This window comes from Paludisphaera sp. (assembly GCF_037189885.1).
GTDB lineage: Bacteria > Planctomycetota > Planctomycetia > Isosphaerales > Isosphaeraceae > Paludisphaera.
In genome coordinates, this window is record NZ_JBBCIR010000027.1 from 1 (window position 1) to 57,086 (window position 57,086).

52 protein-coding genes (1 of these 52 running past the window's edge) are annotated in these 57,086 nt (G+C 70.1%); 28 read left to right on the plus strand and 24 right to left on the minus strand.

What is annotated here, in order from left to right; all coding sequences use genetic code 11:
* Positions 1–842 precede the first annotated feature (842 nt).
* The 6 genes from WG209_RS10180 (at position 843) to tsaD (ending at position 6,793) form a co-directional block, all read left to right on the plus strand.
* Positions 843–1,838 (plus strand): alpha/beta hydrolase-fold protein, encoded by a 996-nt coding sequence (locus WG209_RS10180; RefSeq protein ID WP_337174925.1) that lies wholly within the window; start codon positions 843–845, stop codon positions 1,836–1,838.
* Between the two features lie 178 nt (positions 1,839–2,016).
* Positions 2,017–3,117 carry an acyltransferase gene (locus WG209_RS10185; protein ID WP_337174926.1) on the plus strand — a complete coding sequence of 367 codons (1,101 nt, stop codon included), beginning with the start codon at positions 2,017–2,019 and terminating at the stop codon, positions 3,115–3,117.
* 49 nt (positions 3,118–3,166) lie between these two features.
* Positions 3,167–3,472 (plus strand): hypothetical protein, encoded by a 306-nt coding sequence (locus WG209_RS10190; protein WP_337174927.1) that lies wholly within the window; start codon positions 3,167–3,169, stop codon positions 3,470–3,472.
* Positions 3,469–3,882, plus strand: a complete 414-nt coding sequence (locus WG209_RS10195; protein ID WP_337174928.1) for an HNH endonuclease — start codon at positions 3,469–3,471, stop codon at positions 3,880–3,882. The genes WG209_RS10190 and WG209_RS10195 overlap by 4 nt, the downstream gene beginning before the upstream one ends.
* A gap of 148 nt (positions 3,883–4,030) precedes the next feature.
* Positions 4,031–5,524: a S41 family peptidase gene (locus WG209_RS10200; RefSeq protein ID WP_337174929.1), complete on the plus strand. Its 1,494-nt coding sequence runs from the start codon at positions 4,031–4,033 to the stop codon at positions 5,522–5,524.
* Positions 5,525–5,740: 216 nt separating this feature from the next.
* Positions 5,741–6,793 carry a tRNA (adenosine(37)-N6)-threonylcarbamoyltransferase complex transferase subunit TsaD gene (gene tsaD, locus WG209_RS10205; RefSeq protein ID WP_337174930.1) on the plus strand — a complete coding sequence of 351 codons (1,053 nt, stop codon included), beginning with the start codon at positions 5,741–5,743 and terminating at the stop codon, positions 6,791–6,793.
* Between the two features lie 15 nt (positions 6,794–6,808).
* On the opposite strand, the gene WG209_RS10210 is transcribed toward tsaD, so the two are convergent.
* Positions 6,809–6,994, minus strand: a complete 186-nt coding sequence (locus WG209_RS10210) for a hypothetical protein (protein WP_337174931.1) — start codon at positions 6,992–6,994, stop codon at positions 6,809–6,811.
* A gap of 189 nt (positions 6,995–7,183) precedes the next feature.
* On the opposite strand from WG209_RS10210, the gene WG209_RS10215 reads away from it, so the two are divergent.
* The 7 genes from WG209_RS10215 (at position 7,184) to WG209_RS10245 (ending at position 16,084) form a co-directional block, all read left to right on the plus strand.
* Complete coding sequence (locus tag WG209_RS10215; protein WP_337174932.1) at positions 7,184–7,900, plus strand: HAD-IA family hydrolase; 717 nt, start codon at positions 7,184–7,186, stop codon at positions 7,898–7,900.
* 256 nt (positions 7,901–8,156) lie between these two features.
* Positions 8,157–9,275, plus strand: a complete 1,119-nt coding sequence (gene lpxD / locus WG209_RS10220; RefSeq protein WP_337174933.1) for a UDP-3-O-(3-hydroxymyristoyl)glucosamine N-acyltransferase — start codon at positions 8,157–8,159, stop codon at positions 9,273–9,275.
* A 32-nt stretch (positions 9,276–9,307) separates the two neighbouring features.
* A complete protein-coding gene (lpxI, locus tag WG209_RS10225; RefSeq protein WP_337174934.1) occupies positions 9,308–10,231 on the plus strand; it encodes a UDP-2,3-diacylglucosamine diphosphatase LpxI in 924 nt (307 codons plus the stop codon).
* A 57-nt stretch (positions 10,232–10,288) separates the two neighbouring features.
* On the plus strand, positions 10,289–10,558 hold the full coding sequence (locus WG209_RS10230) for a hypothetical protein (RefSeq protein ID WP_337174935.1): 270 nt from the start codon (positions 10,289–10,291) through the stop codon (positions 10,556–10,558).
* A 569-nt stretch (positions 10,559–11,127) separates the two neighbouring features.
* Positions 11,128–11,526: a BlaI/MecI/CopY family transcriptional regulator gene (locus tag WG209_RS10235; RefSeq protein ID WP_337174936.1), complete on the plus strand. Its 399-nt coding sequence runs from the start codon at positions 11,128–11,130 to the stop codon at positions 11,524–11,526.
* 1 nt (position 11,527) lies between these two features.
* On the plus strand, positions 11,528–14,179 hold the full coding sequence (locus WG209_RS10240; protein WP_337174937.1) for a M56 family metallopeptidase: 2,652 nt from the start codon (positions 11,528–11,530) through the stop codon (positions 14,177–14,179).
* Positions 14,180–14,347: 168 nt separating this feature from the next.
* The gene (locus WG209_RS10245) at positions 14,348–16,084 is read left to right on the plus strand and encodes a M20/M25/M40 family metallo-hydrolase (RefSeq protein ID WP_337174938.1); all 1,737 of its coding nucleotides are present in this window, start codon (positions 14,348–14,350) and stop codon (positions 16,082–16,084) included.
* Positions 16,085–16,307: 223 nt separating this feature from the next.
* On the opposite strand, the gene WG209_RS10250 is transcribed toward WG209_RS10245, so the two are convergent.
* Positions 16,308–17,906, minus strand: coding sequence for a 2-isopropylmalate synthase (locus WG209_RS10250; RefSeq protein ID WP_337174939.1), 1,599 nt, complete (start codon positions 17,904–17,906; stop codon positions 16,308–16,310).
* Between the two features lie 809 nt (positions 17,907–18,715).
* Positions 18,716–19,663, minus strand: coding sequence for a hypothetical protein (locus WG209_RS10255; RefSeq protein WP_337174940.1), 948 nt, complete (start codon positions 19,661–19,663; stop codon positions 18,716–18,718).
* 364 nt (positions 19,664–20,027) lie between these two features.
* Here WG209_RS10255 and rpsR point away from each other — a divergent pair, with 364 nt between their 5' ends.
* On the plus strand, positions 20,028–20,270 hold the full coding sequence (rpsR, locus tag WG209_RS10260; protein WP_337174941.1) for a 30S ribosomal protein S18: 243 nt from the start codon (positions 20,028–20,030) through the stop codon (positions 20,268–20,270).
* 52 nt (positions 20,271–20,322) lie between these two features.
* On the opposite strand, the gene WG209_RS10265 is transcribed toward rpsR, so the two are convergent.
* On the minus strand, positions 20,323–21,846 hold the full coding sequence (locus WG209_RS10265) for a DUF1570 domain-containing protein (RefSeq protein WP_337174942.1): 1,524 nt from the start codon (positions 21,844–21,846) through the stop codon (positions 20,323–20,325).
* Between the two features lie 181 nt (positions 21,847–22,027).
* Here WG209_RS10265 and WG209_RS10270 point away from each other — a divergent pair, with 181 nt between their 5' ends.
* Positions 22,028–22,603 (plus strand): hypothetical protein, encoded by a 576-nt coding sequence (locus tag WG209_RS10270; RefSeq protein WP_337174943.1) that lies wholly within the window; start codon positions 22,028–22,030, stop codon positions 22,601–22,603.
* 11 nt (positions 22,604–22,614) lie between these two features.
* Here WG209_RS10270 and WG209_RS10275 read toward each other — a convergent pair whose 3' ends face one another.
* The 4 genes from WG209_RS10275 to hisF all read right to left on the minus strand — a co-directional run bounded on the left by WG209_RS10275 (position 22,615) and on the right by hisF (position 27,433).
* On the minus strand, positions 22,615–23,370 hold the full coding sequence (locus WG209_RS10275; RefSeq protein ID WP_337174944.1) for a hypothetical protein: 756 nt from the start codon (positions 23,368–23,370) through the stop codon (positions 22,615–22,617).
* Positions 23,371–23,434: 64 nt separating this feature from the next.
* Positions 23,435–25,222, minus strand: a complete 1,788-nt coding sequence (locus WG209_RS10280; RefSeq protein ID WP_337174945.1) for a GspE/PulE family protein — start codon at positions 25,220–25,222, stop codon at positions 23,435–23,437.
* Between the two features lie 193 nt (positions 25,223–25,415).
* Positions 25,416–26,567, minus strand: coding sequence for a PilT/PilU family type 4a pilus ATPase (locus WG209_RS10285; RefSeq protein ID WP_337174946.1), 1,152 nt, complete (start codon positions 26,565–26,567; stop codon positions 25,416–25,418).
* A gap of 77 nt (positions 26,568–26,644) precedes the next feature.
* The gene (gene hisF / locus WG209_RS10290) at positions 26,645–27,433 is read right to left on the minus strand and encodes an imidazole glycerol phosphate synthase subunit HisF (protein WP_337174947.1); all 789 of its coding nucleotides are present in this window, start codon (positions 27,431–27,433) and stop codon (positions 26,645–26,647) included.
* A gap of 820 nt (positions 27,434–28,253) precedes the next feature.
* Between hisF and WG209_RS10295 the strand changes: the two genes are divergently transcribed.
* On the plus strand, positions 28,254–28,859 hold the full coding sequence (locus tag WG209_RS10295; protein ID WP_337174948.1) for a CAP domain-containing protein: 606 nt from the start codon (positions 28,254–28,256) through the stop codon (positions 28,857–28,859).
* A 124-nt stretch (positions 28,860–28,983) separates the two neighbouring features.
* On the opposite strand, the gene WG209_RS10300 is transcribed toward WG209_RS10295, so the two are convergent.
* On the minus strand, positions 28,984–29,598 hold the full coding sequence (locus tag WG209_RS10300; protein WP_337174949.1) for a hypothetical protein: 615 nt from the start codon (positions 29,596–29,598) through the stop codon (positions 28,984–28,986).
* Between the two features lie 338 nt (positions 29,599–29,936).
* On the opposite strand from WG209_RS10300, the gene WG209_RS10305 reads away from it, so the two are divergent.
* Entirely contained in the window at positions 29,937–30,806 is an 870-nt protein-coding gene (locus WG209_RS10305) for a GGDEF domain-containing protein (RefSeq protein WP_337174950.1), read from the plus strand.
* A 156-nt stretch (positions 30,807–30,962) separates the two neighbouring features.
* Entirely contained in the window at positions 30,963–31,718 is a 756-nt protein-coding gene (locus WG209_RS10310) for a TerC family protein (RefSeq protein ID WP_337174951.1), read from the plus strand.
* Between the two features lie 98 nt (positions 31,719–31,816).
* Here WG209_RS10310 and WG209_RS10315 read toward each other — a convergent pair whose 3' ends face one another.
* The gene (locus tag WG209_RS10315; protein ID WP_337174952.1) at positions 31,817–33,250 is read right to left on the minus strand and encodes a hypothetical protein; all 1,434 of its coding nucleotides are present in this window, start codon (positions 33,248–33,250) and stop codon (positions 31,817–31,819) included.
* A gap of 390 nt (positions 33,251–33,640) precedes the next feature.
* Between WG209_RS10315 and thpR the strand changes: the two genes are divergently transcribed.
* A complete protein-coding gene (gene thpR / locus WG209_RS10320) occupies positions 33,641–34,258 on the plus strand; it encodes an RNA 2',3'-cyclic phosphodiesterase (RefSeq protein WP_337174953.1) in 618 nt (205 codons plus the stop codon).
* A 72-nt stretch (positions 34,259–34,330) separates the two neighbouring features.
* A complete protein-coding gene (recA, locus tag WG209_RS10325) occupies positions 34,331–35,419 on the plus strand; it encodes a recombinase RecA (RefSeq protein ID WP_337174954.1) in 1,089 nt (362 codons plus the stop codon).
* Positions 35,420–35,467: 48 nt separating this feature from the next.
* Here the strand turns inward: recA and WG209_RS10330 are convergent, their stop codons facing one another.
* From WG209_RS10330 to WG209_RS10360, 7 genes are all read right to left on the minus strand, one after another.
* A complete protein-coding gene (locus WG209_RS10330) occupies positions 35,468–36,793 on the minus strand; it encodes a hypothetical protein (RefSeq protein ID WP_337174955.1) in 1,326 nt (441 codons plus the stop codon).
* 160 nt (positions 36,794–36,953) lie between these two features.
* Positions 36,954–38,114, minus strand: a complete 1,161-nt coding sequence (gene aroC, locus WG209_RS10335) for a chorismate synthase (protein ID WP_337174956.1) — start codon at positions 38,112–38,114, stop codon at positions 36,954–36,956.
* 35 nt (positions 38,115–38,149) lie between these two features.
* Positions 38,150–39,040, minus strand: a complete 891-nt coding sequence (locus WG209_RS10340; protein ID WP_337174957.1) for a phosphoribosylaminoimidazolesuccinocarboxamide synthase — start codon at positions 39,038–39,040, stop codon at positions 38,150–38,152.
* A 95-nt stretch (positions 39,041–39,135) separates the two neighbouring features.
* Positions 39,136–39,891, minus strand: a complete 756-nt coding sequence (locus tag WG209_RS10345) for a hypothetical protein (RefSeq protein WP_337174958.1) — start codon at positions 39,889–39,891, stop codon at positions 39,136–39,138.
* 2 nt (positions 39,892–39,893) lie between these two features.
* Positions 39,894–41,078: an AAA family ATPase gene (locus WG209_RS10350; RefSeq protein ID WP_337174959.1), complete on the minus strand. Its 1,185-nt coding sequence runs from the start codon at positions 41,076–41,078 to the stop codon at positions 39,894–39,896.
* A gap of 184 nt (positions 41,079–41,262) precedes the next feature.
* On the minus strand, positions 41,263–41,496 hold the full coding sequence (locus tag WG209_RS10355) for a hypothetical protein (RefSeq protein ID WP_337174960.1): 234 nt from the start codon (positions 41,494–41,496) through the stop codon (positions 41,263–41,265).
* Between the two features lie 59 nt (positions 41,497–41,555).
* On the minus strand, positions 41,556–42,644 hold the full coding sequence (locus WG209_RS10360) for a DUF1559 domain-containing protein (protein WP_337174961.1): 1,089 nt from the start codon (positions 42,642–42,644) through the stop codon (positions 41,556–41,558).
* Positions 42,645–43,177: 533 nt separating this feature from the next.
* Here WG209_RS10360 and WG209_RS10365 point away from each other — a divergent pair.
* A complete protein-coding gene (locus WG209_RS10365) occupies positions 43,178–44,473 on the plus strand; it encodes a Gfo/Idh/MocA family oxidoreductase (protein ID WP_337174962.1) in 1,296 nt (431 codons plus the stop codon).
* A 73-nt stretch (positions 44,474–44,546) separates the two neighbouring features.
* Here WG209_RS10365 and WG209_RS10370 read toward each other — a convergent pair whose 3' ends face one another.
* From WG209_RS10370 to WG209_RS10390, 5 genes are all read right to left on the minus strand, one after another.
* A complete protein-coding gene (locus WG209_RS10370) occupies positions 44,547–45,104 on the minus strand; it encodes a hypothetical protein (RefSeq protein ID WP_337174963.1) in 558 nt (185 codons plus the stop codon).
* Positions 45,101–45,628, minus strand: a complete 528-nt coding sequence (locus WG209_RS10375) for a hypothetical protein (RefSeq protein WP_337174964.1) — start codon at positions 45,626–45,628, stop codon at positions 45,101–45,103. Before WG209_RS10375 ends, WG209_RS10370 begins: the two co-directional genes overlap by 4 nt.
* Positions 45,629–45,710: 82 nt before the next feature.
* Positions 45,711–46,766, minus strand: a complete 1,056-nt coding sequence (locus WG209_RS10380; protein WP_337174965.1) for a DUF1559 domain-containing protein — start codon at positions 46,764–46,766, stop codon at positions 45,711–45,713.
* Positions 46,767–47,281: 515 nt separating this feature from the next.
* Positions 47,282–47,818: a carboxypeptidase-like regulatory domain-containing protein gene (locus tag WG209_RS10385; protein ID WP_337174966.1), complete on the minus strand. Its 537-nt coding sequence runs from the start codon at positions 47,816–47,818 to the stop codon at positions 47,282–47,284.
* A 68-nt stretch (positions 47,819–47,886) separates the two neighbouring features.
* The gene (locus WG209_RS10390) at positions 47,887–48,945 is read right to left on the minus strand and encodes a DUF1559 domain-containing protein (protein WP_337174967.1); all 1,059 of its coding nucleotides are present in this window, start codon (positions 48,943–48,945) and stop codon (positions 47,887–47,889) included.
* A 273-nt stretch (positions 48,946–49,218) separates the two neighbouring features.
* On the opposite strand from WG209_RS10390, the gene WG209_RS10395 reads away from it, so the two are divergent.
* From WG209_RS10395 to WG209_RS10420, 6 genes are all read left to right on the plus strand, one after another.
* The gene (locus tag WG209_RS10395; RefSeq protein ID WP_337174968.1) at positions 49,219–50,418 is read left to right on the plus strand and encodes a DNA-binding transcriptional regulator; all 1,200 of its coding nucleotides are present in this window, start codon (positions 49,219–49,221) and stop codon (positions 50,416–50,418) included.
* Positions 50,419–50,436: 18 nt separating this feature from the next.
* A complete protein-coding gene (locus WG209_RS10400) occupies positions 50,437–51,720 on the plus strand; it encodes a metallophosphoesterase (RefSeq protein WP_337174969.1) in 1,284 nt (427 codons plus the stop codon).
* Positions 51,721–51,760: 40 nt separating this feature from the next.
* Positions 51,761–52,234: a putative molybdenum carrier protein gene (locus WG209_RS10405; protein WP_337174970.1), complete on the plus strand. Its 474-nt coding sequence runs from the start codon at positions 51,761–51,763 to the stop codon at positions 52,232–52,234.
* A gap of 75 nt (positions 52,235–52,309) precedes the next feature.
* Positions 52,310–52,918 carry a sulfotransferase domain-containing protein gene (locus WG209_RS10410; protein ID WP_337174971.1) on the plus strand — a complete coding sequence of 203 codons (609 nt, stop codon included), beginning with the start codon at positions 52,310–52,312 and terminating at the stop codon, positions 52,916–52,918.
* Between the two features lie 139 nt (positions 52,919–53,057).
* Positions 53,058–53,717, plus strand: a complete 660-nt coding sequence (locus WG209_RS10415) for a hypothetical protein (RefSeq protein WP_337174972.1) — start codon at positions 53,058–53,060, stop codon at positions 53,715–53,717.
* Positions 53,714–54,121 (plus strand): hypothetical protein, encoded by a 408-nt coding sequence (locus WG209_RS10420; RefSeq protein WP_337174973.1) that lies wholly within the window; start codon positions 53,714–53,716, stop codon positions 54,119–54,121. The genes WG209_RS10415 and WG209_RS10420 overlap by 4 nt, the downstream gene beginning before the upstream one ends.
* A gap of 206 nt (positions 54,122–54,327) precedes the next feature.
* Here WG209_RS10420 and WG209_RS10425 read toward each other — a convergent pair whose 3' ends face one another.
* Both WG209_RS10425 and WG209_RS10430 read right to left on the minus strand, forming a co-directional pair.
* The gene (locus WG209_RS10425) at positions 54,328–55,179 is read right to left on the minus strand and encodes a hypothetical protein (RefSeq protein WP_337174974.1); all 852 of its coding nucleotides are present in this window, start codon (positions 55,177–55,179) and stop codon (positions 54,328–54,330) included.
* Positions 55,180–55,379: 200 nt separating this feature from the next.
* A complete protein-coding gene (locus WG209_RS10430) occupies positions 55,380–56,624 on the minus strand; it encodes a DUF5009 domain-containing protein (protein ID WP_337174975.1) in 1,245 nt (414 codons plus the stop codon).
* Between the two features lie 145 nt (positions 56,625–56,769).
* On the opposite strand from WG209_RS10430, the gene WG209_RS10435 reads away from it, so the two are divergent.
* Positions 56,770–57,086 carry the start of a sigma-70 family RNA polymerase sigma factor gene (locus tag WG209_RS10435; protein WP_337174976.1) on the plus strand. It continues 1,855 nt past the right edge of the window, so only the first 317 of its 2,172 coding nucleotides appear in the window; the start codon lies at positions 56,770–56,772; the stop codon falls past the right edge of the window.

Here is a 57,086-nt window from a genome sequence, read left to right on the forward strand (position 1 = left end):
CTCCCCTCGTGGGAGAAGGTGGCCGAAGGCCGGATGAGGGGGCGACCGGCGTGGCCATCCCCCGGCCCGCGAGGGATTACGAGCCGACGGCATTGGGTGGCGCGCCCCCTCATCCGCCCCTCCGGGGCACCTTATACCACGAGGGGGGTAGGGATGAGAGTCGGTGGCCGGGCCGTCACGTTTTCGACGGAGCACCACGAGGGGAGAAGGGGGAGATTCGCAGCCGGCGGCGTTCCCGAGGGAGGATCGGCCCCGACGTGCCGCCGCCGGATCAGTGTCGGGTCGTCAGCCCGGCGGGAGGGGGGACGAAATCGGGCCGCTGGCCCTCTGGATTGTCGGCCATGACGGGTCGGTGGGTTAGGGGACTATCTCCCGGCGCGCCAATCCGCATTTTCTTTCGAAAGCATGAAATCCCCGCCCCACCGCCGCGGATCATGCGGGAGTTCGATGATCGCGCTCCTTGAAAATTCGGAATCGGTTCAGGAAGCGAGGAGGGACCATGACGCCCTCGGTCGCAAGCCCGGGCGAGTGTCCTGAAGGCGCCAGTTCGAATCCAAGCCGCGCCGCCTTGCCATGATGGCTCGCGAGTCCGTGGGCTCGACAGTCGACCACGGAGCGCGGCGAAAAACGCAAGCGACTTCGACGAACGAAGCCAACTCGGTTTGAGTGCAATGCTGGTTCCGTAAATAAGTTGCGTCAATTGTGCCGTCGACGCGCGATGACGAACGAAGCCAACTTCGCGAGGCCGCCGGAGTCTCGCAACCGGGCAAGCGTCGCCCTATGCTGGAGGCCGCGCGTCGGCCGTTTCGTCGGCGCGGGCATCCTCCCTCCGGAGTGGCGAGATGAAGCGCGCGATCCTCGGGCTCGGCCTGGGCCTGTCCCTGCTGGCGACTTCCTTCGGCGAGGAACCCAGGAAGGAGGACAGGCCGAACCCGGACGCCCATTACAGCCTGGGGCCGGACTCGCTGCCGCGCGAGGGGGTGCCGAAGGGGGAGATTCGCGGGCCCTTCACCCTCCCGAGCGAAGCCTACCCCGGCACCCAGCACACCTACTGGGTCTACGTCCCCGCGCAGTATGACCCGTCGGTCCCGGCGGCGCTCATGGTCTTCCAGGACGGCCACGCCTTCATGGCCGACAACGGCGACGTGCGCGCCCACAACGTGATGGACAACCTGATCTACCGCCGCGAGATCCCGGTGATGATCGGCGTGTTCATCAACCCCGGACGCCGCCCCGACCAGCCCGAGCCCTCCGCCCGCGAGTGGGGCGACCGGACCACCAACCGCCCCACCGAGTACAACTCGCTCGACGATCGCTACGCCCGCGTGATCACCGAGGAACTCCTCCCGGCGCTCGAGAAGGATTACAACATCTCGAAGGATCCCGAGGCGCGCGGGATCGGCGGCTCCAGCTCGGGGGCGATCGCCGCGTTCACCGTCGCCTGGGAGCGGCCCGACCACTTCCGCAAGGTCCTCAGCAACATCGGCAGTTTCACCAACATCCGGGGCGGCCACGCCTACCCGGACATCATCCGCGCGGCCGACAGGAAGCCGATCCGCGTCTTCCTCTGCGACGGCCGCAACGACAATCGGGGCGTCCGCGACGGCAAGTACGACCCCGAATGGGACTGGTTCCTCCAGAACGTCAGGATGAAGGACGCCCTGACCGAGAAGGGCTATGACGTCAACTATTCCTGGGGCATGAACAACCACAACCAGAAGTTCGGCGGCGCCATCCTCCCGGAGATGATGCGCTGGCTCTGGCGCGACGGCCCCGTCTCCACCGACCCCGACGACGCCATCGAGCGCGACTTCCGTCGACCCAGTTCGGGCCGATAACCCGCAGCGCCCCGTCGCTCCATCTTCCAACTTCTATCAACTCCGGAGGCGAGAAAGGCCGATTCCCGTCACGTTCTCGCGCGGCGAAATCGGGGCGAATCTCCGCGCCGATTCCGCCCCGGCCAGGCGAGGGGCCACGGACTGGCCCCCCCGAGCGACGACAACGGAAGGGAATCCGATGTATTTCCGATCGCTGCAGGTCTTTCGGGGGCTGGCGGCCGTCGCCGTGGTCCTGTTCCACGTCAACTGCTATCTGGAATCGCTCTACAAGGCCCCCGACACCGTCTTCCGCGTCTTCACCGTCCACTTCGGGCTGGGGGCCTGGTTCTTCTTCTCGCTCAGCGGCTTCCTGATGGCCTACATGATCGACACCTCGCGCGACCAGTTCCTGCGCCGGCGTCTGATCCGCGTCTACCCGACGTTCTGGCTGGCCGTCGGGATGACCTTGCTGGCGAAGGTCGCCCTGTTCGGCGGGGTCACGAGCCGGCGGCTGTTCCACGCGTCGTCGCTGCTCCCGGTCGGGGGCAGGGCCGCCTACCCGCTGAGCGTCGAGTGGACGCTCATCTATGAGGTGTTCTTCTACTTCGTGTGCGCCGCGTTCGCCCTCGGGGCGCTCCATCGGCTGTTCCCGGCCTTCCTCGCCTGCTGGGGCGCGGCGATCGCGGTCGCGAACATCCGGTACGGCCACCCGAACGTCATCCTCCCCACAGCCGGCCAGATCCCGTTCTCGCTGTTCAACCTCCTGTTCATCATGGGGGGCCTGGGGTATTACGCCTTCAAGCGCCTCGATTCGACGGCCCGAGTCCGTCGCCTGCTCCTCGGCGTCGCGGGCGCCGGACTGGTGATCAACTACTGCCGGGGCGCCAGCGAGATCGTCGGCTATTCCGGGCTCGGCCTGAGCTTCACCGCCGCCATCCTTTGGGGGGCGCTTGGGGACCGTCGCGACAGGCCCGCCCCCGCCGGCACGTTCCTCGAAACCCTCGGCGACGCGTCTTACGGGCTCTACCTGGTCCACGTGCCGATCGTCACCATCTTCTTCGTCCTCGCGACCCAGAAGACGGGCCTGGCGTATCCGACGGCCGCCGGGGTGATCGCGACGATCCTCGCGCTCGTCGGCGGCTGGTGGTTCGGCAAGGTCGACGTCTCCTTGCAGAAGCACCTGAAGCGTCGCCTCGTCCGCCCTCGCGCGGCCGCCGCGGGCGAGACCCCCACCCCCCACGTCCGCCTCTGGCGGCGTCCGGTCGCGGCCCAGACGCCCGCGGAACCCCTGGCGAACTGACCGGCGGCCCGACTAGACTGTCCTTGGAGCAATCGCGGGGAGGGTCGTCATGTCCGTCGCATATCCGGACGCTTCCGAGGTCTCCATCCTGAATCGCATCCTGCGGCCGGACGCGCCGACGTTCTCCCCCGAGGCCGCGCGGGACATCCTGGCCCTGGACTTCGACGCGGCGGACAAGGATCGCATGCGCGAGTTGTCGGCCAAGGCCCGCGCTGGCTCCCTCACCCCCGAGGAAGACGCCGAGGCGGGCAAGTACGAGCTGGTCGGCCACCTGCTCAACGTGATGCAATCGAAGGCCCGCCGCTCCCTCAAGGCGCATGGCGACTCGGACGCCGAAGGGTCGGGGGGGCGTTGAGCCGCGTTGGCCGCGACCTTGAGAGCCTGGTGCGGCGTCGGGCCGGCGAGAGTTGCGAATATTGCCGGGTACCGCACTCGCGCGACCGGCTGCCCTTCGAGATCGACCACATCGTCGCCGAGGCCCATGGCGGCCCGACGAGGGCCGGCAACCTCTGCCTGTGTTGCTTCGCGTGCAATCGCCACAAGGGGCCGAACATCGCCGGGGTCGACCCCGACTCCGGGAAGATAGTCCCGTTGTACAATCCGCGTCGGCATAAGTGGTCGAGGCACTTCCGCTGGGACGGCCCCGTGATGGTGGGCCTGACGCCGACCGGTCGGGCCACCGTTCGCGTCCTCAAGATTAATCTCGACCATCGCGTCGGATTCCGGCGGGAGTTGATCGAGGAGGGCGTCTTCCCACCCGAATGAGGTCCCAGCCCCCCGGGCTCGTCCCGCGGGATGGTCCCCCACGGAACTTGCCGGTCGCGCCGGGCGTCGACTAGACTTGAGGTGGGCTCGGCGGCCGTCCCCGGAGCGGGGCGGCGCCGAGCGATCGACCACCTGGGGAGGCTCGCCGATGTCGAGACGGAGACGGATCTTTCTGGCCCTGGCCGCCGCGGCGGCCGTCTTCCCCCTCGGGTGGGCCGCGGGCTCGCTCCGGGCCGACAAGCCCAGGGACGAGATGATGGAGCTGTACGGCCTCTTCGTCGACGCGGTCGAGAAGGTCGAGGCGAACTACGTCCGCCCCGTGAACCGCAAGGAGCTGCTGGAGAGCGCCCTGGAGGGGATGCTTCAGAACCTGGACCAGCATTCGTCGTACATCAACATGGGCGAATGGCAGCAGTTCCGCAAGCAGATCGAGGGGAAGTTCGGCGGGATCGGCATCCAGGTCGGGATCGACTCCGACACCGGCCGTCTGCGGGTCATCGCCCCGATGGTCGGCACCCCGGCGTATCGGGGCGGCATCCTCGCCGGCGACCTGATCCTGGAGATCGACGGCCACTCCACCGAGGGGATGTCGTCGGACAAGGCCGTCGAGGCGCTGACCGGCCGGCCGGGCACGGACGTCGAGCTGAACGTCCTGCACGAGGGGGCCGACCAGCCCATCACGGTCAAGCTGACCCGGGCGATCATCGACGTCCCCAGCGTCATGGGCGAGGACCGGCGGAAGGACGGGAGCTGGGACTTCATGCTCGATAAGGAGCGGAAGATCGGCTACATCCGCGTCTCCAACTTCGTGCAGTCGTCCGGCGAGGACGTCCGCAAGGCGCTCGACGAGCTGAACGAGCAGGGCGCCAAGGGGCTGATCCTCGACCTCCGCGACGACCCGGGCGGGCTCCTCTCCGCCGCGGTGGAGGTAGCCGACCTGTTCCTCGCCGAGGGGGACATCGTCAGCACCAAGGGGAGGAACACGATCCCCAAGTCGTACGTCGCCCAGAAGGGCAGCCCTTATGAAGACCTGCCGATGGTGGTGCTGATCAACCAGAACTCGGCGTCGGCGTCCGAGATCGTCTCGGCCGCGCTCCAGGACCACGAGCGGGCCGCGATCGTGGGCCACCGCAGCTACGGCAAGGGCTCCGTCCAGAACATCATGGAGCTGCAGGACGGCAACAGCGTGCTGAAGCTGACCGTCGCCAGCTACCATCGCCCGTCCGGCGAGAACATCCACCGCTTCCGCGACGCCAAGGTGACCGACAAGTGGGGCGTCTCGCCCGACGAGGGGATGGAGGTCAAGCTGACCCCGACGGAGTACCGCGACTGGTTCCTCGCCCGTCGCGCCCGCGACCTCCCCGCCCTGACCAAGCTCGGCGCCCCCAAGGAGCCGGCCGAGGCCCCGCAATCGGACGCGGAGAAGGCCCAGGAGAACAAGGAGAAGTCCGAGACCAAGGACGTCCCCAAGGACGAGAAGCCCCCGACCGACCCGACCAAGCCCGAGCCCCCCAAGCTCGTCCCCCCGCCCGAGGACGCCCCGCCGTTCGTCGACAAGGTGCTCGACAAGGGCCTCGAGGTCCTCAAGTCCAAGATGGATGCCGCCGACGCCCCGCCTGCCGAGGAGAAGAAGGCGGCGTGACCTCGTGGCTCGCCGCCGAACCGCGCCCCCTCTCCCGCCGGGTGAGGGTGGCCCGGAGGGCCGGGTGAGGGTCGTCGGACGGTAGAGATAGCGGCGGTCGTATGACGTCCGGCACCGAGGCTAGATCCGCGCGGCGACGACCCTCGCCCGCCGCCGGCGCGGCCGCCCTCTCCCGGGGGGAGAGGGGCGAACTCCGCTCATACGAAAGCGAACGCCGTGATCCTGCTGGCCATCGAATCGACGTGCGACGAGACGGGCGCGGCCGTGCTGGAGGGGGAGCCCGCCCCGGGGGCGGGGGTGCCTCGGGTGCTGTCGAGCGTGGTCTCCTCGCAGGTCGGGCTGCATCGTCGGTTCGGCGGGGTCGTGCCGGAGATCGCCTCCCGGGCGCACGTCCGCCAGGTCGTGCCGATGATCGACGAGGCCCTGAAGCGGGCCGGCCTGACGCTGGCGGACGTCGGCGCGGTCGCCGTGGCGACGCGGCCGGGGCTGGTCGGGGCGCTGGTGGTCGGCCTGACGGCCGCCAAGTCGCTCGCGCTGGCACTGAACGTCCCCCTGGTGACGGTCGACCACCTTGAGGGGCACCTCTACGCCTGCCAGCTCGCCCACCCCGACCGCGAGGTCTATCCGTGCGTCGGCCTGGTCGTCTCCGGCGGCCATTCGAGCCTGTACGCGTGCCGGGGCCCGCTCGACTGCGAGCCGCTCGGCGGCACGATCGACGACGCGGCCGGCGAGGCGTTCGACAAGGTCGCCAGCCTGCTGAACCTGGGCTACCCCGGCGGCCCCGAGATCGAGAAGGCGGCGAGGGCCGGCAACCCGAAGGCTTACGCCTTCCCCCGGACGTTCCTCCGGGACCCCCGGCTGGCGTTCAGCTTCTCCGGGCTCAAGACGGCCGTCCTCTACGCCCTGCGCGGCCCGAACGAGGAGCGCGGGGCCGTCCAGCCGACCCCGGAGCAGACGGCGGATCTCGCCGCGAGCTTCCAGGAGGCGGTGGTCGACGTTCTGGTCGCGAAGGCCCGCCAGGCGCTGGAGCGGACCGGCATGAGGCGGCTGGGGGTCGGCGGCGGGGTGGCCGCCAACGCGCGGTTCCGCGGGAAGCTGACGGCGGCGATGGACGAGATGGGGGTGGAGACGTTCATCCCCCCCCTGTCCCTCTGCACCGACAACGCCGCCATGGCCGGCGTCGCCCTGCTCAAGCTGGGGGCGGGCGACGTGGCCGACCTCGACGTGGACGTGACCGCCGGCCTGGTCCGCCCGAAGCGGACCGGCTGACGCCCGCGTCGGGGATCACGAAGGCGGCCTCCGGTTCGGCCCGGCGCCCCGGGCGGGGGCGTGCATGCCGCGATAGGCGTTCTGCTGCTGGTCGAGCGACCGGCGGCGGTCGAGCGCCTGCGCCTGGCCGGCGGGGATCGCCGAGGCGGGGAGGTGCGGGCCCTGGCGGTCGGGGCTCGGGGCGTGGGGGTGCGAACGCATGGGGGCGGCCTCCCGGTGGGTCGACGGGGCGGCTTGCGGGTCCGATCCGGGGAGCGGGCTTTCCTCGGGGCCGTCGAGGGCCGACAATATCGGCGAGGATTGCCCAGTTTGGCATCCCGGCCGGGGCGACGACGGGCGAGACCTGGCGACCTCCGCGACGCGAACCACGATGCAAGCCGATGGACGTCGATGAACACGCGACCGAAGTGGGAACGTATCCAGGGTATCGTCCTCGACGCCGTCGGGACTTTAATCGAGCCGACCCCTCCCGTGGCGGTCGCCTACGCGCGGGCCGCCGAGCGCCAGGGCGTGACGCTGGATCCCGGCGTGGTCCGGGGGCGGTTCCGCGAGGCGTTCCGGGCCGACCTGGTCCAGGGCTCCGACGGCCCGCTCTCGACCGACGAGGGGGTGGAAGGCCGCCGCTGGCGCGAGATCGTCGCGCGGGCCCTGCCGGAGGTCCCCGACCCGTCGCGGGCGTTCGACGAGCTGTGGGATCACTTCGCCCGGCCCGAGAACTGGCGGGCCTTCCCCGACGTCCCCCCCGCCCTGGCGGCGATCCACGAGGCCGGGCTGCGGGTCTGCATCGGGTCGAACTTCGACTCCCGGCTGCACGGGGTCGTCGCCGGGCTCCCCGAGCTGGCCAGCCTGGTCGACGCGATCGTGGTCTCGTCGGAGGTCGGGTACCGCAAGCCGCACGAGTCGTTCTTCCGCGCGGTGTGCGAGCGCCTGGGGCTCCCCCCCGACCGCGTGGTCTCGGTGGGGGACGATTTCGAGAACGACGTCGCCGGGGCGCGGCGGGCGGGGCTTTACGCGGTGGCCCTCAGCCGGCCCGGCGAGGCGCCCGTGGACGGCCCGAGCGTCCCCGACCTCGCGGCGTTGGCGGGCCTTCGCCGGGCGGAACCCTGAAGTTCGACGGGTCGTCTGGACGATGGACGAGGTAGGCCGTCCGTAGGGGGCGGCCCGAGGCCCCCCACGGGGCCCGACTCGGCTTGTCGGCCGGGGCGAGTTGGATTAGATTCCCGCACGGCCGGGATGGCCGACGACGAATCGGGACGGTTCGCGGGTCCCCGAGGAAACGGATTTCCAGAGGCCGGACGGAAGCTCCCCCCGATTCGTCACCATGGTCCTGGTCTGCTCCTTTCAGGGAAGAAAGGAATCGCCAGTGGTCGCAACGGTCGAACAGCTCGCGGCCTTGGTCAGCGGACGCCTCGTCGGCGACGGCAACGTCGCCATCCGCTCGGCGCGTCCGGTCGACGAGGCGGGCCCCGGCGACATCACGTTCATCGAGAACGAGCGCTACGCCAAGCTCCTGCGCACATCCCCCGCCTCGGCCGCGATCGTCGGGCCGCACTTCCGATCGAGGCGAACGCCGATGAAGGACGACCTTGCCGTGATCGAGGTCGACGACCCCATCGCCGCCTTCATCGCCGTGCGGAACCACCTGTCCGGCGGGAGCAAGGCGCGATGGACCGGGGTCCATCCGCAGGCGTGGGTCGCGCCCACGGCCAAGCTCGGCAAGGACGTCGCCGTCTACCCGTTCGCCTACGTCGGCGACGAGGCGGAGGTCGGCGACGGCTGCACCATCCACCCCGGCGCGGTGATCGGCGACCGGGCCAGGCTCGGGCGCGAGTGCGTCATCCATCCCAACGTCGTCCTCTACCCGGACGTCGCGCTGGAGGACCGCGTCGAGGTCCACTCCGGGACGGTGCTCGGGGCCGACGGCTTCGGCTATCGCCAGGTGGACGGCCGGCACGTCAAGGTCCCCCACACCGGCAAGCTGGAGGTCGGATCCGACGTGGAGATCGGCGCCAACTGCACGATCGACCGCGCCACCTTCGAGGCGACCCGGATCGGCGAGGGGACCAAGATCGACAACCTCGTGATGATCGGCCACAACAACCAGATCGGCCGCCACAACCTCCTGTGCGCCCAGGTCGGGATCGCCGGGAGCTGCAAGACGGGCGACTACGTCGTCATGGCCGGGCAGGCGGGGATCAAGGACAAGACGACCATCGGCGACGGCGTGGTGGTCGGCGCCCAGGCGGGCGTCCACCGCAACATCCCCAGCGGCCAGCAGGTGCTCGGCTCGCCGGCGATCCCCGTCCGCGAGCAGCGCCGGCTGTTCCAGATGATCGCCCGGCTCCCCGACATGCACAACAAGCTCCGCGAGCTGACCGCCCAGATCGAGGCCCTCTCGGCGCTCCTGCCGATGACCCCCAGCCACGACGGGACCGTCGGCTTCGGCGACGCGGCGGACGACGCCGACCCCGCCGGATTCTGACAGGAAGCCCCGATCGAACCATGGAGGCCGACGTGCCGCTCCTGGAAACGTCCCGACGCCTGGGCCGCCTCCGCCAGCCGGCCCCGCCATCGCCGTCGTCGTCCGCCCCCGCCCGCCCGGTGATCGGGCTCCTGGCCGGCAACGGCCGGTTCCCGATCCACTTCGCCGAGGCCGCGCGGCGGCAGGGGTACGACGTCGCCTGCGTGGGGATCCGGTATGAGGCCGAGGAGCGGCTCCGCGACCTCTGCGCCCAGTTCGAGGTCGTCCCCGTCGCCAGGATGGGCCGGATGATCCGGACCTTCCGCCGCATGGGCGTCACCGAGATCGTCATGGCGGGCAAGGTCACCAAGAACGTGATCTACACCCCCATGCGCTGGCTGAGCCTCTGCCCCGACCTGCGGACGATCCAGTGGTGGTATCGCCGCGACCGCGCCGACAATCGCGACGACTCGCTCCTGCTCTCCGTGATCGCCGAATTCGAGAGGGACGGCATGACCTTCACCTCCGCGCTGGACTACGCCCCGGAACTGCTCGTCAAGGAAGGGCTGCTCACCCGCCGCCCGCCGACCCCCGCCGAGAAGGAAGACATCGCCTTCGGCTGGACGATGGCCAAGGAGATGGGCCGGCTGGACGTCGGCCAGTCGGTCGCCGTGAAGGAGAAGGCCACGCTGGCCATCGAGGCGATCGAGGGGACCGACCTCTGCATCGAGCGCGCCGGCGTCCTCTGCCGCGCCGGCGGCTGGACGCTGGTGAAGGTCGCCAAGCCGCAGCAGGACATGCGGTTCGACGTCCCCACCGTCGGCGTCACCACCATCGAGAACCTGCGCAAGGCCAAGGCCCGCGTCCTGGCGATCGAGGCCGGCAAGACCATCGTCGTCGACCAACCCGAGGTCGTCGCCCTGGCCGACCGCTACGGCATCACGATCATCGCCGTCCACGACGGCGCCGCGGCCTGAGCCGGCCGGTCGACCTCATTGCCCTGCGGTCGTTATAATGACGCGGGGAGGCGAGACATGGCGACCGCGACGACCACGACGGCCCTGAATCGGATGCTCGAACCGCTGAGCCGCTCCCTGAGCGTCGAGGCGGCCCGCGCGATCGTCGCGCTGGAGTTCGACGAGACGCTCCAGGCGCGCATCGAGGAACTGGCCGACCTCTGCAACGAGGGCCGGCTGACCCCCGAGGAACGGGCCGAGTATGACGGCTACGTCGAGGGTGCCGAGATCGTCGCGCTCCTGAAGCTCAAGGCCCGCCGCCTCCTCGCCGACCGCGTCGGCGCGTGATCGATTCCACGACGCGTGCACTCGTCCGTGGCCGAGCCGGCGAGCGGTACGAGTACTGCCTCATCCGTCAGGAATTCGCGGAGACCCGTCATCACGTCGAGCATATCCGAGCCCGCCAGCACGGCGGCGATGACGACCCGTCCAACCTGGCCCTCGCCTGCATCCACTGCAACAGCCACAAGGGGCCCAATCTCGCGAGGATCGACCCCGTCGACGGTATCCTTACCCCCTGTTCAATCCCAGGCGAGACGACTGGGCCCGCCATTTCGAAGCACGCGGGGCGTTGATAGTCGGCCTCACGCCCACCGGACGCGCCACCGTCCACGTTCTGGCGATGAACGCGCGTCATCGACTTGAGGTCCGCGAGGAACTGGTCGCGATCGGCCAGTTCCCTTGACGGCCGACATCGCCCCTCCCCCTGGCGGGCGCGGAACTCGAACGGAGCCGCACGCTCGTCCGCGCTATTGAACCGCCACCTGGTTTTTTAGGTGAACCCCCTTGATCCCCCGCGGTGCGCGACTTATCGTTCACCTAACTTAATAAGTCAGGTGACGGGCGGAAGGGGGTGAATGGTGTCGGAAGCGGAGCCCAGCCCGAGGGAGCTGGACGTGTTGAAGGCGCTCTGGGAGTTGGGTTCCGGGAGCGTGCGCGAGGTGCATCGGACGATGTGCCCCGGGGGGGAGCTGGCCTTCAACACGGTTCAGACGGTCCTGCGGATCATGGAGACGAAGGGGCTGGTGCGGCACCGCGCCGAGGGCCGGACCTTCGTGTACGAGCCCACCCACGGGCGCGATTGGGTGGCTTCGCGGCTGCTGGAACGGGTCTTCGACGGGGCGCTCGACCAGGCGGTCCTCAGCCTCTTGAAGGCGAAGGACGCCAGCGAACGAGAGCTGCGCGAGCTGGAGGAGATCATCGCCGCGGCCCGGAAGCGCAAGGCGTCCGGGGACGGCGCTCGGGAGGGCTCGTGATATGGGATGGAGCGCCTTCACCTGGGACCGGCCGGCGGACGTCGCCGTCGGGGGCCTGATCGTCCTAACGCTGGGGGCCGTCGCGGTGCGGCTCAGCCGGCAGCCCGTCCGTCGGATTCGGCTCGTCCTCTGGAGCCTCGTCGGGGCCGCGGCGCTGCCGATCCTCGCCGCGTCGCCGATCACGCCGCGATGGTCGATCCCCGTCCTGCCTGGGGAAGCCGAGCCTCGCCCGATCGCCGTCGAGCCCCCCCGCCCCGCGACGCCATTACATCCCCCGGCGATCGCGACGGCTGATGGGCCGACCGCTCCCCCGTCCGTCGAATCGCGGAAGGTCGACCCGCCCCCCGCCCCCTCGCCGATCGTCCCCGCCGCGCGGCGGGAGCCGTGGACGCCGGCCGCGCTCCTGGCCGGGGCCTACGCGGCGGGCGCGGCGGGGATGGTCGCGTGGTGGCTGCTGGGGCAAGCGGCGTTCGCGCGGCTGGTCCGCTCGTCGCGGCCGGCGTCGGGCGCGGCGCGGGAGGCGTTGCGCGAGATCGCGGGGCCCGGGGCGGATCGCGTCCGGCTGCTGGAGGGCGAGCGGGTCGCCTCGCCCTGCACGAACACCTGGATCCGCCCGGTGATCCTGCTTCCGTCGAGCCTCGCCGCCGGCGACGACACCGAGGCGCTCCGCTACGCGCTGGCGCACGAATGGTCGCACGTCGAGCGCCGCGACGCCTGGGCCTGGAACCTCGCCGCCCTGCTGGGCCTGGCCTTGTTCCATCAGCCCCTGTTCTGGTGGCTGCGGCGACGGCTGCGGCTCGCCCAGGACGAACTCGCCGACGCCCGCGCCGCCGCGGCGGGCTCGGCCGAGGGCTACGCCGCGTTCCTCGTCCGGATCGCCCGCTCCCGCGACGCCGGGCCGCCGTGGCCCGCGCTCGGGATCGGGGAGCGTCGCTCGGAGTTGTATCGGAGGGTCCTCATGGTCGTGCAACCTCGCGAACCGCTGGAAGCCCGATGCCGGCCCGCCTGGAGCCTGGCCGTCGCCGCGATCGCCGCCGTCATCGCCCTGGCCGCCTCGGGCGTCCATCTCGACGCCATGGCGCAAGAGTCCGAGAACCCGCCCGACGTCGCCAGTAAGGCCGAGGGGGAGGCGCTCCACCACAACGGCGTCGTGAAGGACAAGGACACCGGCGCGCCGATCGCCGGGGCCGAGGTCACGGTGCGGCGATCCCTCCTGACCGCCCGCGGCAACCGCGTGGTCGAGGAGACGCATCACAAGACCGCCGCCGACGGGACCTACGAGTTCACCATCCCCCCCGATCAGGCGTCCGAGCGTTATATGTACATCGAGCTGGACGTGGCGCATCCCGATTACGCCCCGCGCTCCGGCTTCGGCTACTCGCTGTCGATGATCCGGAAGAACATCGGGCTGGGCGAGCGGCCGTTCTTCGAATCGGTCGAGTTGCGGCCGGCGCGACCGATCACCGGGAAGGTCGAGACGCCCGAGGGCGAGCCGGCGGCCGGCGTGGACCTCCTGGCCTATTCCACGACGGACAAGGCCTTCGAGTACGGCTCGTTCGCCCGCGCCACGACCGACGCCGACGGCTCCTTCCGCATCCCGATCACCACCCCGGGCAAGGGCGTCCTGTGGATCCTGCCGAAGGACTTCGCCCCCGAATCGCGCGAGCTGCTCGACGGCCGTCGCGGGGACCTGGGGACGTTCCGCCTCAAGCCGGGCGTCCGGCTCACGGGGACGGCGCTCGACATCGACGGCAAGCCGGTTGCGGGGATGCTGGTCCAGGCCCGTCGCGAGGATGCGCCGGTCGCCGGCCTGCCGGTCTCCGACGCGGTCGAGCGGACGACCGAGACCGACGCCCAGGGGCGCTTCGCGTTCGACCCCCTACCAGCGGGCGCGTATCACGTCGCCCCGACCGACTTCGACTCCCGCGCCAAACGGTCCGAGGGCTGGGAGCCGCGAGAGGTCCCGGGGGTCTTCCTGCCCATCAAGGTGACGATCGCCGACGGCCAACCCCCCGCGCCGCTGGAGATGCGCGAATCGCCCCACGTCGTCCTTGAGGGGGGCTGGGTCGATAGCCAGGGCCGGCCTAGCCGGGGATGGGCCTGCATCGTCTCGGGGACATACGTCGGCGAACAGAGCTGGTTCGACGAGGCCCGCCCCGGCGACGACGGCCGGTTCTCCCTCAAGGTCCCGCGCGGGCTCGTCGGGACGACCGTCCAGATCATGACGAACGAGCACGCCTCGGCCCGATACCGCGTCGGCAAGGACGCCCCGCTGACCGAGGGGCGGAGCGTCGTGCTGGGGACGCTCGACCATGACGTGAAGGACCTTGAGATCGTCCGCTACGTCGCCCCGTTGATCCTGATCGACGCCCGAACGAAGGACGGGGAACAGATCGAGGGCTTCAAGGCCGAGGCGGAATACACCGGCGACCATCCCGACGGCGAGAAGAGGGTCGATCTCTCCGGCGGGCGTCGCGAGACCGAGGCGATCCAGGACGAGCAGAACGACGGCCGCTATCGCACCTCGCAACTCCTGCCCGACCGCGAGGTCAAGGTGTCGGTCTCGGCCAAAGGCTTCAAGCCGGCCGAACGCACGATGAAGCTCGCCGAGGGCACGACCGAGGAGGCGACGTTCGTCCTGGAGCCCAGGTGACGACGCCTTGATCCGGGCCGGTCCTCCCCGCGCGGGCGAGGGCCGGCCCGCGGTCGTCGGGGGTGTCGTTCCGGGCGTCGCGGACGGCTATGATGGTCGAGCATCGCGCGCCGACGTGACCTCTCCCTGGGGCGCGCCTGGTCAAGATCGACCCCCCGGAGGACGCCCATGCTTCGCATCCGCGAAATGGCCGCGACGCTCGCCGTCGCCGGCCTGTTCGGCCTCGTCTCCTTCTCGCAAACCTGGGCGCAGGCCCCGGCCCCCACACCGACGCCCCCCGCCGCCGAGGCCGAGACGAAGGCCGAGCCGGAGAAGAAGCCCGACCCGATCGCGCTCATCAAGGAGGAGGGCGAGGAGCGGTCGCGGGTGATGGAGACGCTGGAGACGCTCACCGACGTCATCGGCCCGCGCCTCAGCGGGTCGCCGGCGCTGAAGCGGGCCAACGAGTGGACCCGCGACCGGATGGCCGAGTGGGGCATGGAGAACGCCCGCCTGGAAGCCTGGGGGCCGTTCGGCCGGGGATGGACGCTCAAGCGGTTCTCGGCGCAGGTGGTCGAGCCCCAGTGCATCCCGCTGATCGCCCTCCCCAAGGCTTGGTCCCCCGCGCTCGACGGCACCCTGACGGCCGACGTCGTCCACTTCGACGCGAAGTCCGAGGCCGATTTCGAGAAGTACAAGGGGAAGCTCAAGGGCGCGATCGTCCTGATCGGTCCCCCGATCGAGGTCCCCGCCCGCTTCGAGCCGCTGGCCCGACGCAAGACCGACAAGCAACTGCTCGACCTGGCCGACGCCCCCGATCCCAACGTCCCCCGCGCCGATCGGCCGCGCCAGGCGCCGGCCCGCCCCGCCCGGCCGCGAGTGGATCTGCCCGGCATGCGGCAGAAGTTCCTCGCCGACGAGGGCGCTGCGCTCCTGATCGAGCCCAGCCGCAACGGCGACGGCGGAACGCTGTTCGTCCAGTCGGCGAGCGTCGTCCCGTCGGCCGACGAGGGCGAAGGCGAGGGCCAACCGCCGAAGCGACTCCGGGCCTGGGACAAGGAGGCCCGCGTGATCCCGCAACTGGTGATGGCCAAGGAGCACTACAACCGCCTCGTCCGCATGCTCGCCGCCGGCGAGAAGCCGAGGATGGCCGTCGACCTGGCCGTCGAGTTCCAGGATGAGGATATGAACTGCTACAACACCGTCGCCGAGATCCCGGGGACCGACCTCAAGGACGAGGTCGTCATGCTCGGCGGCCACCTCGACTCCTGGCACGGCGGCACCGGCGCGACCGACAACGCCGCCGGCTGCGCCGCGGCGATGGAGGCCGCTCGGATCATCAAGGCGCTGGACCTCAAGCCCCGCCGCACGATCCGCGTCGCCCTTTGGACCGGCGAGGAACAGGGGATCTTCGGGTCCAAGGCCTACGTCGACGAGCACTTCCGCAAGCGCTCCGCGGGCTTCGGCGAGCCCCCTTCCGAGGCCGACGACGCGGAGGCGACGAAGCCGGAATACGACAAGCTCTCAGGCTACTTCAACCTCGACAACGGAACGGGTCGGATCCGCGGCGTCTACCTCCAGGGGAACGAGGCCGTCCGGCCGATCTTCCGCGAGTGGCTCCGGCCGTTCCGCGACATGGGCGCGCAGACCCTCTCGATGGCCAACACCGGCGGCACCGACCATCTCCCGTTCGACGCCGTCGGCCTCCCCGGGTTCCAGTTCATCCAGGACGAGATCGAGTACGGCACCCGGACGCACCACTCCAACATGGACGTCTACGACCGCGCCCAGGCCGACGACCTGAGGCAGGCCAGCATCATCATGGCCGCGTTCGTCTACAACACCGCCATGATGGACGAGAAGCTCCCCCGCAAGCCCGCCCCGGTCCGGCCCGAGGGGCGGCCTTCGGAGGCCGCCGGAAATTGACGACAGCGCCCAACCCCTTCCCCCCTGGTGGGGGAAGGTGGCCCGGAGGGCCGGATGAGGGGGGGACGAGCGAGGTAGCCTCTGGAATTCGCGGCCGGCTTCCCGGGCGCCAGCCTGGGCCTTGCTACGAGTTCCGCAACCCAGCGGGCGGGCTCCCCCTCATCTGACTCCTACGGAGTCTGTCTTCCCCCTCCAGGGGGGAAGACCGTCATCCTCGTCGGTCTCACACCCCGGCGCCCGGCCGGCCGATGACCTCGCGGTTCTGGCCGCGGGCCTGGCGGGCGGTGATGGCGTTGACGGCGTTGAGGTACGCCAGGGCCGACGCCTCGATGATGTCGGTGGAGGCGGCGCGGCCGCGGAAGCTGGCGTCGGCGCTCTCCACGGCCAGCTCCAGCGTCACCTCGCCCTGGGCGTCCTTCCCCTGAGTCACGCTCCTCACGACGAACTCGTGCAGGTCGGCGTGGACGCCGGTGACGCGCTCGACCGCCTTGAAGATGGCGTCGACCGGGCCGTCGCCGATCGCCGCGTCGCGCACGATCTCGCCGTCCGGGCGCTGGATGGCGACGGTGGCCGTCGGGAGCAGGTCGGTGCCGGCCGTGGTGTGCAGGCTGATCAGCTTCCACGAGGCCGGGACGTCGCCCAGCTGCCGGTCGATCAGCACGGCCAGGTCGTCGTCGTAGACTTCCTTCTTCTTGTCGGCCAGCGCCTTGAAGTCGTTGAAGACGGCCTCGACCTGCTCGTCGGTCAGGGTGTAGCCCATCTCGGCCACCCGGTCGCGGAGGGCGTGGCGGCCGGAGTGCTTGCCCAGCACCAGGTCGGTCTGCGGGACGCCGACGTCCTCCGGACGCATGATCTCGTAAGTCGATCGGTTCTTGAGCATGCCGTCCTGGTGGATGCCCGACTCGTGGGCGAAGGCGTTGCGGCCGACGATCGCCTTGTTCCGCTGCACGGCCAGCCCGGTGATGGTGGTGAGCATCCGGCTCACGGGGTACAGCCGCTCGGTCTTCACGGCGGTGTCGACGCCGAACTCGCCGCGGTGGGTCTTGATCGCCATGACGATCTCCTCCAGCGCCGCGTTGCCGGCCCGCTCGCCGATGCCGTTGATGGTGCATTCCACCTGCCGGGCGCCGGCCCGCACGCCGGCCAGGCTGTTCGCCACGGCCAGCCCCAGGTCGTCGTGGCAGTGCGTGCTGATGACGGCCTGGCCGATGTTCGGCACATTCGCCGCCAGGTCGGCGATCATCGCGCCGTACTGGTGGGGCAGCAGGTAGCCGACGGTGTCCGGGATGTTCACCGTGGTCGCGCCCGCCTCGATGACGGCCTGGATCACCTCGCGCAGGAACTCGGGCTCGGTGCGGCCGGCGTCCTCCGGGCTGAACTCGACGTCCGGGCAGGCGGCGACCGCCCGCCTCACCCCGGCGACGGCCCGCTCGACCACCTGCTCGCGGCTCATCCGCAGCTTGTGCTCGCGATGGATCGGCGAGGTCGCCAGGAAGACGTGGATCCGCGGCCTCTGGGCGAAGCGGACGGCCTCCCACGCGCGGTCGATGTCGCGGTCGTTGCAGCGGGCCAGGCCGCAGACCGTGGAGCCGGCGACCTCCGCGGCGATGGCCCGGACCGACTCGAAGTCGCCGACCGAGGCGATCGGGAACCCGGCCTCGATCACGTCGACCCCGAGCCCGGCGAGCGCCCGCGCCAGCTCCAGCTTCTCCGCCAGGTTCATGCTCGCGCCCGGCGACTGCTCGCCGTCGCGGAGGGTGGTGTCGAAGATCCGCACGCGGTCGCGATCTTGGGCCGGGCTCGACATCGGATCGGCGCTCATGGTCGGCTCGTTCCTCGGGTTCGGGGGCGGCGGGGATCCGCCGCGATGGCTTCCTTCAAGTTTACGACGCCCGGGGGCTCGCCCGCAAAGGCGGACGGCGGGGCCGAGGGGCCGGGCGGCGGGTTCGGGGGGGCGTAGACCAAAAAAAGAACCCCGAAGTCCACCGTCTGGGTGGTCCTCGGGGTTCCGTTGTTCGCTTCCCGGTCGAAGCTGGCCGGCCCTAGGACGATCCACCCTGACGGCCCGTAAGGCCCAGGAGGAGGAGGTCGAGGCTGGCGAGCGACGGGGACATTCGAGCGGCTCCGGTTCGGGGGCGGCCGGACATGGCGGCCCAGGCGCATCCTAGGCGACGATGGCCATCGCGGTCAAGGGGGACGCCGGCGGGCTTCGCCTTTCCCCCGGGAAAAATTTTCGGAAACCTGAAATCCCTGTTCTCTCGCCGTGGACTGTATTGAGAGATCGTGGATCCCGCTCCTTGACATCCCGGTATCGGTACGACGAGCGAGACAAGCCCGCCGCGCGGCATGCGCCGCCATCGCGGAGGCTTGGCCTTCGCGAAGCCATGCGGACGGCGGACATCTGGTCACGCGCGGCCGTGACTCCCCCGACAGCTCCCATGCCGGCGACCGGCAACGGCGACGAATCGCGCATTCGAAAATGACGAACGAAGCCAACTCGTTTCGCGTGCAAGTCGCCATCTATTCAGGAGTTGCGGTTAATGTCAGGGGGTCGCGCGATGACGAACGAACCCAACGGCGGGCGGCTCGTCGCGTGACGGCCGGCGGCCGGTTAAGTGACTTGGCGATGCGTCAGGCGGCGCGGCGGCGACGGCTGGCTGCGCGGCATGCGCCAAGGCCCGAGAGTCCGACCGCCAGGGCGATGATCGAGGCGGGGTCCGGGACCGCCGAACGGCCGTAAACCAGGTTGCGCCCCTCGGCCGAGAGCGTGTAGCCAAGGTCCTCCAGGATCGCGACGTCCAAGGCCGAAAGCTCGTAGCGGATCGACCGCGAGACGACCCCGTTCATCACATCGTTGACCAGATCCGAGCCGGGACGGCCCGAGGCGCTGGAGTTCCCGACGTGCGAGAAGTTCCCGAAGGTCAGCGGCACGGGCTGGCCGCCGTGCGCGTGCATCGCGGCGTCGCCGGTGAAGTAGAGATTGCCGCCGAGCATCGAGGTGTGGGCGTCGAACGTCGTTTGGTAGGGCGAGCCGTTGAAGATCGGCAGGCGGCCCGAGTTCTCGCGGTAGGAGGCGAATCCCAGGATGTGGCCGATCTCGTGCATGAAGACGTAGTGGGAATCGATCTTGCCCGCCGGCGGGGGGCTGGGGGACCCGGGGGCGGGGTTCCACCAGATCATGTTCGTCAGCCAGTTCAACCCGATGTTGAACACGGCGTCGTACGCGCCGAAATTAATGTCCTCGCCCGTCGTCAGCTTGATGATCGCGCCGACCTCGTAGGTCGCGACCCCGCCGATCACCGAATCGAACCTATGGGAGAGGTTGCCGGCGCTGGCGGTCGACTCGCTGGTGAAGTTCAACTGGATCTGGAGGGTCACCGGCTCGGTCTCGATGTATCGGCCCCAGGCGGCGGCCGCGTCGCGCATCGCGTCCCGGATGCGATCGTGGTAGGCGGCGTTGGTCCCGCCGGGATCCTGGAATGTAACGTTGACATCAAGGCCGGCGCGGGCGTGCGAGGCGGTTAACGAGGCGCAGAAATAGACAAAAAAGATGTTTCTAATTCCAAGCTTATTTGCCATGGGGCTGTCGTCGTCTCTGGTACGGCACTTGGGAGGTTGGGATCGAAAGCGGATGGTGATGATAACAACGGAGATGGCGATTGCAATGGCGCGCCAGGGGGTACAGCCTGGCCGCGCCAGCTTTTGGCGATATTTACGAAGTTTCGTCCATCTCGGCAAGCAGCCGTGGCGACGCTCCGGGGCGGACGAGCCCGACGCGTGGCGACCCGCCGCCGCGTCGTCGCCGCGGCCCGCTTGACGCCGTCGACGGGGCGCCTTAAACTCGAACGCTTGCCGTAACGTGGGCTCGCCACGCCCCGCGGGGCCCTCGCGCCGCCGCCCGGGCAACCTCCTTTTTTCGTAAGCGGCTGAGGACGGAAAGTTTATGCCGAGGAAGAAGTTCGGACGCAACCGCAAGAACCGCTGCCGTTTTTGCACCAAAGAGGGTTGCCCCCGCCCGGCCTATGTCGACTACAAGGACATCGGCCTGCTGAAGAAGCTCTGCACCAACCAGAGCAAGATGTTCTCCCGCAAGCGGAGCGGGAGCTGCGCCGCGTTCCAGCGGGCCTCCAGCGCCGCCGTCAAGCGGGCGCGGTTCATGGCCCTGCTGCCCTACGTCGGCGAGTGAGCCCGGCCTCGAACGGCGGCGGGCGACGGCGACGCCGGCCCGCCCTCACCGTTCAACCCCCGATGTACGGGGCGTAGAACGCCTTGAATCGCCGTTCGATCTCGTCGATCGGGATGCCGAGGCGGTCCTCCAGGGATCGCCCCGCCCCTCGCTTGATCCGCCCGCGGTACGCGTCCCGGACGTAGTCCAGGAACGGCTCGCGGAGCGCGCCCTCCTCGCCCTGCATCAGGAAGACGGCCAGGGCCATCGCCTGCTGATAGTTGACGTGGATCCGCGCCTCGCGGTTGAACGCCGCCTGGTTCTGTCGCAGGAAGTCCTCCAACGGCAGGAACTTTCGCGCGCCGAGCGACCTCGCCGCCTCGACCAGCCGCGCGCCCACGAGCCCGCCGACCTCCAACGCTCCGTCGTCCAGCGGAGTGACGGTCTCGAAGTAGGTCCCGAGCCCCTCGAAGACCCAGTAGTCGCCGGCGTTGCTCAGGTACGCGTTGGGGCCGGCCGACTCGAAGAGGAGTTGGTGCGAGACCTCGTGATGGAGGGTCGCCTCGACGGGGAGCTGGCCGTCGACGTCCCGGAAGAAGTAGGCCGGGCGACGGTTCCCCTTGCCGGGCCCGCGCGGGTCGTAATATCCGAGGCTGTCGGAGCCGACGCTCTCGCCCGCGATGGGACGCAGGCGTTCGCGGTACTCGTCGCGGTCGGCGTAGTAGATCACCTGATGCGGCCGGTAGTTGGCGTCGGGCTGGAGCGTGGGGGACTTGAACCGACGCGCGAGCGGCAGGTCGTCGCCGATGGCGTCGGCCATGACGGTGAAGAACAGGTCATGGAACGCCTCGAGCCGACGCCCGAACGAGATGGCCTCCGCGAGCGGCACGTCGGCCCGGATCTCGAAGTGCTCGGTGTTGATCCGCCAGGGGTTGCGCCAGGTGGATCGGAGCCCGTCGGCCTCGGCCGCCGGAAGCCAGGTGGTCGGCTTCCCGCGGACGTAGGGGGCCGGCAGCTCGCCCAACTCCAGCCGCGCGACCCAGTCTTCCGGCACCCAGCCGTAAGTGGGATGGGCGACGTTCCCCGCCTTGAGCTGGCCCACGGCGAAGGGCCTGGCCCAACCCCCTTCGTGCGGGACGTAGCCCAGCAGCCGCCGCGTTTCGGCGTGGTCGGGGAGGCGGTCGAGGGCCTCGCGTAGCGCCACGGCCGCGCGTCCCATGTGGGGCGGCCGCGCGTCGGCCGCCTTCCGCGCCAGCTCGAAGAACGATTCGCCGACGGGCTCGCGGATCGCGGCGATCGCGTCCCGCCAGGAGTCCTCGGCGGCCGGGGGCTTGGGCCGCGGCGCGACGACATCCGGCAGCGGGGCGACGCGCGTGCCTGGGCCGTCAACCGGCCTGGGAAGGAGCTTGCGGACCTCCTCGGCCCCATCGCCCTCGTGTTCCTCGGTCAGTCGATCGGCCAGGGCCTTGAGCGCCTCGGCCTCCGCGGCGATCAGCGACCGGGATTCATCCGCCAGGGCTCGGCCGACGTCGTCGCCGGTGGTCGGGGGCGGGACCTGGATCGTCAGGGCCAGGGCGACGAGTAGCGTCGAGGTCATGACGGCGGGGCTCCGGGGGGAAGGGACGCGGGGCCGAAGCGCGGACGGCCCCTCGCCCATTATGCCGCGCGGGGGAAGACGACGCCGGGTTGGGCTGGACGCCCCGGGCGCGTCCCCGCACAATGCCGGCGCGGCGGGTGGTCCGCGGCGTCGGGACGAACCTATCCAGGGAGGGCGGAAGATGATCGCGAAGCGTCCGGGGATGGGGGCCGCGCTCGGGTTGGCGGTCGGCGTGGGGCTGGGCGCCTGGCTCGCCGGCGGGGCCCCGCGGCCGATGCACGCCGGGGGGGGCGATCGGTCGGGCGAGTCGATCCTCGCGACCGGCCCCGTCGCCGTCCGATACGACGAGGGGACGAAGGTCCAGATCCCGGAGGAAGCCCTCTACTACCTGGACTACAAGGCGGGGAGGCTCCGCGCGACGATCCCCAGCTTCCGCGCCACGGCCGCCGGGTCCACCCGCCATCTGGACGCCTTCTGCGAGCGCGACCTCGTCGCCGACTTCCAGCTCGACGTCGACAACGGGCCGAAGCCCCGGTTCCTGATGACGACCGGGCAGCTCGGCACGATGGGGACCGGCTGGGCGCCCCTGTTCGTGATCGAGACGATGTCCGGGAAGGCGGCCGTCTACCGCGTCCAGCAGGTGTTCGGCGTGCGTAACCAGATCCGGCTCGACCTGCTCCAGGTGCGGAGCGTCGAGCCGGACGAGCCCACGACCACGGCCGCCAGCGGCCTCCCCGGCCTCCCCGCAACCCGCTGATCGCCCGGGCGTCAGTTGGGCTGGCCGAGCCCGGCCGTCGGGGCGACCGCGCCGCCGATCGGCCGCGAGCCGGCCTGACCTTCGGCCGGCGCGGCGTCGCCGGTCGGGGCCTCCGCGCCGCCGGCGTCCTCCATGATGGGCCCCTCGCCGAAGGGGCGGGCCTCCTGCTTGTCGAGCAGCCAGCGGCCACGCGGGTCGAAGAGCTGGACCCGCATGTACTGGTTGCCGGTCTTCCCGTAGGTGCCGTAGGGGTCGCGGCCCCCGTGGCCGTACCGCGCGAAGATGTCGCCGGTGGTGTACTGGAAGAAGCCGAGCCAGCCGTGGTCGATCCCGAAGCCGAACGGCGGCTTCGTGTTGTAGTCGATGTAGCCGAAGATCTTCTTGTGCACCGGCGCGGCGTGGAACGCCAGCAGGATGATCGAGAACGTGACGACCGTGGTGGCGAACGCGAAGGCCAGCCGGGTGACCTGGTAGACCGGGTTGGGAAACTTCACCATCACCGGCGCGAGCGATTCGGTCGCCAGCCTCAGCACGAAGACCGACGCGCAGAAGATGAGCATCATCGCCAACATATCCGAGAAGCCCCAGCCGATCCCGGTCGAGTCGATGAGGTCGGCCAGGGGCTCGAAGAAGTTGAACGCGATCAGGCCGCCGAACAGGACGTTGAAGAACATCAGCGCGGTGCCCCAGGCCCCCTCGCTCGTCAGGACGTAGGTCATGAAGAGCATCAGGGCGACCAGGAGCGTGTCGAGCAGGGCCGGAGGCATGAGGAGGTTCCCGTGGGGCTGAGGTCGGCGGCGGGCGCGGGTCCGTCGGGTTCGCGGGGCCGGGTCACTTGACGACGCGGAGCAGCTCCTCGATGGAGGTGCGGCCCTGGATCACCTGGCGGAGGCCGTCCTCCTGGAGGTAGATCATGCCGCCGCGGCGGGCCTCGGCCTTGATCTTGGTCAGCGAGGGGTTCTCGCGGAGCATCTCGCGGATCGGCTCGGTGATGACCAGCAGCTCGAAGATCCCGGCGCGGCCGAAGTAGCCGGTGCCGCCGCACTGGGGGCAGACCTGCTCGGGGTTCTCGGGCCGGCGGTAGAAGACGTCGACCTTGTCGGCCGGGAGGTTGGCCTTCTTGAGGAACTCGGGCTTCGGCTTGTACGGCTCCTTGCAGGCGTCGCAGAGGAGGCGGACGAGCCGCTGCCCCAGCACCGCGGAGAGGGCCGAGGCGATCATGAACGGCTCGACCCCCAGGTCGAGCAGCCGGAACAGCGCCGTGACCGCGTCGTTGGAGTGGACCGTGGAGAAGACCATGTGGCCGGTGTTGGCCGCCTGGCAGGCGATGTTGGCCGTCTCCTGGTCGCGGACCTCGCCGATCATGATGACGTCGGGGTCCTGCCGGAGGATCGACCGCAGGCTGGTGGCGAAGGTCTGCCCCGACTTGGTGTTCACCTCCATCTGGGTGACGTTGTCGAGGTGGTACTCGATCGGGTCCTCGACCGTGATGATGTTCCGCTGGTAGCGGTCGATCTCGCGGAGGGCCGCGTAGAGCGTGGTCGACTTGCCGGAGCCGGTCGGCCCGCAGACCAGGAACATGCCGTGCGGCTGGGTGACCAGGCTGCGCGTCTGCTCCACCAGCTTCGGCCGCATCCCCAGGTCTTCCAGCTTGGTGATGCCGGCCGAGTTGTCCAGGATTCGCATGACGAGCTTCTCGCCCGCCTTCGACCCCGAGGTGGCGACGCGGAAGTCCAGGTCGCGGCCCGAGAGCTTGGCGGCGAACGAGCCGTCCTGCGGCTTGCGCTTCTCGGAGATGTCCATCGCCGAGAGCGTCTTGAAGATGTTGATCACCGCGTCGCCGGTCGACCGGTCGAACGGCTCGGCCGAGTGCAGGATGCCGTCGATGCGGTAGCGGACCGAGAGCTGGTCGGTGGTCGGCTCCAGGTGGATGTCGGTCGAGCGGCGGAGGACGGCGTCATACACCAGCTCCTTCGCGGCCATGAAGTTGGGCGACTCCTCGGCGCGGCGGACCCGGTCGGGGTCCTCCTTGGCGCCCGACCCGGACGACTTGCCGACGAAGGTGATCGGCGGCCCGGCGCGGTCGATGGACCCGGTGTTCTTGTTGAAGATGGGCCGCATCCCCAGCCTGGCCAGCAGGTCGTTGGTCACCTCCCCGAGGTGGTAGGGGGTCAGGACCTTCTGGTCGTCCGCGACGGTCTGGTTGCGGATGAAGACGTAGGTGAGGATCGGGACGAAATAGCCCAGCAGCAGGAGCGTCATCCCGACGGGGTAGATCGGGATCGAGAAGACCATCACCAGGCCGAGGACGCCCGAGAAGAAGACGACCGAGTTCCAGGTTTCGGCCTTGGGGTTGTTCAGCTCCCGCCCGTCGTCCTCCACCCAGCCGGTGGTGCGCACCCAAAGCAGGTAGATCAGGACGACCGGGATGAACTTGTAGAGGTTCAGGTAGAACCCCGGCCCGCGTTCGGAGGCCGGCGCGGCGGAGGCGCCGGCGTCGACGGCCTGGGCGAGCAGCGGCGCGAAGCCCAGCGGGTCGGACGCGTCGGCCCCCGCGGCGACGCCGAGCGTCCCGATCAGAAAGGTCGACGTCGCGAGGGCCAGGGACGGGCGGATCATTGAAGACCTTTCTTGGCTGCGAGGCCCGGCGGGCGATCGGGCGCGGGGCGTCCATCGGGGGCGCGGCGGGGGCGTCGGCGGCGCGGCCGCGCGACGATCCCGGGCCCCCGATCGGCGACGAACCTCGCGCCGGGGACGTCGGGCCGGGGCCGCGGGCGGGCTCCGCCGGGGCGGCCTCGGCGCGTGGGAACCGTTATAGGATACCAGGCTGGTTGATGGTAATCCCCTTGAGCGCCATTTTCAAAGACTCGGGCTGCGGCGCCACCTCGAACGCGACGGCGCGCTCGATCTTCTCGGCGACGACGAGCTGGCGCAGGCTCTCGGTGAAGTCCATCATCCCCTCGCCCATCCCGATCCGGATGGCGTCGCCCAGCTTCGTGTCCTCCTCGTTGAGGATCAGCTTCTTGACCGTCGGGTTCATCCGCATGATCTCGTTGGTCGGGACGCGGGTCACCCCCTTGTCGGCCCACTCCTTGGTCGTCGGCAGCAGCTTCTGCGCGACGATCGCCTTCAGGTTGAAGGCCAGCGACTGCCGCAGCGACGAGTGCATGTCGCGCGGGAACAGGTCGAGAAGGCGGCCGATGGTCGACGGGGCCGTGCCGGCGTGGATCGTCCCGAAGACGAGGTGCCCGGTCTCGGCGGCGTGCATGGCCGCGTTGAACGTCTCCCGGTCCCGCAGCTCGCCCACCAGGATGATGTCCGGGTCCTGCCGCACCGCGTGCTTCAGCGCGATGTCCCAGTCCAGCACGTCGATGCCGACCTCGCGCTGGTTGATGATCGACTTGTCGTCCTTGTAGGTGTATTCGATCGGGTCCTCGACCGTCACGATGTGCATCCGCTCGCGCTCGTTGACGTACTGGAGCATCGAGGCGATCGAGGTCGATTTCCCGGAGCCGGTCACGCCGGCGAAGATGATGATCCCCTGGTCGTACTGCGTGATGTCGGCCAGGACCGGCGGCAGGTGGAGCTGCTCGAACGTCGGGATCTTGTTGCTCACGCGCCGGGCCACCAGGCTGAGCCGGCCGCGCGCCTTGAACAGGTTGACGCGGAACCGCGTCTCCACGTCGCCGTCCACGATGATATGGGCGAAGTCGACCCCCCCTTCCTCGTCGAGGATCCCGCGCTGGCGGGGGTTGAGGAGCGGGAACATCAGCCGCTCCATGTCGGCCTCGGTGAGCGGCGCCAGCTGCATCTGGCGCAGGACGCCGGCCAGCCGCATCGACGGCGCCAGGCCGACCTTGAGGTGGAGGTCCGACCCCTGATACTTGATGCACATGCGAAACAGCTTGTTCGCCTCCGGCTCGTTGGCCGGCGCATCGGTTCGGGCTTGGACGGCGGTGGACATGGGCTCTCCTCGCGGGACGGGGTGGGGTCGATACGAGACGGGGCCGGTCCGGGCCGGGTCGGATCGGTTCGCTTGCTTCAGGAGGCTCGCGCGGCCTCGGGGCGGCGGACGGGGACGCCGCGGGCGGCCAGGTAGTCCTTGACCTCGCGGATCGAGTGCTCCCTGTAGTGGAAGATGCTCGCCGCCAGCGCGGCGCTGGCCCCGGCGTCGGCCAGGGCGGCACGCAGGTGCTCGGGCGAGCCCGCGCCGCCGGAGGCGACGACGGGGATCGTCACGGCCTCGGCCACGGCGCGGGTCATCTCCAGGTCGTAGCCGTCCTTGGTGCCGTCGGCGTCCATGCTGGTCAGGACGATCTCGCCGGCGCCGAGGCGCTCGACCTCGCGGGCCCAGGCGACGGCCTCCAGGCCGGTGGGGATCCGGCCGCCGTTGATGTGCACCTCCCACGCCTCGCGGCCGTCGCGGTCGACGCGCTTCGGGTCGATGTTGACCACGACGCACTGGCTGCCGAACCTCCGCGCCGCCCTGCGGATCAGCTCCGGGTCGCGCACGGCGGCCGAGTTGATCGAGACCTTGTCGGCCCCGGCCTTCAGCAGCGCCCGCACGTCCTCGATCGAGCGCACCCCGCCGCCGACGGTCAGGGGCATGAAGCAGACCTCGGAGGTCCGGCGGACCACGTCCCAGAGGATCTCGCGCCCCTCGTGGCTGGCCGTGATGTCGAGGAAGACCAGCTCGTCGGCCCCCTCGTCGTCGTATCGCCGGGCCACCTCGACGGGATCCCCGGCGTCTCGCAGGTGCAGGAATTTGGTCCCCTTGACCACGCGCCCCTCGTTGACGTCGAGGCAGGGGATGATCCGCTTGGCCAGCATGGCGACCCCATCGCGGCGGCCGGCCGGCGAGGCGACCCGGCCCACGCGCCCGAACCGGCTTCGACATGTGCGGTTGCGTCCCGCCCCCGGGAAGGCGGCCGCAGTATTCTATAACACCCGCCGGGCCCGGCCTAGAGGGTCCCCGAAAGATCACGGATCGGCCCCCTCGCCCCGCGGACGCTCGCCGCCGGGGGCCGACCGAAAGGGGATGAAAGTCCGACAATCATCCCCAATTCGTCGACCGGGACGCGACGCGGCGGCCTTCGGCGGGGCCCCGCGTCGATCCGCGGTGGGTTTGGGGTGGACGCGCGGATTGTCCGATCGCTTTCGGCCTCGGATGGCCGCCAACGGGCCGCCCTTGGCGGCTCCGGCGTCTCCCGTTTGCGTCGCGATATCGGAGTCGATTCGAGACGTTAGAGTATGTGGATGACAGGATTTCAGCTATATAATGTGGCGGCGGCGCGGCGGGCCATGTTCGACTCCCGGAGGCGCGGCGGGCCTCGGCCGAACTCTCTATGCATATTTAGGAAATGGGGTTACGGCGACGCCTCGCCGGCCCTCGCCGCCGAGGGACACCCCGGCGCGCCGACGGTTTCGGCATGCCCCGAGGGGGGCCGCGTGGCACTTGTGTTAAACATTAATTCGCATTAATGATCCGGGAAAGCCTTTGCGTTTTGAGGATGAGAATCCCATTTTGGCATATCGCCGCGAGGGACCACGGGAGCCGTGAGAGGGCCCATCCCGGATTCGGGCCACGTCCCGTCGATTACGGGCGCAACGCGTCGTTGCGTCGCCCGCGCGGTTCAATGGAGTTTGACCGTTGTCGTTATCCACCCTTGAGTCCCGCATCCTCGCCCGCCTGGTCCTCTCCCTCATCGCCCTGACCGCCGCCTCGTGGCGGGTCGAAGCCCAGGAACAGTACTACTATCCGGCCACGGACGGCTCGACGACCGTTTACGCCGCTCCTACCTATATCTACCAGGCCGCCGAACCCACCCAGTACGTTCAGCAGCCCGCCGCCCCCCAGTATGTCTACCAGAGCGGGTACGCGGGCGTGCAGGCCGCGGAGGCCGCCCCGGTCGCCGAGGCCGCTCCGGCGCAGGCCCCGGCCGCCGGCTACGGCGACCCGTACGGGTTCACCGCCTGGCTGAACGGCATCCGCGCGTCCTACGGCCTGGGCGCGGTCGGCTACGATCCCAACCTGGCCAGCTGGGCCGCCATGAACAACGACCAGCAGGCCGCGCGTGGCCTGGGTCATCACGTGATGGGGCCGGCCCGTCGCCAGAACTCGGCGATGGGGGGCTTCCCCGGCATCGAGGCGATGTGGATGGCCTCGCCGGCCCACCGGGCCGCGCTGCTGGATCCCACGATCACCCTGATCGGGATCGCCGGCGCCGGCGCCTGGTGGACCTTCAACGCCAACTGACGCGACGTCCGCGTCCGATCGACCGATAACCGACGCGCCGATCGCGGGGGATGCCCCGACGCGGGGAACGTCCGCGCCGGGGGATTCGCCGGCCGATCGGCGTCGGCCCGTCCGGTCGCCTTCCTTACAGGAAGAAGGCGTCGCGGATCCCGGAGAGGATCGCCTGTTCGAGGACGGCGTCGCGGCCCCTGGGGATCCAGCCGTTGGCCACGGGCACGGGGCCGACGGTCTCTCGGGCGCGATTGACGGGGAAGTCGTTGTTGAACACGGCCCGGCCCATCGCCTGGCGGTCGGGCTTGACCATGTCCTCCAGCTCCTTGTGGACCTCCACCTTCACCAGGAAGCCGCCGCCGGGGGCGGGGTCGATCCTGACGACGGCGAACCGCCGGACCGTCTGGAGCGTCGCCTCGACGCGGTCGCCGAGGGTCTGGGTGTCGGCCAGCCAGGGCTCCAGGAGCGTGGCGCTGATCTTTGGATCGGTGACGATCTTCCGGGCGAGCCGGTTCTCCTCGGCGACGTTGAAGTAGCCCCCGACCTCGGCGACGGTCCGGTTCCAGACCATCTCGAAGTCGTCCACGGGGACGCGGAGCGGGTTCTCGGCGACGGGTTCGGGCGCGAGGATCCGCGTCACCCGGGTCGTCGGGATCCAGTTGGAGTGGCACCCCGCCGGCGCGAGCGCCAGGGCCAGCGCCCCGAGCACCCACGTCCCCTTCGCGACGTTCCGCGACTTGCGCATCATTCTGGGCCTCATCCTGCCTGGCCCGCCCGGCCCCGCGCGTGCGCGGGATCGCTCGGCGGGCTCGCGCCCCGGCGGCGTCCTTGCGTCCCTTATCTATCGGCGTCCCGTCCCCGCGATGGACATGAAAGGGGCGGGCCGGCCCCGGTGCGCGAGCGCGGCCGGGACGATGGACGGCGCATCCTGGCCGAACTTCGCGATTCGGGCAAGGCCGGATCTTCCCGTCGCGACGGTTGATCGTGAACTACGGTTGGGGGAGGAGCATACCGGGCCCACCGTCGAGACGTCACCAGATGAGGTTCGCCATGTACGCGGAGCGAGAATGGAGGAGGGACGCGCCGATGTCCGCGACCGCCGTGGAGCGCGGGGAGGAAGTCGGCGTGGGGGTCGGGATCGTCATGCGCGATCTCGCGGAGGAGACGGGAGAGGCGGCGGTGCATGATTTCGCCGCGGCCGTCGCGAGGGCGACCGACGCGGAGGAAGTCCACGAGGCGCTGGTCGCGGCCGTCCTGTGGGCCGGGGGCGCGTCGGCCCGGCTCTCGCGAGGGGACGAGCCCACCCCGGGGCGTCCCGCCATCCCCATCATGGCCGCGGGGGGGCGCTCGTGGGGCCGGATCGAGCCCGGGCGTTCGGCCGAGGCCGCGGCCGTCCGCCGGCTGGAGGCCATCGCGGCGATCGCCGCCTTGGCGTTCGACCGCCTGGAGCGCGCGACGTCTCCCCCCCCCTCGCCGGCGGCCGAAGGGCCGGCGCTCCACGACGCGACCCTGCTGAGCGCGGTGCTCCCCTTCGCGATCGGCCAGGCGCGGCGGCATGGCGAGCCGTTGTCGGTCCTCTTCCTGGCGATCGATCAGCTCCGGGGCGTCCGCATGCTGCTGGGCCCCGAGGAGGCCGACCGGCTGGTGTCGAGGGTCGGGCTCCGGGTCGCGAGCCTGCTCCGTTCCAGCGACCTCGTCGGCCGGCTGGACGACGACCGGCTGATGGCGATCCTCCCTCGCGCCGAGCTGGCCGCCGCCGCCCAGGTCGGCCGGAAACTCGCGCGAGCCGTCGCGGTCGACCCCGCCCTGTCCGGGCTCCCGCTGGACCTCAGCCTCTCGGTCGGCGCCGCCGAGCTGCCGGCCAGCGCCGAGACCATCGGCGGCCTGCTCGACGCGGCCGACGCCGCCCTGTCGGAGGCGCGACGACGCCCGGAGACGGCCGCGTTCCGGTCGTGACCCCGCCGCGACGGCGGGGCGTAGCGGCGGGCTGGTTCGATTTTCCGGCGACCGTCCGGATTCCCAGCGGCCGCCGGGGGAGATATATTGAACCCTCTCGCCGCGGGACCTGGCGCCCCCGCATCCCCGCCGCTCGCCTTAACCTCCGGACATCGCATGACTCTCGACCCCGCATCCTTGATCGCGCTCGGCAAGATCATCCTCTATGATCTAGTCCTCTCGGGAGACAACGCCGCGATCATCGGCCTGGCCGCCCACCGCCTGCCGGCCAAGCAGCGCAAGCAAGCCCTGATCTGGGGCTGCGGCATGGCGATCGCCATGCGGATCGCGTTCACGCTGATCGTCTACGAGATGCTGGGCGTGCCCGGGCTGCGGTTCGTCGGGGCGATCCTGCTGGTCTGGATCGCCTGCAAGCTCATGCAGGAGGAGGTCCAGTCGTCCGTCGACCCGGACGCCGCCCCGGCCACGCTGTTCAAGGCCATCCAGCGGATCGCGATGGCCGACTTCATCATGAGCCTGGACAACGTCCTGGCCATCGCCAGCGCGGCGGACACCTGGGAACAGATCGTCTTCGGGCTGATCGTCTCGATCATCATCCTGCTGTTCCTCAGCGCGGTGGTCACCGAGCTGATGCACCGCTATCGCTGGATCGCCTACGCCGCCGTGGCGCTCCTGGCGGCCGCGGCCGGCGAGATGATGGCGCATGACCTGCAGGAACTGTTCCACTACATCCAGAGGACGCGCAACCCGGCTTGGCCCGACTTCCCCGAGTGGGGGAGCTGGGCCCTTCGCGGCTTCCTGATCGTGCTGTGCCTCACCGTGAACTGGTGGGCCCCCGGCAAGCGGAAGACGGCCGAGCCGGTGGTGACTCCGGTCTCCGACGAGCCGACCGCCGAGCAGATCGATCGCTGATCCGGCCGGACCGGCCGACCTTCGAAACGAGAAACGCCCCGCGTCAACATCGGCGCGGGGCGTTTCTCGTTCGCGTTTCCCGGGGGTCGGCCCGCGGGTCAGGCCCGTCCTGGTGGCGATCGAGGATGGTGGCGTCCGCCGGTCGGATCCGAGCGGCGACGCCCACGCTGGGCGACTCTCACGCGGACGACGTCGATCCGGCCCGAGCGAGCCGGTCGGGCGTCGGCGCCGCGACGACGGGGGGGACGAGGGGGGGCCAGACGCCCCCCCAGCGAGCGCGAGACGAGGCGGGCTAGCCCGACGCTCGGGCCGTGCGTCCGGCCGGCTCCCTTGGCGGGGGGCGTCGTCCTCCCCGGCGGGAGACGCCGAGGGGTGGGCGAAGCCGCCGTCGCGGCGGGGGCGGCCGGCGCGGGCCGGGCCTCGGGATCATCCTCCGGCTCGTCGGCCGGCGCCTCGGCTTCGATCTCGTCCACCGGGGACTCGACTTCGGCCTCGTCCACCACCTCGATCTGGGCCTCGCTCCGGTCTTCGTCCTCGGCGATCCACTCCGCTTCGGTCGGCTCGGCGTCGGGCCGGGGCGCCTCGTCGGCGACGGCATCGGGGAGGGCCTCGGGGGCCCACGTCTCGACGAGTGCAGAGGGCGCGATGCCGTACCCCTCGTCGAAGGCTCCGGCGAGTGCAGAGGGCGCGATGCCGTACCCCTCGTCGGATTCCATGGGCTCCGCTTCGTCGCTGATGAAGGAGGCCGGCGAGATGACCTCGCTCGGCTCCGCTTCATGGGGCGACGCGGGCGTCGCGTCCTCGTGCGTCGTCGACTCGGCGGCCTCGGCCGCGGCGTCGGGCTCGACGTCGGCGGCGGGGGTCGCGTCGGACTCGATCCGGAGATCGGCCGCGGTCAGGGTCGTGGTCTGGGCTTCGGTCGGGGCTCCGGCCTCGGGATCGGAGGTCGAAGGCGCCGGCGCGTCGGCGTCGGTGTCGGCGGGCGCGGCCTGGACGTCGGCGCGGACGAACTTGCCCGGCCCGACGCGGATCCAGGTCGGCTCCGACGCGAGAGCCTCGGCCGCCTGCGCCGCCTTGCCTCGCTTCGCCTTCGCCCTGCGCTTGCGGGGCTTGGCGGGCGTGGGCTCGACGGCCTCGGGCGGCGCGGGAGGATCGACGACGACCTCGGGAGCCTCCCCGACAATCCCCCCCTCGACGCCGTCCGCGCGGGGCGGCGCGGCGTCCTCGGGGGGCGCGGGGGGGGCTTCCCTGGGCGTCGTCGCCTCGTCGGCCGGCCGGGGCGACCGGGGCGCGGCGAAGATCAGGACCATGGCCGCCATGTAGACCGGGACCAGCCAGGCCGAGATCGTGGCCACCACCAGGCTCGTCACCGCCGTCAGGATCACCAGGCCGATCAGGCCCCACGCCTTCCCCGCGCCCGGCCGGACGGATCCGGCCTGCTCAAGGACGAGGGGGGGGGCGTGGCGGCCGTCGGCGACCCGGTCGGCTCGTGACCGTGGCCAGGCGTGGCGCTGGGTCGAAGTCTCGTTCAAGGCCGGACCATCCTGCATGACGACGCCGACGCGGGACCCTCGGTCGCCAGGGTTTCCCCAGGCGTCGCGGGCCGTCGAGCCGGCAAGGTTTCCTCGTCCCGATCGTTCGTCGCGGGGCCGGCGGGACGCCTCGCGACGCCCCCCGGTCCCCTTACCGTTGATCGGCCCTCCCGCGGGGTCGATTGACGTTTTCGAAGCCCCCCACGCCGTCGCGTCGAGGCGCCGATGCGCGGAATGCGGACATCCGGCCCAGCCGCGAAGGCTTGCCGCGCGTCGGCCTCGGATCGACCGATTCCGATGCATCTCGGCGGCCTCCCCCGCGCGGGCGGGACCGGGTACGATGTCGGGACGCGAGACCGACGGGATACGACATCGAAAGGACGCCGCGCGATGGCCCAGACGACCCGGACCTTCCTGGCGATCGACGTCCCCCCGAACGTGGCCGAACGGCTCACGAAGCTGCAACACAAGCTCGCCCCGTCGGTGCCCGCCTTCCGATGGGTGGACTCGACCCCGTTCCACCTGACCCTCGCCTTCCTCGGCGACGTCCCGTTCGCCGAGCTGAACGAGGTCTGCGAGTCCGCCCGTCAGGCCGCGCGCGCCTGCAAGCGGTTCGAGGTGCAGGTCGTCGGCCTGGGCGCCTTCCCGAAGCCCGAACGGCCCCGCGTCGCCTGGGCGGGCTTCGGCGGGCCGGGCGTCGAAGCGCTCGCCGCGCTGCACCGCGAGGTCGTCGCCAACCTCCGCCGGATCGGCCGTCCCCCGGAGGACACGCGATTCACCCCCCACGTGACGCTCGGCCGCCTGAAGGCCGGCGTCGGCCGCGGCAAGGCCCCCTCCCCCGCGCCGGATCTCTCCGCAATCGTCGCCGACCACCGCGAATGGTCCCCGGGCACGATGTTCGTCGGCGAGGTCGTCGTCTACTCCTCCACCCTGACCCCCGAAGGCCCCACCTACGCCGCGCTCGCCCGGGCCCCCCTGGCCTCCGCGAAAGCCCGCTCCCAGGCTTGACCCGCGGGGGCCGTCATGATACAGTAGTGTCCGCGTGTACAGAACATTGCCGAGCATGAAGGAGCCGAGGTCGTGGCGAAGCGACAGGGTGCAACCGAGGCGAAGGCGGCGCCGGCGACCGCCGAGGCGAAGGCGCTGAACACGGCCATCAGCCAGATCGAGAAGGCGTTCGGCGCCGGCTCGATCATGAAGCTCGGCGAGGGGAGTCACCTGGAGGTCGAGGGGATCTCGACCGGCGCCCTGTCGCTGGACCTGGCGCTGGGGGGCAAGGGCCTGCCGCGGGGCCGGATCGTGGAGCTGTTCGGGCCGGAGTCCAGCGGCAAGACGACGATCGCCCTCCAGACGATCGCCAACGCCCAGAAGACCGGCGTGGCGGCGTTCATCGACGCCGAGCACGCGCTGGACCCCTCCTGGTGCAAGCGGCTGGGGGTGGACATCGAGGCCCTGCTGGTGAGCCAGCCGGGGAGCGCCGAGGAGGCGTTGCAGATCGCCGAGATGCTGGTGATGTCCAACGCGGTCGACATCGTGGTGATCGACTCGGTCGCCGCGCTGGTGCCCAAGGCGGAGATCGAGGGGGAGATCGGCGACAGCCACGTCGGCCTCCAGGCCCGGCTGATGAGCCAGGCGCTGCGGAAGCTGACCGGCGGCGTCTCGCGGTCGAAGTGCGTCCTGATCTTCATCAACCAGATCCGCGAGAAGATCGGCGTGATGTTCGGCAGCCCGGAGACCACGCCGGGAGGCCGGGCGCTGAAGTTCTATAGCTCGTGCCGCATCGACGTCCGGCGGATCGGGCCGGTGAAGGACGGCGAGGAGATCGTCGGGTCGCGGGTGAAGGTGAAGGTGGTCAAGAACAAGGTCGCGCCGCCGTTCCGCACCTGCGAGTTCGACATGATGTACACCCACGGCGTCTCGCGCGAGGGGGACGTCCTCGACATGGCCCTGGCCGACAAGCTCGTCGAGAAGTCGGGCTCGTGGTTCAACTACGGCGACCTCCGGCTGGGCCAGGGGCGCGAGAAGGCGAAGGACTACCTGCGCGACAATCCCGCCGTCGCCGAGGAGATCGCCGCCAAAGTCATGGCCAGCCGCGCCGGCCACCTGGCCGCCGCCGCCAACGGCCCCCCCGTCGACGAGGACGAGGACGAGCCGCCGTTGGACTTGTGACGCCGGCGTGAGAAGGGGCGATTCACGGCCGTCCGCGCGGTGGCGGGGTCAGTTCGCCCCCATCGCGCGCGACGGCCTCGCCGCGCCGGGGGCGACGGGGAGGCAGAGCAGGACGCGCGACTCGGAGGTCAGCGGGACCAGGACGCCCGGCTTGGAGTCGGCCGGGACGAGGGCCTTGATGAGCCCGTGGACGCTGGAGGCGCCTTCGGGCGCCCGCAGGATCGCGTGGACGCCGGCGGACAGGACGGCCTCCGGGGGATGCTCGGCACCCAGGCCACCGGACAGGTGGATCTCGCCGTCGGGCCGCATGTCGAACGCCAGCCCCAGCCCGCCGAACTCGACCTCGGCCTTGCGCGGGTCGATCCGACCGTGGCGCGAAGACGGCCGGAACTTCATCTCGCTGGCCAGCGCCGACAGCAGGTCGACGCCGACGCTCCCCGGGCCGGCGGTGAGCCTCCCTCTCGCCTCGATCCACCCGGGCCCCTGCCCCGGCCTGTCGCCCCATCGGGCCGACTCCACCGCCACCCGCGCCGAGCCGGCCAGCCGGTGGCTCGGGAACCGAGAGGAGACGACCGACGCCAGGTCGACGTCGTGCAAGTCGCCCGCGAACTCCCCCTCCCAGGGGCCGTTCCCGGCCTGACGCAGCGTCAGCTTGCCGTCGACGCGGGCCTTCGGGCCGATCCAGTCCGAGGCGTCCAGGAAGACGTCGAGGACGCGGCCGGGGAGCGGCTGCCCTTCCATGGTCTTCATGACGAGCGTCGTGACGACCGGATCGACGCGGCGGTCGCGCGCCAGGGTCATCTCGCAGCGCGTCCGCGCGGCGGAGTCGATCAGGCGGTACGCCGCCTTGACCGTGGGCCCGGCGGCGTCCGACGACAGCGACGCCACGAGGTCGCCGGCCTGGAACGCGAGGCCGGGGCCCAATTCGACGCGGCAAGACGAGCTGGTCAGGTCGACGCGATCGTAAGGCACCTCGCCCGAGCGCTGGAGGAAGCCGCCGAGCCGCGCCATGGCCTCGGCCGGGCCGTCGCCGCGCAGGGACAACTCCTCGGCGTGGACGACCAGGTCGCGGCCGGAGGGGACCAGGCGCAGCGACTTCGCCCGCGCGATCTCGGCCAGCTCCTTCCCGCGGGGCTCCTCCTGCCGGAGGACGATCCCGCGGTAGAGGGCCTCGCCGGGGCGTGGATAGACGACGCTTTCCAGCGTCACCTGCAACCCCAGCGCGCGGCCGAGCGTGATCTCGACGTCGCGGACGTGCCCCGGCCGGTTGATGCGCCAGGCGTGCAGGGCCGTGTACGCCGTCGGGATCATCGTCAGGGCGACCATCGCCGCCGTCGCCAGCCCCTGTCGGGCCGGTCGCGAAAGGGGGATCATCCCTGCCTCCCTCGTCTCGGAACGGACGCGCCGGGGAACCCCGGCGGTCTCCCCGATTCCTTCGGGGGACGCCGGCCGACGCGGTATGTTCCCTCTATCGAACGACCCGGCGGCGGGAATCCAGCCTCCGGACGCGACGCCAATCCGGACCGTGCCGGATTTACGGATGGGGGCGATCGGCCCAGGTCGCGAGCTTCTCGCGGTTCAGCGCGTGCACCGCGGCCATCGTCGCCTTGAGCGAATCCAGGCTGGAGCCGTCGTAACGCTCCAGGAGCGCCGCGGCGATCTCGAAGCCGACGACGTTCTCGACGATCACGCTCGCCGCCGGCACGGCGCAGACGTCCGACCGCTCGTAGGTCGCGGGCGATTGGGACTTGGTCGCCATGTTGACCGAGGGCCCGCGGCTCGCCAGCGTGCTGATGGGCTTCTTCGCCGCGCGGATCACGATGGGCTCGCCGTTGGACGTGCCCCCCTCGATCCCCCCCGCGTTGTTGGTCGGGCGTCGGAAGCCGTAGCGGCGGTCGTCGGCGTCGTGGTCGGGGTCGTATCGGATCGGGTCCATGACGTTCGACCCAAGTCTGCGCCCGGCCTCGAAGCCCAGGCCGATCTCCACCCCCTTGATCGCCTGGATGCCCATCACGGCGCACGCGAGGCGGGCGTCGAGGCGGCGGTCGGGCTGCACGTGGCTCCCCAGGCCGATCGGGCAGCCGGTGACGATCGTCTCGATGACGCCGCCGAGGGTGTCGCCGGCCTCCCGGGCCGCGTCGATCGCCGCGACGATGGCGGCGTCGGCCTCCGGGTTGAGCGTGTAGACCGGGCTGGCGTCGCGCGTGGCGATGTCGCGCGACAGCGGCGGGGCGACGATGCCCCCCAGCTCCGCGACGTAGCCGAAGACGTGGATGCCGACCTCGCGGAGCACCAGCCTCGCCATCGCGCCGGCCGCGACGCGCACGGCCGTCTCTCGGGCGCTGGCGCGTTCGAGCACCTGGCGGATCCCGGTCTGATAGCTGATCGATCCCGCCAGGTCGACGTGGCCGCCACGCGGGGCGGTCGGCTCGGCCAGGCGTTCCAGCTTCGCGTCGTTATTGATGAGCCGCAGCGTGATCGGCGCGCCGGTGCTCACGCCGCGGAACGTCCCGGAATCGATGAAGACGCGGTCGGTCTCCAACTTCTGGCGCTTCCCCCGGCCGTACCCCCCCTGCCGCCGCTCCAACTCGCGGTCGATGAACGCCTTGTCGAGCGGCACCCCGGCGGGGAAGCCCTCCACGATCGCGGTCAGGGCCGTTCCGTGCGATTCACCGGCGGTCAGCATGCGGAGCATGGTCGGGGTCTTTCGGTCGTTCGTCGGCTTGAGGTTCAGCGCCAGGGGAACGGGCGGCCGGTCAGGCGCTCGTAGGCGTCGATGTACCGCGAGCGGGTGCCGGCCACGACGTCCGCCGGCAGCTCGGGGGGCTCGCTGGCCTTGTCCCAGCCGGTCGTCTCGAGCCAGTCGCGGACGTACTGCTTGTCGAACGAGGGCTGCGCGCCGCCGGGCCTGTAGGTCTCGACGTCCCAGTACCGCGAGCTGTCCGGCGTCAGCACCTCGTCGATCAGCAACAGCTCGCCGGTGCGATCTTCGAAGCCCCATTCGAACTTGGTGTCGGCCAGGATGAGCCCCCTGGAGAGGGCCAGCTCGGCGCCCCTGGAGTAGACCTCCAGGCTGACGTCGCGGAGCGTCCCGGCGACCTCCGCGCCCAGGGCGTCCGCCATCACGTCGAACGAGACGTTCTCGTCGTGGCCGGTCTCGGCCTTGGTGGCGGGGGTGAAGATGGGCTCGGGGAGGCGATCGCTCTCGACCAGCCCGGCCGGGAGGGAGACGCCGCAGACGGAGCCCGATTGCCGGTACTCCTTCCAGCCCGACCCGGACAGATACCCCCGGACGACGCACTCGAACGGGGCGACCCGCGCCTTGCGGACGAGCATCGCCCGCCCGCGGAGGCTTGTCCTGGCCGCGTCGTCGAGCGCGACGGGGAAGTCGTCCACGTTCGTGGAGATCAGGTGGTTCGGGACGCCGAGGAGGCCGAACCAGTATTCGCTGAGGCTGGACAGGACGCGGCCCTTGTCCGGGATGGGCGTGGGGAGGACCCAGTCGAACGCGCTGATGCGATCCGAGGCGACCAGCAGCAGCCGGTCTCCCAGGTCGTACACGTCGCGGACCTTGCCTTGCTTCCTGGGGAGCCCATCGAGCCCCGTCGCCGAGATTGCCACGTCCGCCTCCGCCCGACATCCGTTCATCAACGCAACCCGATGAATGTAATCGATGCCGCTCGCGGAAACAAGATCGGCCGGGGGGCGCCTATTGCTCACCGATTGCCCGGCGCGCCCAGAGGCGGGCGATTCGCGCCGATGACCTCAATGAAGCGGTCCAGGAAGGCCCGGAAGCTGGGCATGTCGATTTTTCGCCAGTCGATCGCGCCCGCCTCCACCAACGCGAGGAGGTCGTCGCGCGAAGGCGACCGACCAATTGTTGAGAGCCGCTGCGCCAACTCATCCTTCAGGGCGTTGGGGGAGCCATCGTTGCCAGATCTCTCTTCAAGTCCGCCGCACCCGTGGGCGTGATGATGAAGCGCGCACAGGAGCCATGCCTCCGACTTGGGCCTCGGGATCATGGGCACGCCGGTCGCCAGGCCTTCGGCGGCAAACCCGTCGAGCATCGATTTCCGCTTGGATTCCCAATCGCCACGTTCGGCGGAGCATGTCCCGTCGGAGTCGCGGAACAGGATGACGACGACCTCTATCCCGCCAGGATCCATTCCTTGTTTCGTCTTCGCGATCCTCGCCAGAGCGCGAGCATTCTGATAGAACGCGGTCGTCTCCTGTTCGTGCTTCTTGCCGGCGAAGCGAGGGGTTCGCCACTGGCCTTTCACCAAGATCGACTTCGGCGCGAGCCCCCAGCAATTGACGTACTCGGTGAGCCGAAAGCCGAAGTGGTGCTCGACGATCGAGGCAATCATCAGTGCCAGCGGGCCGGGGAGGAACTGATCGCCCTCCGAGAGCTCGCCGGCTCGCAGGCCGGTTCCCAGGTCGGTGGCCCCTTCGCCACTGAGGAGGAGGTACATCGTCAGAAGGCCCCGGAGATGGCGTCGATCTCCTCTCCGAGCCGGAGCAGATCCGTGTCAACGAAGGCCTCTCCAGGCCCCATGAAGCGGAGCTTTTCGCCGATCGACGGGATGTCGAAGAACGGGATCGAGCGGGTGATCCCGTCGGCCTTCTTGTAGATGTACAGCACGCTCTCCTTGGCTACCTCGTCCTCGAGGTAATTTAGGATCATGGGGCTGTGCGTCGTGACGACGATCTGCTTGGGGGCCTGGACCAGCGAATCCATCACGAGTTCAACCAACTCCGGGTTGATGCCGTTCTCGATCTCGTCGAACAGCGCGACCGGATGCCGCGACTGGAGTTCGGCGAACACGGCCAGCACGCGTAGGAGGCCGTCGTTGATGTGGCGGGCCTCCGTGGCCAGAGGGCCCTCGAAGAGATGGCCCGGCGACGTCGTCTCGTAATCCTCGAGGATCTCGAGCTGCTTCCACCCCGCCTGGAGCTGCGTGGTGACTAGTTCATTAAGGCGGGGGTAAGCCTTCCGCATCCGCTCGACGAGAGCCTTGCGCTCAACTTCCGACATCTCATGAATCAACGCGGATAGATTTCTGCCCCCCGCCCCGAGCGTCCCGGAAGCCTCGCGGGCTCGGCGTCGCAATTCGTTCGGCGACAATTGGTCCAGCGCTTGAATCCCGGCGATCAGTCCTTTTAGTTGGAGGATCTCGGCGGGAAGCAGTTCTTCCCTGATCTGGGAGAGGATCGAGCCCTCATAGACGAAGCTGATCCGTTCCGTCTGAGGCTCGGCCCCGGGTTTATGGATCGTCACCTCGCGGTCGCCCACGGTCGAGAGGGTCCAGCCGCCGATATCAACCGACTCGTCGCGGCAGGCGTTGACGCCAGGATCGTACCGACCCCTCCAGTGCCCCACGAGGGTTTGACTCGCATCGACAAACTTCACCTTGAAGTCGATGGATTCCGACCGTCCGGACAAGCGAGACAGGAGATCTCGCGATTTCCATCCTCGTTCGTCGAACCATGGATCCAGTCCATCCCTAACGACGAGCCTGGAGAGGAAGTCCAGGCATTGGAGGATGGTCGACTTCCCCGCGCCATTAAGGCCGATCAGGCAGGTGAATTTCGGGAGGTCGAGCGAGAAGTCGACGAGCGACTTGAAGTTGTCGACCTCCATTCGACTAATCCGCATCATGGCCCATGACTCCCGAGACCCGGCTGATCGCTCGGATCCAGGATAACATCCGGATGGAGCCCGAGGAATCGAAGAAGGCGCGAGCGGTATCGTTCGGCGATCTTCGATGGGGCGACAACACGGCCCCCGGGGCGTCTCGCGACGCGCCGGGGGCCTTGGGGGCGATCGAATCGGCCGGGGACGCTCAGCGACCCGACCTGCTCCTGGCCTTCGGCAGGTCTTGCGCGGCCGCCGCCCTCTCCTCGTCGGCGACGGCCCGATCCTCGGCTGCCGCCGCGGAGTGCTGGTCGGCGCTCAGGGGGGGGGCCTCGCCGGGGTTCTTGAGATAGCCAGGCCCTTCTTCCCCGCCGCAGCCGAGGCAGAGGGCGAGCGCCGCCGCCACGACGGCGGCCATGGTGAGACGATTCAAGGTGTTCACGGTCGATGTTCCTTGGCGTGAGGTCGGCCCCGCCGGTCGTCCCGGCGGGGCCGGGCGGGTCAGAACTCGTCGGAGCTGAGGACTTCGCCGTCGTCGATGACGGTCAGCTTCCGGAACGTCGTCGGGTTGACCGAGTTCTTGATGAACCGCACCGAGCCGTCGCCCAGCAGGGCGTTCACGCCCCCGGGGTGGGGCCCGCCGAACTGGTGGCGCCAGAGGGTCGAGCCGGTGTTCGGGCTCGAGGGGGTGGAGCAGGCCCCGTTCAGCGCGGGGGACTGATGGTCCGAGATCGGGAAGAAGTGCCAGCGGATGCAATCCTCGTCCCAGCCGCTGTTCTGCCAGCGCTCGTTGTCCCCGCCGTCGTTCCCCTGCCTCGTGGTCGGCAGGCTCTTCTCCGCGAAGACGATCGAGTTGGACAGGCCGTCCTTGAAGTCGCCCCAGTAGCGCTTGGCGCCCTTGCCGGACCAGACGATCGCGCCCTTGTAGCCGGCGCGGTCGCCGCGGTTGATCCCGCCGCTGGCCGGCGAGCGGATCCCCAGGGACGGGGCCATCCCGTTGGGGGCGGCCGGGATGAAGTCGTCCCCGCCGCAGCTGATGTAAGGGCCCTGGCGGAACCCGGCGCTGCCGGCGTAGTCGATCCGGCTGGTCGGCGGGTTGGAGCCGTAGACCGAGTTCGTGCGGCGGGTCGGGCAGAGGAAGCCCGGGACCACCGTCGCGGCGATCTGCACCTCGTTGTTGTACGCCAGGCGGGCGTCGCTGGCGTCCGGCTCCATCGAGAAGTTGGCCAGGTTGTAGAGCGGCTGCTGCTCCATGTACGGCAGGATCTTGAAGAAGTGGTTCCAGCCGTTGGGGTGCGCGGCGTTGCAGCAGACGTCCACGCTGCTCTGGTCGTACTGCGTCAGGTTGAACTTGGGAGCCCCGTCGTAGGGCCCCTGGGGCAGGTGCCCGTTGGATGATTCGAAGTTGGCGACGCCCAGCCCCATCTGCTTCAGGTTGTTCGTGCACTGGGCGCGGCGGGCGGCCTCGCGGGCGGATTGGACGGCCGGCAGCAGCAGCGCGATCAGCACGGCGATGATCGCGATCACGACGAGCAGCTCGATGAGGGTGAAGGCCGAGCGCCGCGTCCGGTCAAACTGAGGCGAAATCACTTGATTCGTCTCTCTGATCCGCGATGCCTTCCGCTCCCGTCACGCGACGGTTGGAAAGGCCTCGCTGGTCTCCGAGTAGTGGGAGGAGCCCATATGATGTCTTCCTCATGTGAGAAGATCAAGGGCGGGAATCGACGTTTCGGTTGGTATTTTTCTGGCGCGGGCGTCGATTTTATAAGCCCTGTATAGGAAGCGTCTTGGGAGGATTCCGGGGAGGCGGTCGATGTTGCGGTCGGTATTTTTTTGACGGCACCGTCAATTCCGTGGGAGGGCCGATCGGCGGCCGTCGCGAGGGGAGTCGAGGCGCGACGCCGGCGATTCGGTCGGTATTTTTTTGACGGCGCCGTCGGAGTCGCGGGCGGGCCGCGAGGCGCTCAGAGTAGATGAAATCGAGGGGCCGAATTGACGATTCGGTCGGTATTTTCCCGACGGCATCGTCGGCTTCTCGTCGTCGGGTTGCATGGCGCGGATCGCGGCCTCACAATGTGGGCCTTCACGGGCCTGGATTCGGGCGGCGACACCGGAGGCGAGACATGGCTGAGTACCGGGGTGCGAGTCGGCGAGGGTTCCTCAAGGGCGTCGGCGCGGCGTGCGCGTTCCCGCTGGTGATGACGGGCCGGTCGCGCGGGGCGTGGGCGCCGTCGGAGCGGATCCGGCTGGGATTCGTGGGGGTCGGCCGCCAGGGGACGGCGAACCTGAAGGAGCTGCTGAAGCGGCCGGGCGTCGAGGTCGTCGCGCTGGCGGACGTGGACGCGAACCACGTCGCTGGGGCCGCGAAAGTCGTCGAGAAGGCCGGCGGCGACGCCGCGGTCTTCCGCGACTACCGCAAGATGCTGGAAGACCCCTCCATCGACGGCGTCGTCGTCTCCACGCCCGACCACTGGCACGCCCTGGCCACCATCGACTCCTGCCTTGCGGGCAAGGACGTCTACTGCGAGAAGCCCCTGACCCTCACCGTCGCCGAGGGGCGTCGCATGGTCGAGGTCGCCCGCGCGACCGGGCGCGTGATCCAGACCGGCAGCCAGCAGCGCTCGGACGGGAACTTCCGCCTGGCCTGCGAGCTGGTCCGCGGCGGCCGGCTGGGGAAGATCTCCGAGGTCCGGACGCTCCTGCCGCGGGTCAACTTCGACGGCCCGCCCGTCGCCGATTCCGCGGCCCCGGCCGAGCTGGACTACGAGACCTGGCTCGGCCCCGCCCCCGAGCGGCCGTACAACGCCAAGCGGGTCCACTACCTGTTCCGGTTCTTCTGGGACTACTCCGGCGGGCAGATGACCAACTTCGGGGCGCACCACCTGGACATCGCCCAGTGGGGCCTGGGCCGCGACGACTCCGGGCCGGTCGCGATCGAGGCGACCGCCACGTTCCACGAGGGGGGCTGGTACGAGGTCGCCGAGACCAGCCGCATCGAGTACACATATGACGACGGCGTGAAGCTCGTCTGCCTCCAGGGGGAGGGGAAGGGCCGATCGGTCGAGTTCGAGGGCGAGCGCGGGACCATCGGCGTCTGGCGCGGGGGGATCGAGGCCAGCGACCCCGAGATCCTCAAGGCGCGGGAAGGCGAGGGGCGCGTGCCGCTGTACGTCAGCGACGACCACCACCAGAACTGGCTGGACTGCGTCAAGTCGCGCGAGAAGCCGATCTGCGACGTGGAGATCGGCCATCGCTCGGCGACGGTCTGCCACCTGGGGAACATCGCGATCCGCTCCGGCCGCAAGATCGCCTGGGATCCCGCCGCCGAGACGATCCCCGACGACGCCGAGGCCGCCGCGATGCTCTCGCGGCCCTATCGCAGCCCGTGGAAGCTCCCGGAAGCTCCGGCAGGGTCCTGAGCCTCCGGAAGAAAAGCGGCCGAGGGGGGCGTGGGGCCCCCTCGGCCGGGACGACCGGGACCAGGCGGCGTCATCATTCGGGGGTCGTCGCGGGCGTCGCCCCGGCCTCGGCGGGCGTGGCGGGGGCTTCGGTTTCGGCTTCGGGTTTCGGCGGGGCCTCGACGTTGAAGTCGAGGGATTCGGAGCCGCCGGGGGGGATGGTCACGGTGAGGGCCGTGCGATCCATGGAGGCGAGGTCGGCGGGCATCTCCTCGGTCGCGGTCGCGACGGCCGGGTTGGGGGTGAAGCCGCTCCGATCGGCGAGGCCGAGGACCACCCCGTCGGTGGAGATCAGCCGGCTGAGCGTCACCTTGTACGTCCCCGGGACGGCCCCGGGTCGGGCGGCGGTCTCCAGGGTGTAGCGGCCCTCCTCGTCGGTCTCGCCGTGCGCGGGGGCCCAGGAGCCGGAGAACAGGGCGATGACCACGCCCGGCGCCGGCTTGCCGTCGACCCGGACGACGCCCGAGGCCGGGACGAGGTTCTCGAGCTGGGCCAGGCGGTCCCCGATCTCGTCGACGGGCTCGCCGTCGCCGCAGCCCGGGGACGCGACGGCGGCGGCGAGCAGGCAGGCCGCGATCCCGGCGCGGATCATCGGCGGGCCCCCTTCCCGTCGGCCTCGGCCTGCTGGGAGGCCCCCTGCTTCAGTTCGAAGTCGCGCTCGAGGCCGCCGGAGACGACCTCGACGTCGAACTCGGCCTTGCGCGACGCCGCGGGGGGCTTGCGCTTCCTGCCGCCCTGGCCGCCGGCGCGCTTCATCTCGCGGAGCATGATCGGGTCGTCCTTGAAGGCCTCCTCCACGGAGGCGTCGACCTCGACGTCGGGGGTCTCGTCGTCGGGGATGACGAGCACCTTGTACTTGCCGAGCGCCAGGCCGTCGCGGTCGCGGAACCGGGCGACGAAGACGCCGGAGGAGTCGGTCGTCGCGCCGCCGGGGGTCTGGTAGGAGTTCCCCGGGTCGGGGAGGAAGGAGACGGAGGCACCGGAGACGAAGCCGCCGTCGCGGGTGACCTTGCCGGTGACGGGGACCAGCGGGTAGGAATCCTCGGGGTCGCCGCAACCGGCGAGCGCGAGGGGTGCCAGGAGGGCGAGGCGTCGGGCGATCTGCAGCGGGCTCATTGGGGGCTCCCGGGATGGGGGCGGGGCGGCGCGGCCTCGCGGCCCGCCGCCCCGCGTTGTCGAAGGTCCAGGTTCCCGCGGATCAGAGGGAGTCGGCGCTGACGACTTCGCCGCCGGCCATCGTGGCCGCGGCCCACCAGGTGTAGGGGCTGATGGAGTTCTTGATGAACCGGACGCTGCCGTCGGCCATGAGCATGTTCACGCCGCCGCCGTGCCGGCTGGAGTAGACCCAGGCGTAAGGGGCCCGCCGGCCGAACGCGCTGGCGGCCGGATAGAGGTAGCCCGACACGCCGTTGGGCATGTACGGAAGCACGTCGGACGACGTGGGGGGGACGATCCGGCCCTGGACGGCCGTGTGGGTCCCGGAGCCCCAGTAGGGCCCGAACCGCGGGGGCGAGCCGGCGGCCCCCTGGTCGTACTTCGCGACGCCGTTGAGCGACTCCCCGCCGAGGAACGTGTTGCTCGTCCCGTCGGTGATCGCCGAGATCGTCGTCGCCAGGTCGATGAAGAACGGCCCCCGCTGGGCGCTGTTCGGGCTGAAGGTGTTCGACCCGCTGCCGGGGCAGTAATAGTCGGTGTAGATGGTCGTGTTCACCTGGTAGTTCGACCGGCGGGCGCTGATGCGGCGGTAGGGCCACGTCGGCGAGGTGTTCGTGTCGGTCGCCAGGTCGGGCTCGATGTCGCTGGGGCACCAGAGCGAGGAGATCATCGTGGAGACGACCGTGGTGTTGACCAGATCCGACCCGACGACGACGGTGTTCCCGCCCGCGCCGAAGTTGGTGTTGTTCGAGGCCTGGCTGTAGTTATAGGCGTTGGCCAGGGCGGTCTGCTCGAAGTAAGGCAGGATCAGGGCGAAGACCGTGGTGTTGAGGACCCGGCCTCCGGGGTTGGTGTAGAGGCAGCTCCCGGAGAAGATCTTTGGGGGCGGGAATGCCCCGACCGAACTCTCGTAGTTGTGCATCGCCAGGCCCATCTGCTTCAGATTGTTGACGCATTGGGCGCGGCGGGCGGCCTCGCGCGCCGCCTGGACCGCGGGCAATAGCAGGGCGATCAGCACGGCGATGATCGCGATGACCACCAACAACTCGATCAGCGTGAAGCCACTTCGAACGCGGCGGGGGGACGGGCTGGTCGTCACGGGGCGCTCCTTGACTGAAGAAGGGACGCGGGGACCGTGGCGCCGCGCGGGAGATCGCGACGCAAGGAGGGACGGCCCATGAAAGCGAAGTGCGAAAGCGTGCTCAAAAATAGGCCACCGACGGCCCGTCCACAATTCAATATCCGACATCCCTTTTCCAATTTTCGGTCGATGGCGCGCTTCGCCGCTCGCGAGCCCCGAATCGGGATGGCGAGCCGGAGGTCCCGTCGGATTGGCCCCCCGTGGAGGGGGCTCCGTCCGGGGGAACCGGGGGGCGGGAGGCGTCGTGGGGCGCGGGTCCCCAACGCGGGAGGATGAGATGGAAGCCGTCTCGCGGCGGTGGCGGCCCCGGGCGGTCGAGGCGGCCCGGGGGCCGGACGCGTGGGATGGTCCTGGCCGGGACGGCGAGGGGACAGACGCGGGTCGATCGAGGGGAACCCCGCCCCGGGCCGGAGGCCGGCGGGGCGGGGCGGGGCGGGCGGGATGGCCGGGCGGGCGAGCCCGGCCTCGTGGGGTCAGGGGCGGGAGGCGGTCTTGGCGACCTCCGGCTTGATGACGAAATCGATCGCGCCGCCCTTGCCGGCGACCTCGATGTCGAAGGTGAACTCCGTGCCCGCGTCGGGGACGATGGGGCCCTTCTTCGACTTCTTCGCGGCCGCCGGGGCGCCCGACCCCGCGCCGCTGGAGAGGGCGGCCATGAACGGGTCATCCTTGAACGCCTCGCTGGCCTCCGAGGGGAGCGGGGCGGACGGGGGCTCGCCCGCGGCGCGGCTGATGACGACGTGGTACTTGCCCGGGACGGCGCCGTTGCGCTCGTCGGAGATCAGCCTGTAGTGGCCGTCCGCGTCGGTGACGGCCTCGCCGGGCAGGACGACGGCGTTCGAGGGGTTCGGGCTGAACTGGACGGCGGCGTGGCTGACGGGCTTGCCCTCCATCGTGACGGTCCCGGTGACCGTCACGAGGGCGGGGCCCGAGTCGCATCCGACGGTGGCCGCGGACGCCGCGGCCATGAACAGGGCCGCGGCGAGCGAGCGGGATCGGTTCCGGGGCATCGTGGACTCCTTGGCGTGCGGGGGCGGGCGCGAGGAGAGTCGCGCGGACCGGGTGGTGGACGGCCGGCTCAGAAGGAATCCGAGCTGACGACCTCGCCGTTGCCGAGCGTGTTGATGGCGAACCAGGTCGACGGGTTGACGGAGTTCTTGATGAACTTCACGCTGCCGTCGGCGAAGGCGGCGTTGATGCCGCCGGCGTGCTGGCTGCTGATCGCCCAGGCGTAGCCCAGCCGCCGGGGGTTGTTCGCGAACTGCGTCACGGTCGCCGGGCCGTTGGGCATCGTGGACGACCAGTTGACGCTGTAGGAGGCCGTGTTGAGCGGGTTGGCGTCGTAGACGATCGCGTGGGTGGAAGTCCAGAGCCCCTGGCCCCAGTACGGGCCGTAATCGCTGTTGGTCTTCTGCTGGACCGACTCCATCACCAGCAAGGTGTTGCTCAGGCCGTCGCTGACCGAGGAGATCTTGGCGGCGACGTCGGTGCCGGAGAAGATCCCGCCGTCGCGCGGGGTCGCGCCCCCCTGCCAGCGGCCGTTGTAGGCCTCGTAGTAGCGCCCGCACGGCAGGACGTAGTTGCCGCGGGCCGATAGGAATCCGTTGTAAGGGCCGATGGCCGTCGCGGCGGTGGGGTTGCGGGGGGCGATCGGGGCGTCCGAGGGGCAGAGGTAGGCCGCCAGGTTCGCCGAGGTCACCGTCGTGTTGGCCAAATACGAGGTCGCCCCGCCGACCGGGTTGGTGTTGGGGGCGGCGTTCGTCGCCGGGCAGGAGGGGAGGCTGTAGTTGTACGCGTTGGCCATCGTCCCCTGCTCGATGTACGGCAGGATCAGGACGAACGCGGTCGTGTTGAGCACCAACCCCTGGTTCCCCGGGTCGTTGGAAGGCATGGCCCCGGCCGTGGCCGAGTAGAGCTTCGCCGGCGGGAACGAGGTGGTCGAGCTCTCGTAGTTGTGCATCGCCAGCCCGATCTGCTTCAGGTTGTTGACGCACTGGGACCGGCGGGCGGCCTCGCGCGCCGCCTGGACGGCGGGGAGCAAGAGGGCGATGAGGACGGCGATGATCGCGATGACCACCAACAGCTCGATCAGCGTGAAGCCGCTTCGTGCGCGGCGAGGGCATGGGACGGTCGTCACGGAGGCGCTCCTCGGCTGAGAAGAAGGGACGCGAGGGCCGGGCGCCGCGTGGGAGGTCGCGACGTTGGGAGGGACGGCCCAGGAGGGGGAGATGCAATGCGTGCTCAAAAATAGGCCACGCATGGGCCGCCCACAATGCAATATCCGACATCCCTTTTCCAATATTCGGTCCATGGCGGCGGTTGTCGGTCTGGGCCCATGAACGTAAGATGGCGAGCCGGTCGGGCGGGCCTCGGGAGGCCGATCCGGCCGGCCCCGAGGAAAGGCGGTGTCATGCCCGACCGCGCGAGATCCCGCCGCCCCGCCGGCGAGCCCCCCCACGTCGCGCTGGTGGTCCAGACGTCGATGGCGTACGGCCGTCGCATCCTGGAAGGGGTCGCGAGGTACTCGCGCGAGCATGGGCCCTGGAGCTTCTATTTGGAGCCGCGCTCGCGGCAGGATCCGTTCCCCGCCTGGCTCGAGTCGTGGGACGGCGACGGGGTCATCCTCTCGGTCTCGCGGCCGGCGGGCCCCGCCTCGCCCCGGATGCCGACCGTCGACCTGGACGACCAGGGGGGCCGCCCGCACGTCCAGAGCGACCATCGCGCCATCGGCGCGCTGGCCGCCGAGCACCTGCTGGAGCGGGGCTTCCGGCGCTTCGCCTTCTTCGGCTACCTGGGCTTCCGCTGGTCGACGGCCAATTACCAGGGCTTCGCCGCGCGCGTCCGCCGCGAGGGCTTCGAGTGCCGGCTCTACCGCGGCGGCCAGAAGGCGTCGTGGGGGCACCAGATCCCGGCGTGGGAGGAGGAGATGGAGACCGCCTCGCGCTGGATCGCCTCGCTCCCCAAGCCGCTGGGACTGATGGCCTGCAACGACTTCCGCGGCGTCCAGGCGCTGGAGGCCTGCCGACGCGCGGGGGTCTCGGTGCCGGACGAGGTGGCGGTCGTCGGCGCCGACGACGACCCCATCGCCTGCGAGCTGGCCCACCCCGCCCTCTCCAGCGTCATCCCCGATTGCCGCACGATCGGCTACGAGGCCGCCGCCCGGCTCGACCGCCTGATGCGCGGCGACCGCGTCGGCCGCTCGACCGTGATCGTCCCGCCGCTGGGGGTCGCCGTCCGCCGCTCGTCCGAGTTCACCGCCATCGCCGACCCCTGCCTGGCCGAGGCCGTCCGCTACATCCGCGAGCACGCCTGCCGCGGCATCCGGGTCGACGACGTGCTCGACTCCGTCACCGTCTCGCGCTCCAAGCTCCAGCGCCTCTTCCGCGAGGAGCTGGGCCGGACGATCCACGAGACCATCGCCCGCGAGCGCATCCGCCTGGTCGAGCGACTGCTGATCGAGACCGAGCTGGGCTACGAGGACATCGCCCGGCGCTCGGGGTTCGCGTATCTTGGGTACATGTCGACCGTCTTCCGCCGAGCCACCGGGCTCTCGCCCGCCGCCTACCGCCGCCAGCATTCCCGCTCCCGCAGGCCCGACGCCGCCTCCTGACCCGCCCCGGAGAACGCCATGACGAACGACCGCCGGTCTCGCCCGTCGCCGATCGCGCCGGCCCTATCGCTGGCCCTGGCCCTGGCGATCGGCCTCGCGCCGGCCGCCGCCCGCGCCCAGCAGCGGACCGCCGCCGAGGACGCCGCCCGCGCGGAGATCCTGGGGCTGAAGGGGGACGGCCTGATCGCGGTGCCGCCGTGGGTCCAGGTGCTCTCCGGCGACTCCGTCGGGGTCGGCTGGATGACGGCCGTCGCCGCCGACGGCGTCGTCGAGTGGACGCAGGAGCCGGGCGAGGCCGCCGAGTCGTCTTGGAAGCGGTCGACCTCCTCGCGGTACGGGCTGGTCCAGGCGAATTCGACGGTCCAGAAGGCCGTGCTGAAGGGTTACGACCCGACGAAGCCGTTGCGCCTGCGGGCCGTCTCCCGCCCCATCACGAAGTTCGAGCCCTACAAGGTGGAGTACGGCGAGCCGGTCGCGTCGGCCGAGATCCGCGTCTCGCCGCTCCGTCGCGACGACGGCTCTTCTTCGTTCGTCGTCTTCAACGACGTCCACGACAGGATCCAGTTCTACCCCCTGCTCACCCCCCTGGCCGGCGACGGCTTCGAGTTCATCGTCCTCAACGGCGACATCCTCACCGACCCGATGACCGAGAAGCAGGTGGTCGAAAGCCTCCTGTTGCCGATGGCCTGGTTCGCGTCGAAGGGCATCCCCTCCTTCTTCCTCCGGGGCAACCACGAGACCCGAGGCGCGATGGCCCGGCGGCTGCACGAGTACCTCGTCCTGCCCGAGGATCGCTACTACGCCGCGATGACCTTCGGTCCGACGCGGGTCCTGCTGCTCGACACCGGGGAGGACAAGCCCGACGAGAGCCCCGAGTATTCCGGCCTCGTCGACTTCGACGCCTACATGGAGGAACAGCGCGACTGGCTCGCCGCCGAGGTCGCCTCCGACGCCTACAAGGCGGCCCCGTGGCACGTCGTCGTCCAGCACATCCCGCCCGACTATCGCACCCCGGCCGACAAGAAGTGGCATGGCCCGATCCGCGTCGAGAAACTATTCGGCCCACTCTTCGACGCGGGCAAGGTCGACCTCGTCGTCGCGGCCCACAACCACCGCGCCGAGGTGATCCCGCCCCACCCCGACCCGTCGAAGGGCTTCCAGTACCACGTCTTCGTGGGCGACGCCCACCCGCTGGCGAGGGCGACCGTCCAGCGCGTCGACGCCTCGCCGACGACCCTGCGCGTCCGCCGGTTCCACTCCGACGGCGGGGTCGGCGCGGAGCATTCCTGGGAGAAGCCCTGAGCCAGCCATTCGCGGGCGCCCCGCGCCGGGAGCCGTCGAGATGATCGAGCGCGTCGTCACCGGCGGCGAGACCGGCGCGGATCAAGGGGCGTGGGCCGCGGCCCGTCGGGCCGGGGTCGCGACCGGCGGCTACATGCCGCGCGGGTTCCGGACCGAGGCCGGCCCGGCGGCCCGGCTGGGCCAGCTCCACGGCGCGGTGGAGTTCCCGTTCGACGACGCCCGGCGGATCCGGGCCAACCTCCGCCGCGCCGGCGGCCTCGCCTGGTTCGGCGACCCGGAATCGCCCGAGGCCCGCCAGGCGTTCGCCGCCTGCGAGGAGCTGTCGAAGCCCTCCTTCGTCGTCGACGTGGGATACACGCCCCCGGCCAAGCTCGCGGGATGGCTGGACGTCTTCGAGATCCGCGTCCTGGTCGTCTCCGGCGACCGCGAATCCGAGCGGCCGGGCGTCGGGGCGGCCGTCGAGTCGTTCCTCGGCCGGACCTTCGTGGCGCTGCGGCGCCGCGGGGGCGGCTAGGATTCGTATGTCTCGATCGGCGTCGACGCGATAGAATCCGGCCGAGGAACGGATCTTACGCGGAGGTGGCCGGACATGAAGGCGCAGACGGTGGCGGATCGGGACCGGGAGATCGTGATCGTCTCGGGGCTGCCGCGCTCGGGGACGTCGCTGATGATGCAGATGCTCGACCACGGCGGCATCGAGGCCGTCTCCGACGGCATCCGCTCCCCCGACGTGGACAACCCCCGCGGCTACTACGAGTTCGAGATCGTCAAGAAGATCAAGGAGGACGCCTCCTGGCTCCCCGAGACGCGGGGCAAGGTCTTCAAGATGGTCTCCCAGCTCCTGTACGACCTGCCGAAGGACGAGACTTACCGGGTCGTCTTCATGAGGCGCGACTTCGACGAGATGCTCGCGTCCCAGGAGAAGATGCTCGCCCGCCTGGGCCGCCCCATCGCCCCTCGCGAGGAGATTAAGCGAGCCTTCCGCGCCCACCTTGAGAAGCTGAACGCCTGGCTGCCGACGCAGGAAAACATGCGCGTCCTGGTCGTCCACCACCACGACCTGGTCTCCAACACCCAGGCCGAGGTCGCCCGCGTCAACGCCTTCTTCGGCGGCCGGCTCGACGAAGCCAGGATGATCGCCGCCGTCGACCCCAGCCTCTACCGCAACCGCAAGCCGGAGGCCGAGCCCGCCGGCTGAGGTCGACCCTCAATCCGACGATTCCGGACCGCCCGACCCTTGGCCTCCCGGGGCGGCCTTTGGATAATTATGGGGACGCCCACTTAGTCCCGCGCGGTCGTCCAGACTCCGCGCCGTCGGTCAATGGAGAGGTGACCTCATGAACATCCTCGGTCATGGGGTGTATGGCCTTTCGGAAGCGGCCCGCCTGACCGGCCTCAGGCCGGCCCGCGTCCGCGAGTGGTTCCAGGGGCGTAAGGTGGGAGTCCGGAAACCCGTCTTCCGCGGCGACTATTTGCCGGTGGACGGCGACCGGGCGATCAGCTTTCATGACCTCATCGAGCTGTTCGTCGCCGGACAACTCCGGGACCGCGGCGTCTCGCTCCAGAACCTCCGCAAGGTGCATCAACGACTCCAGGCCGACCTTGGGACGAGCCATCCCTTCTGCCGCCGGGAGATCCTGACGCAAGGGAAGCAGGTCTTCACCCTCGGGCTGGACGACCTGGGCCGGGAAGAGATGATCGACGTCCTTTCGCGTCAGCGCGTCTTCCCGGATGTCCTGCGCCCTTTCCTCGAACGCATCGACTACAGCCAGGCCACCGCCATGGCACGGCGGTGGTGCATCGCCGATCAGGTCGTGGTCGATCCCGCCATCTCCCTGGGCAAGCCCGTCGTCGACCCGGTCGGGATCGCGACGGCCGTGCTGGCCGCGGCCTACGAGGCCAACGATCGCGACGCCGAACTCGTGGCGGACTGGTACAGGATCAACGCCAGGCACGTCCTGGCGGCCGTCGAGTTCGAGCGAAGCCTCGCGGCATGAGGTTCTTCTTCGACAGGAACATGGCCGCTATCCTGGCGCGCATGGTCGACGTGATGGACCGAGATCATACCGTCGTCTCCTACTACGACGACGGCCGATTCTCCCCGACGACGCCCGACGTGGAGTGGATCCAGACGCTGGCCGCCGATGACTCTCCGTGGATCGTCGTCAGCGGGGACGGCCGCATCCTGAAGAACAAGGCGGAACTGGCGGCCCTGAGGGAGGCGAAGCTCACCTTCTTCTGCCTTTCGAGCCAGTGGATGCACATGAACCTCTACAGGGAACAGGCCTGGAAGTTCGTGAAGGTGTGGCCCGATATCGTAGAGAACGCGAAAGGGACCTCCCAACGGATCTTCGAGGTCTCCGGAGGCGCGGGGCTCAAGGTCGAGCGCCGGCATCTCTGAGCGCGGACGGGGCCGCGAAAGGAGAGAGCCTGCTGATCGGCCCGGGGGGCGACTCCTTGCCGGCCGGGGCGGAAGATCGCTGGGCGGACTCGACGGAGGATGGGGGGGCGCGCTGAGCGTCGCGACCAGTTCGAAACGCGAAGGCGGGGCCGCCCCGGTTGGGACGGCCCCGCCTCGTTCATGCCTTCAGTCGTCGCGAGGGCCGGTCAGCTCTGCTTCGAAGGGATCTGCGGAGCCGGGGTGACGGCCTGCGGCGCGGCGTACTGCACCGGGGCGGCGTACTGGTACTGCACCGGGGCGGCGCAGACGACCGGGACCTTCCGCTTGACCTTCTTGTAGCAGGTCACCGGGACGACGTCGCAGACCTTGCGGGGGACCCGCTTGGTGACGACCTCGGGCTGGCAGGTCCAGCTGGTGACGGGGACGCGCTCGTTCACGACCTCCTGCACCATCCGGGTCCGCGTGACCTTCTGGACCTCGTTCACGACCTCCTGCACGTAGCGGGTCCGGGTGACCGGGACCTGCTGCGAGTGGGTCTCGCGGACGAACGTCGTCGTCACCACGTCCTTGACCGTCGGGACCGGCGTGTAGCAGGTCTGGGCCACGACCCGGCACTCGCCGCAGGCCGACTTGTGGTGCAGGCCGCACTTCTTCACCGGCACCGTGACGTACCGCGTGGTCGGGACGTACTCGCAGGTCTGCACCTGGGTCGTCGTCTGGACCGGCTTGCAGACCGTGTAGTTCTGCGTCACGTACTCGGTCTCGGTGACCGGCTTGCACACGACCCGCTGGACCGGGACGTCGACCGTCTCCGTGACCGGCCGGCAGACCACCCGCTGGCGGTCGACGTAGGTCGTCACCGGGACGCGGCGCATCACCGTCTGCTGGACCGTGTCGTACTCGATCCGCACCTGCTTCTTGTAGACCGTGTACGGCACCATCTCCGTCACGGTCTGGTAGACCGGCCGGGGGGCCTTGTGACACGTGCCGCACGCCGAGGCCGTCGAGGCCGCCGTCAGCAGGCAGGCCACCGTAGCAAGGCTAACTCGAAACCGCATGACTGTCCTCCGGGTGTCCGTCGCCGTGTACCGTCTCTCGTCCAGGCTGCTCGCTCACGACGCCCTCAGAGACGTTCGAGGGTAGTCTACAACATGGGGGGAACGAGCAAAATGGAAAATTTATAACGGTCGTGGGCTCTGGGCGAATCGCCTGGAGTCTCCACATTAGCAAAAACGGGGCCGTGTCGATACCCTCCCGATCAGACCTTGAGGAACAGACGCCGGCGGTACATCCAGAATAGGATAAGCCACAGGATCGACAAGGTCGCGACGCCCCGCGCGAGGGGCTCGTACTCGGCGCCGAAGGCCCGGAAGACGTCGGGGCCGAGGTGGGTGCGGAAGGCGTCGACGATGAAGTTCTCGACGAGGTGGGCGAGGCAGTAGGCGGCGATCGAGTTCATGCCGATCACGCGCAGCGGGAACGCCCACGACTTCAGGCCGATCACGTCGACCACCGCGTAGAATCCCGCCAGCAGCAGGAAGCAGAAGCCGCCCGAGTAGAGCGTCCACGAGGGCGTCCAGATCCGCTTGACGATCGGGCCCAGGCCGGCCGCGGCGATCCCCCAGCCGAGGGCCGTCGCGAGGACGCCCGCGACCACCAGCAGCCCGACCTTCGACCACGGCGGCCGGCGCTCTCGCAGCAGGCCGCCGGCGAGCAGCCCGAGGATCATCGTCCCCAGGGTCGGGATGAAGCTCAGCGTGGCGTAGCCGCCGCCGTTGTACTCGAACGGCTTCGGGCGCGGGAACAGGTTGAGGAACCAGGCGTCGAACGCCCACGCCGCGTTGCTGTTCTTGTTCCAGTGCGACTCGAACCCCGTCATCAGGTGTGGCCAGTCGGCTTCCACGCCATGCGCGGGGTAGTCGAAGTCCGGCCCCGGCGCGGGGTAGGCGGCGAACAGCAGCCAGTAGCCGGCGAGCACGACCGCCAGCGCCCAGCCCTGGAACTTCCGCGACTTCCAGCCGAGCCAGAACAGGATCGGATACCCCAGGCCGATCTGCGACAGCGTGTCCTCGAACGTCCAGTTGGTCTGCTCGCGACCGACCGACCGCAGGAAGACCCCCAACAGCACCAGGACCAGCCCCCGCCAGAGCGCGTGCGCCGTCATCAGGCCCCGCGACTGCCCCTTCGCCATGCGCGACGCGATCGAGAACGGCAGGGCCACGCCGACGAGGAACGAGAACGACGGCTGGATCATGTCGTGGACGACGCAGCCGGTCCAGGCGACGTGGTCCTGATGACGCGCCAGGAACGCCCAGATCGAGCTGCCGGGGAAGTTCCGGGCCATCGCCCCGAGCCGCAGGGCCTCGGCCATCATCAGGAACATGACCAGGCCGCGGAAGACGTCGATCGAATCCAGCCGGACCTTGGGCAGGACGGCGGGGTCCGGCGCGACTTCCGGCGCGTCGTGGGCCTCGGGCTCGACGGGGGGCGCGTCTGTGCTCATCGTGGGGTCTCGCGGGACGAGGTCGAGGGGACCGCGCCACGATACCGCGTCGGCCGGGGCGAAGCGAGCGGCCGGAATTCGTGAAAGAACCGGCCGGCCTCGGGACACTATGAGGCGGACGGACGAGGGCCGGGAGGGCGATTCAATGGCCGGTGGACCGGGGGGCGGGCTGATCCGCTCGATCCAGGCGCTTTACGACGGCGGCGCGATCGCGGGGCTCGACGACGCGGGGCTGCTGGCGCGGTACCTCGACGACGGCTCCCACGAGGCGTTCGAGGCCATCGTCGCTCGGCACGGCGCGATGGTGTACGAAGTCTGCCGCTCCCTGACGGGCTCGGCCGCCGACGCCGACGACGCCTTCCAGGCGACCTTCCTGGTCCTGGCGTGCCGCGCGGCGAGCGTCCGGCGTCGAGGGTCGCTGGGGCCGTGGCTGTTCGGCGTCGCGCGGAGGACGGCGCTCCG

Coding starts and splice junctions, on each gene's coding strand:
- WG209_RS10285 (WP_337174946.1), bottom strand. CDS start 26,567: ATGTCCACCGCCGTCCAAGCCCGAACCGATGCGCCGGCCAACGAGCCG.
- WG209_RS10370 (WP_337174963.1), bottom strand. CDS start 45,104: ATGATCCGCGCCGGGATCGCGGCCTGCCTGCTCGCCGCCGCCGTCGCG.
- WG209_RS10240 (WP_337174937.1), top strand. CDS start 11,528: ATGGGATGGAGCGCCTTCACCTGGGACCGGCCGGCGGACGTCGCCGTC.
- WG209_RS10350 (WP_337174959.1), bottom strand. CDS start 41,078: ATGATGCGGATTAGTCGAATGGAGGTCGACAACTTCAAGTCGCTCGTC.
- WG209_RS10230 (WP_337174935.1), top strand. CDS start 10,289: ATGGCGACCGCGACGACCACGACGGCCCTGAATCGGATGCTCGAACCG.
- WG209_RS10400 (WP_337174969.1), top strand. CDS start 50,437: ATGACGAACGACCGCCGGTCTCGCCCGTCGCCGATCGCGCCGGCCCTA.
- aroC (WP_337174956.1), bottom strand. CDS start 38,114: ATGCTCCGCATGCTGACCGCCGGTGAATCGCACGGAACGGCCCTGACC.
- WG209_RS10265 (WP_337174942.1), bottom strand. CDS start 21,846: ATGACCTCGACGCTACTCGTCGCCCTGGCCCTGACGATCCAGGTCCCG.
- WG209_RS10375 (WP_337174964.1), bottom strand. CDS start 45,628: ATGAGCCCGCTGCAGATCGCCCGACGCCTCGCCCTCCTGGCACCCCTC.
- WG209_RS10405 (WP_337174970.1), top strand. CDS start 51,761: ATGATCGAGCGCGTCGTCACCGGCGGCGAGACCGGCGCGGATCAAGGG.
- WG209_RS10250 (WP_337174939.1), bottom strand. CDS start 17,906: ATGAGCGCCGATCCGATGTCGAGCCCGGCCCAAGATCGCGACCGCGTG.
- WG209_RS10395 (WP_337174968.1), top strand. CDS start 49,219: ATGCCCGACCGCGCGAGATCCCGCCGCCCCGCCGGCGAGCCCCCCCAC.
- WG209_RS10415 (WP_337174972.1), top strand. CDS start 53,058: ATGAACATCCTCGGTCATGGGGTGTATGGCCTTTCGGAAGCGGCCCGC.
- WG209_RS10305 (WP_337174950.1), top strand. CDS start 29,937: ATGTCCGCGACCGCCGTGGAGCGCGGGGAGGAAGTCGGCGTGGGGGTC.
- WG209_RS10185 (WP_337174926.1), top strand. CDS start 2,017: ATGTATTTCCGATCGCTGCAGGTCTTTCGGGGGCTGGCGGCCGTCGCC.
- WG209_RS10330 (WP_337174955.1), bottom strand. CDS start 36,793: ATGATCCCCCTTTCGCGACCGGCCCGACAGGGGCTGGCGACGGCGGCG.
- WG209_RS10345 (WP_337174958.1), bottom strand. CDS start 39,891: ATGTACCTCCTCCTCAGTGGCGAAGGGGCCACCGACCTGGGAACCGGC.
- WG209_RS10215 (WP_337174932.1), top strand. CDS start 7,184: ATGAACACGCGACCGAAGTGGGAACGTATCCAGGGTATCGTCCTCGAC.
- thpR (WP_337174953.1), top strand. CDS start 33,641: ATGGCCCAGACGACCCGGACCTTCCTGGCGATCGACGTCCCCCCGAAC.
- WG209_RS10245 (WP_337174938.1), top strand. CDS start 14,348: ATGCTTCGCATCCGCGAAATGGCCGCGACGCTCGCCGTCGCCGGCCTG.
- WG209_RS10385 (WP_337174966.1), bottom strand. CDS start 47,818: ATGCCCCGGAACCGATCCCGCTCGCTCGCCGCGGCCCTGTTCATGGCC.
- WG209_RS10255 (WP_337174940.1), bottom strand. CDS start 19,663: ATGGCAAATAAGCTTGGAATTAGAAACATCTTTTTTGTCTATTTCTGC.
- WG209_RS10190 (WP_337174927.1), top strand. CDS start 3,167: ATGTCCGTCGCATATCCGGACGCTTCCGAGGTCTCCATCCTGAATCGC.
- WG209_RS10425 (WP_337174974.1), bottom strand. CDS start 55,179: ATGCGGTTTCGAGTTAGCCTTGCTACGGTGGCCTGCCTGCTGACGGCG.
- rpsR (WP_337174941.1), top strand. CDS start 20,028: ATGCCGAGGAAGAAGTTCGGACGCAACCGCAAGAACCGCTGCCGTTTT.
- WG209_RS10235 (WP_337174936.1), top strand. CDS start 11,128: ATGGTGTCGGAAGCGGAGCCCAGCCCGAGGGAGCTGGACGTGTTGAAG.
- WG209_RS10430 (WP_337174975.1), bottom strand. CDS start 56,624: ATGAGCACAGACGCGCCCCCCGTCGAGCCCGAGGCCCACGACGCGCCG.
- WG209_RS10280 (WP_337174945.1), bottom strand. CDS start 25,222: ATGATCCGCCCGTCCCTGGCCCTCGCGACGTCGACCTTTCTGATCGGG.
- hisF (WP_337174947.1), bottom strand. CDS start 27,433: ATGCTGGCCAAGCGGATCATCCCCTGCCTCGACGTCAACGAGGGGCGC.
- WG209_RS10365 (WP_337174962.1), top strand. CDS start 43,178: ATGGCTGAGTACCGGGGTGCGAGTCGGCGAGGGTTCCTCAAGGGCGTC.
- WG209_RS10200 (WP_337174929.1), top strand. CDS start 4,031: ATGTCGAGACGGAGACGGATCTTTCTGGCCCTGGCCGCCGCGGCGGCC.
- WG209_RS10310 (WP_337174951.1), top strand. CDS start 30,963: ATGACTCTCGACCCCGCATCCTTGATCGCGCTCGGCAAGATCATCCTC.
- WG209_RS10300 (WP_337174949.1), bottom strand. CDS start 29,598: ATGATGCGCAAGTCGCGGAACGTCGCGAAGGGGACGTGGGTGCTCGGG.
- WG209_RS10275 (WP_337174944.1), bottom strand. CDS start 23,370: ATGCCTCCGGCCCTGCTCGACACGCTCCTGGTCGCCCTGATGCTCTTC.
- WG209_RS10210 (WP_337174931.1), bottom strand. CDS start 6,994: ATGCGTTCGCACCCCCACGCCCCGAGCCCCGACCGCCAGGGCCCGCAC.
- WG209_RS10270 (WP_337174943.1), top strand. CDS start 22,028: ATGATCGCGAAGCGTCCGGGGATGGGGGCCGCGCTCGGGTTGGCGGTC.
- WG209_RS10180 (WP_337174925.1), top strand. CDS start 843: ATGAAGCGCGCGATCCTCGGGCTCGGCCTGGGCCTGTCCCTGCTGGCG.
- WG209_RS10420 (WP_337174973.1), top strand. CDS start 53,714: ATGAGGTTCTTCTTCGACAGGAACATGGCCGCTATCCTGGCGCGCATG.
- WG209_RS10410 (WP_337174971.1), top strand. CDS start 52,310: ATGAAGGCGCAGACGGTGGCGGATCGGGACCGGGAGATCGTGATCGTC.